This window comes from Methylobacterium brachiatum, assembly GCF_020523825.1.
GTDB lineage: Bacteria > Pseudomonadota > Alphaproteobacteria > Rhizobiales > Beijerinckiaceae > Methylobacterium > Methylobacterium brachiatum.
In genome coordinates this window covers 220899-277813 of sequence record NZ_JAJALK010000003.1, presented here as the reverse complement: position 1 = coordinate 277813, position 56915 = coordinate 220899, and the positions used below count along the sequence as shown (strand labels likewise).

At 70.7% G+C, this 56915-nt stretch carries 51 protein-coding genes (2 of these 51 cut by a window edge); 26 read left to right on the top strand and 25 right to left on the bottom strand.

Going from position 1 to position 56915, the window contains the following annotated elements:
- The 4 genes in view from LGR69_RS08400 to LGR69_RS08385 are tightly spaced (at most 26 nt apart) and all read right to left on the bottom strand, a layout consistent with a single transcriptional unit that may run on beyond the window.
- Positions 1-85: the 5' end (the start) of a DJ-1/PfpI family protein gene (locus LGR69_RS08400; RefSeq protein ID WP_230365756.1), read on the bottom strand. Its footprint begins 698 nt before the window's first position; only the first 85 of its 783 coding nucleotides appear in the window; it begins with the start codon at positions 83-85; its stop codon lies off the left edge, out of view.
- 16 nt (positions 86-101) lie between these two features.
- Positions 102-788 (bottom strand): TenA family protein, encoded by a 687-nt coding sequence (locus tag LGR69_RS08395; RefSeq protein WP_230365755.1) that lies wholly within the window; start codon positions 786-788, stop codon positions 102-104.
- Between the two features lie 26 nt (positions 789-814).
- A complete protein-coding gene (locus LGR69_RS08390; RefSeq protein WP_007561188.1) occupies positions 815-1489 on the bottom strand; it encodes a response regulator in 675 nt (224 codons plus the stop codon).
- The gene (locus LGR69_RS08385) at positions 1486-2961 is read right to left on the bottom strand and encodes an ATP-binding protein (protein WP_230365754.1); all 1476 of its coding nucleotides are present in this window, start codon (positions 2959-2961) and stop codon (positions 1486-1488) included. Before LGR69_RS08385 ends, LGR69_RS08390 begins: the two co-directional genes overlap by 4 nt.
- A 282-nt stretch (positions 2962-3243) precedes the next feature.
- On the opposite strand from LGR69_RS08385, the gene LGR69_RS08380 reads away from it, so the two are divergent.
- Entirely contained in the window at positions 3244-4131 is an 888-nt protein-coding gene (locus LGR69_RS08380) for a hypothetical protein (RefSeq protein ID WP_230365753.1), read from the top strand.
- A 51-nt stretch (positions 4132-4182) separates the two neighbouring features.
- Here the strand turns inward: LGR69_RS08380 and LGR69_RS08375 are convergent, their stop codons facing one another.
- A complete protein-coding gene (locus tag LGR69_RS08375) occupies positions 4183-5955 on the bottom strand; it encodes a DEAD/DEAH box helicase (RefSeq protein ID WP_007561182.1) in 1773 nt (590 codons plus the stop codon).
- A 299-nt stretch (positions 5956-6254) separates the two neighbouring features.
- Here LGR69_RS08375 and LGR69_RS08370 point away from each other — a divergent pair, with 299 nt between their 5' ends.
- Complete coding sequence (locus LGR69_RS08370) at positions 6255-7346, top strand: calcium:cation antiporter (RefSeq protein WP_007561179.1); 1092 nt, start codon at positions 6255-6257, stop codon at positions 7344-7346.
- Here the strand turns inward: LGR69_RS08370 and LGR69_RS08365 are convergent, their stop codons facing one another.
- On the bottom strand, positions 7347-8084 hold the full coding sequence (locus tag LGR69_RS08365) for an FAD-binding oxidoreductase (protein ID WP_230365752.1): 738 nt from the start codon (positions 8082-8084) through the stop codon (positions 7347-7349).
- Positions 8059-8664 (bottom strand): sulfite oxidase-like oxidoreductase, encoded by a 606-nt coding sequence (locus LGR69_RS08360; protein ID WP_007561175.1) that lies wholly within the window; start codon positions 8662-8664, stop codon positions 8059-8061. The genes LGR69_RS08365 and LGR69_RS08360 overlap by 26 nt, the downstream gene beginning before the upstream one ends.
- A gap of 163 nt (positions 8665-8827) precedes the next feature.
- On the opposite strand from LGR69_RS08360, the gene LGR69_RS08355 reads away from it, so the two are divergent.
- Complete coding sequence (locus LGR69_RS08355) at positions 8828-9133, top strand: hypothetical protein (RefSeq protein WP_007561173.1); 306 nt, start codon at positions 8828-8830, stop codon at positions 9131-9133.
- Here LGR69_RS08355 and LGR69_RS08350 read toward each other — a convergent pair.
- The 3 genes from LGR69_RS08350 to LGR69_RS08340 all read right to left on the bottom strand — a co-directional run bounded on the left by LGR69_RS08350 (position 9103) and on the right by LGR69_RS08340 (position 11695).
- Positions 9103-10068, bottom strand: coding sequence for a DMT family transporter (locus tag LGR69_RS08350; protein WP_007561171.1), 966 nt, complete (start codon positions 10066-10068; stop codon positions 9103-9105). The two genes, LGR69_RS08355 and LGR69_RS08350, sit on opposite strands and share 31 nt — an antisense overlap.
- Positions 10065-10340, bottom strand: coding sequence for a translation initiation factor IF-1 (gene infA / locus LGR69_RS08345; RefSeq protein WP_007561169.1), 276 nt, complete (start codon positions 10338-10340; stop codon positions 10065-10067). Before infA ends, LGR69_RS08350 begins: the two co-directional genes overlap by 4 nt.
- 212 nt (positions 10341-10552) lie before the next feature.
- Positions 10553-11695, bottom strand: a complete 1143-nt coding sequence (locus LGR69_RS08340) for a branched-chain amino acid ABC transporter substrate-binding protein (RefSeq protein ID WP_007561166.1) — start codon at positions 11693-11695, stop codon at positions 10553-10555.
- A 230-nt stretch (positions 11696-11925) separates the two neighbouring features.
- Between LGR69_RS08340 and LGR69_RS08335 the strand changes: the two genes are divergently transcribed.
- The 3 genes from LGR69_RS08335 (at position 11926) to LGR69_RS08325 (ending at position 16562) form a co-directional block, all read left to right on the top strand.
- On the top strand, positions 11926-13131 hold the full coding sequence (locus LGR69_RS08335; RefSeq protein ID WP_230365751.1) for an amino acid aminotransferase: 1206 nt from the start codon (positions 11926-11928) through the stop codon (positions 13129-13131).
- 4 nt (positions 13132-13135) lie between these two features.
- Positions 13136-14173 carry a hydroxyacid dehydrogenase gene (locus LGR69_RS08330; RefSeq protein WP_230365750.1) on the top strand — a complete coding sequence of 346 codons (1038 nt, stop codon included), beginning with the start codon at positions 13136-13138 and terminating at the stop codon, positions 14171-14173.
- 286 nt (positions 14174-14459) lie between these two features.
- On the top strand, positions 14460-16562 hold the full coding sequence (locus LGR69_RS08325) for a TonB-dependent siderophore receptor (protein WP_230365749.1): 2103 nt from the start codon (positions 14460-14462) through the stop codon (positions 16560-16562).
- 12 nt (positions 16563-16574) lie between these two features.
- On the opposite strand, the gene LGR69_RS08320 is transcribed toward LGR69_RS08325, so the two are convergent.
- The 3 genes from LGR69_RS08320 to LGR69_RS08310 all read right to left on the bottom strand — a co-directional run bounded on the left by LGR69_RS08320 (position 16575) and on the right by LGR69_RS08310 (position 19186).
- A complete protein-coding gene (locus tag LGR69_RS08320; RefSeq protein WP_230365748.1) occupies positions 16575-17372 on the bottom strand; it encodes a hydroxypyruvate isomerase family protein in 798 nt (265 codons plus the stop codon).
- Between the two features lie 3 nt (positions 17373-17375).
- Positions 17376-18047, bottom strand: coding sequence for an aspartate/glutamate racemase family protein (locus LGR69_RS08315; protein WP_230365747.1), 672 nt, complete (start codon positions 18045-18047; stop codon positions 17376-17378).
- Between the two features lie 95 nt (positions 18048-18142).
- On the bottom strand, positions 18143-19186 hold the full coding sequence (locus LGR69_RS08310; RefSeq protein ID WP_230365746.1) for a LacI family DNA-binding transcriptional regulator: 1044 nt from the start codon (positions 19184-19186) through the stop codon (positions 18143-18145).
- A gap of 178 nt (positions 19187-19364) precedes the next feature.
- On the opposite strand from LGR69_RS08310, the gene LGR69_RS08305 reads away from it, so the two are divergent.
- The 8 genes from LGR69_RS08305 (at position 19365) to LGR69_RS08270 (ending at position 29397) form a co-directional block, all read left to right on the top strand.
- Positions 19365-20672: an alpha-hydroxy acid oxidase gene (locus LGR69_RS08305; protein WP_230365745.1), complete on the top strand. Its 1308-nt coding sequence runs from the start codon at positions 19365-19367 to the stop codon at positions 20670-20672.
- Positions 20673-20685: 13 nt separating this feature from the next.
- Positions 20686-21747 (top strand): lactonase family protein, encoded by a 1062-nt coding sequence (locus LGR69_RS08300; RefSeq protein WP_230365744.1) that lies wholly within the window; start codon positions 20686-20688, stop codon positions 21745-21747.
- A 40-nt stretch (positions 21748-21787) separates the two neighbouring features.
- Positions 21788-23083 carry an MFS transporter gene (locus tag LGR69_RS08295; RefSeq protein WP_230365743.1) on the top strand — a complete coding sequence of 432 codons (1296 nt, stop codon included), beginning with the start codon at positions 21788-21790 and terminating at the stop codon, positions 23081-23083.
- A 16-nt stretch (positions 23084-23099) separates the two neighbouring features.
- A complete protein-coding gene (locus LGR69_RS08290) occupies positions 23100-23939 on the top strand; it encodes an NAD-dependent epimerase/dehydratase family protein (protein WP_122162490.1) in 840 nt (279 codons plus the stop codon).
- Between the two features lie 29 nt (positions 23940-23968).
- A complete protein-coding gene (locus tag LGR69_RS08285) occupies positions 23969-24670 on the top strand; it encodes a molybdate ABC transporter substrate-binding protein (RefSeq protein ID WP_230365742.1) in 702 nt (233 codons plus the stop codon).
- 136 nt (positions 24671-24806) lie between these two features.
- Positions 24807-26129 carry an MFS transporter gene (locus tag LGR69_RS08280; RefSeq protein WP_230365741.1) on the top strand — a complete coding sequence of 441 codons (1323 nt, stop codon included), beginning with the start codon at positions 24807-24809 and terminating at the stop codon, positions 26127-26129.
- Between the two features lie 131 nt (positions 26130-26260).
- On the top strand, positions 26261-27892 hold the full coding sequence (locus LGR69_RS08275; RefSeq protein WP_050733800.1) for an ABC1 kinase family protein: 1632 nt from the start codon (positions 26261-26263) through the stop codon (positions 27890-27892).
- A 257-nt stretch (positions 27893-28149) separates the two neighbouring features.
- On the top strand, positions 28150-29397 hold the full coding sequence (locus LGR69_RS08270; protein WP_230365740.1) for a sensor histidine kinase: 1248 nt from the start codon (positions 28150-28152) through the stop codon (positions 29395-29397).
- Between the two features lie 4 nt (positions 29398-29401).
- Here LGR69_RS08270 and LGR69_RS08265 read toward each other — a convergent pair whose 3' ends face one another.
- On the bottom strand, positions 29402-29749 hold the full coding sequence (locus LGR69_RS08265; RefSeq protein ID WP_007561135.1) for an Hpt domain-containing protein: 348 nt from the start codon (positions 29747-29749) through the stop codon (positions 29402-29404).
- Positions 29750-29915: 166 nt separating this feature from the next.
- On the opposite strand from LGR69_RS08265, the gene LGR69_RS08260 reads away from it, so the two are divergent.
- The 7 genes from LGR69_RS08260 to LGR69_RS08230 all read left to right on the top strand — a co-directional run bounded on the left by LGR69_RS08260 (position 29916) and on the right by LGR69_RS08230 (position 39091).
- The gene (locus LGR69_RS08260) at positions 29916-31379 is read left to right on the top strand and encodes a sensor histidine kinase (protein ID WP_230365739.1); all 1464 of its coding nucleotides are present in this window, start codon (positions 29916-29918) and stop codon (positions 31377-31379) included.
- Positions 31364-32761, top strand: a complete 1398-nt coding sequence (locus LGR69_RS08255; protein WP_230365738.1) for a sigma-54-dependent transcriptional regulator — start codon at positions 31364-31366, stop codon at positions 32759-32761. Before LGR69_RS08260 ends, LGR69_RS08255 begins: the two co-directional genes overlap by 16 nt.
- Before the next feature lie 145 nt (positions 32762-32906).
- Complete coding sequence (locus LGR69_RS08250; RefSeq protein WP_230365737.1) at positions 32907-34232, top strand: MFS transporter; 1326 nt, start codon at positions 32907-32909, stop codon at positions 34230-34232.
- A 20-nt stretch (positions 34233-34252) separates the two neighbouring features.
- Positions 34253-35554, top strand: coding sequence for a metallophosphoesterase family protein (locus tag LGR69_RS08245; RefSeq protein ID WP_230365736.1), 1302 nt, complete (start codon positions 34253-34255; stop codon positions 35552-35554).
- Positions 35555-35605: 51 nt separating this feature from the next.
- Positions 35606-36874, top strand: coding sequence for an arsenic transporter (locus LGR69_RS08240; RefSeq protein WP_230365735.1), 1269 nt, complete (start codon positions 35606-35608; stop codon positions 36872-36874).
- A gap of 73 nt (positions 36875-36947) precedes the next feature.
- A complete protein-coding gene (locus LGR69_RS08235; RefSeq protein WP_230365734.1) occupies positions 36948-37886 on the top strand; it encodes a DMT family transporter in 939 nt (312 codons plus the stop codon).
- Positions 37887-38071: 185 nt separating this feature from the next.
- A complete protein-coding gene (locus tag LGR69_RS08230; RefSeq protein ID WP_230365733.1) occupies positions 38072-39091 on the top strand; it encodes an acyltransferase family protein in 1020 nt (339 codons plus the stop codon).
- A 181-nt stretch (positions 39092-39272) separates the two neighbouring features.
- Here LGR69_RS08230 and LGR69_RS08225 read toward each other — a convergent pair whose 3' ends face one another.
- Positions 39273-39488, bottom strand: a complete 216-nt coding sequence (locus LGR69_RS08225; protein WP_007561119.1) for a hypothetical protein — start codon at positions 39486-39488, stop codon at positions 39273-39275.
- Positions 39489-39657: 169 nt separating this feature from the next.
- Between LGR69_RS08225 and LGR69_RS08220 the strand changes: the two genes are divergently transcribed.
- The 3 genes from LGR69_RS08220 to eda all read left to right on the top strand — a co-directional run bounded on the left by LGR69_RS08220 (position 39658) and on the right by eda (position 43564).
- Positions 39658-40779 carry a type II asparaginase gene (locus tag LGR69_RS08220; protein WP_230365732.1) on the top strand — a complete coding sequence of 374 codons (1122 nt, stop codon included), beginning with the start codon at positions 39658-39660 and terminating at the stop codon, positions 40777-40779.
- Between the two features lie 305 nt (positions 40780-41084).
- A complete protein-coding gene (gene edd / locus LGR69_RS08215) occupies positions 41085-42911 on the top strand; it encodes a phosphogluconate dehydratase (RefSeq protein WP_230365731.1) in 1827 nt (608 codons plus the stop codon).
- A gap of 23 nt (positions 42912-42934) precedes the next feature.
- A complete protein-coding gene (gene eda, locus LGR69_RS08210; protein WP_230365730.1) occupies positions 42935-43564 on the top strand; it encodes a bifunctional 4-hydroxy-2-oxoglutarate aldolase/2-dehydro-3-deoxy-phosphogluconate aldolase in 630 nt (209 codons plus the stop codon).
- A 79-nt stretch (positions 43565-43643) separates the two neighbouring features.
- On the opposite strand, the gene LGR69_RS08205 is transcribed toward eda, so the two are convergent.
- The 3 genes from LGR69_RS08205 to LGR69_RS08195 all read right to left on the bottom strand — a co-directional run bounded on the left by LGR69_RS08205 (position 43644) and on the right by LGR69_RS08195 (position 46643).
- The gene (locus LGR69_RS08205) at positions 43644-43940 is read right to left on the bottom strand and encodes a superantigen-like protein SSL4 (protein WP_007561111.1); all 297 of its coding nucleotides are present in this window, start codon (positions 43938-43940) and stop codon (positions 43644-43646) included.
- Between the two features lie 118 nt (positions 43941-44058).
- Positions 44059-46170 (bottom strand): ABC transporter ATP-binding protein/permease, encoded by a 2112-nt coding sequence (locus LGR69_RS08200; RefSeq protein WP_230365729.1) that lies wholly within the window; start codon positions 46168-46170, stop codon positions 44059-44061.
- A 152-nt stretch (positions 46171-46322) separates the two neighbouring features.
- Positions 46323-46643, bottom strand: a complete 321-nt coding sequence (locus LGR69_RS08195; RefSeq protein ID WP_007561107.1) for a hypothetical protein — start codon at positions 46641-46643, stop codon at positions 46323-46325.
- Between the two features lie 298 nt (positions 46644-46941).
- Between LGR69_RS08195 and LGR69_RS08190 the strand changes: the two genes are divergently transcribed.
- Together LGR69_RS08190 and LGR69_RS08185 are read left to right on the top strand one after the other, a co-directional pair.
- The gene (locus LGR69_RS08190; RefSeq protein ID WP_007561106.1) at positions 46942-47574 is read left to right on the top strand and encodes a 2OG-Fe(II) oxygenase; all 633 of its coding nucleotides are present in this window, start codon (positions 46942-46944) and stop codon (positions 47572-47574) included.
- A gap of 98 nt (positions 47575-47672) precedes the next feature.
- Complete coding sequence (locus LGR69_RS08185; protein ID WP_230365728.1) at positions 47673-48335, top strand: peptidase inhibitor family I36 protein; 663 nt, start codon at positions 47673-47675, stop codon at positions 48333-48335.
- 141 nt (positions 48336-48476) lie between these two features.
- Here the strand turns inward: LGR69_RS08185 and lpxB are convergent, their stop codons facing one another.
- The 7 genes from lpxB to LGR69_RS08150 all read right to left on the bottom strand — a co-directional run.
- The gene (lpxB, locus tag LGR69_RS08180) at positions 48477-49649 is read right to left on the bottom strand and encodes a lipid-A-disaccharide synthase (RefSeq protein ID WP_230365727.1); all 1173 of its coding nucleotides are present in this window, start codon (positions 49647-49649) and stop codon (positions 48477-48479) included.
- Positions 49646-50515, bottom strand: a complete 870-nt coding sequence (locus LGR69_RS08175) for an LpxI family protein (protein ID WP_230365726.1) — start codon at positions 50513-50515, stop codon at positions 49646-49648. The genes lpxB and LGR69_RS08175 overlap by 4 nt, the downstream gene beginning before the upstream one ends.
- 8 nt (positions 50516-50523) lie before the next feature.
- Positions 50524-51342: an acyl-ACP--UDP-N-acetylglucosamine O-acyltransferase gene (gene lpxA, locus LGR69_RS08170; protein WP_230365725.1), complete on the bottom strand. Its 819-nt coding sequence runs from the start codon at positions 51340-51342 to the stop codon at positions 50524-50526.
- Positions 51339-51815: a 3-hydroxyacyl-ACP dehydratase FabZ gene (gene fabZ, locus LGR69_RS08165; protein ID WP_091862797.1), complete on the bottom strand. Its 477-nt coding sequence runs from the start codon at positions 51813-51815 to the stop codon at positions 51339-51341. The genes lpxA and fabZ overlap by 4 nt, the downstream gene beginning before the upstream one ends.
- A gap of 134 nt (positions 51816-51949) precedes the next feature.
- Complete coding sequence (gene lpxD / locus LGR69_RS08160; protein WP_230365724.1) at positions 51950-53020, bottom strand: UDP-3-O-(3-hydroxymyristoyl)glucosamine N-acyltransferase; 1071 nt, start codon at positions 53018-53020, stop codon at positions 51950-51952.
- Between the two features lie 50 nt (positions 53021-53070).
- The gene (bamA, locus tag LGR69_RS08155) at positions 53071-55641 is read right to left on the bottom strand and encodes an outer membrane protein assembly factor BamA (protein WP_007561090.1); all 2571 of its coding nucleotides are present in this window, start codon (positions 55639-55641) and stop codon (positions 53071-53073) included.
- A 402-nt stretch (positions 55642-56043) separates the two neighbouring features.
- On the bottom strand, positions 56044-56915 hold the 3' portion of the coding sequence (locus tag LGR69_RS08150) for a M50 family metallopeptidase (RefSeq protein ID WP_091862803.1). The gene runs 283 nt beyond the window's last position; only the last 872 of its 1155 coding nucleotides appear in the window; its start codon lies beyond the right edge, outside the window — the gene reads right to left on this strand; its stop codon occupies positions 56044-56046.

Sequence of the window (56915 nt, the reverse complement as noted above, 5' to 3'; positions counted from 1 at the left end):
CGGCCTCGGAGCAGACCGGCCCGAACGCGGCGGCGGCCGCGGCGGCCGCGACCATGGCCCGGCGGCTGAGGTCCGGCGACGTCACGCCCGGGCCGGGCGCGTCACAGCGGCCAAGACGCGTCCCGGTAGGCGCTGTCCCAGAAGAGCCATTCGAGCCGCGTCGCCTGCGTGAACGCGTCGTGCATCCGCGCCTGCAGGGCCGGCGAGGCCGATGCCGCCGCACGGTCGGTGGCGGCGATCATGCCCGCCACGGCATCGGCGAAATCCTCGCCGGCATAGGTGTCGATCCAGGCGCGATATTGGTTGTCCGGCGTGGCGCGGGCGAAGATGTCGTCGCCCACCGCCTTGTAGATCCAGAAGCACGGCAGCAGGGCCGCGCACAGGACCTCGAACGGCTCGGCATAGGCGGTGGCGACCAGGTAGGAAATGTAGTGGTGGCAGGCCGGGGTCAGCGGCGTGCCCGCGAACGCCCCCGGGCCGATCCCGTAATCGCGGAAGAAGCCGCCATGCAGCGCGCGCTCGACCACGATGGCGTCCTGCGCGGCGCGGGAGAACTGGACGATCCCGTCCGGGTCCGGGGCCTTCGCGGCCGCGAGGCTCAACGCCCGGCCGAAGCCGATCAGGTAATGCGCGTCCTGGACGATGTAGTGGCGGAACGTGGCCTGCGGCAGCGTGCCGGCGGCGAGCTCCGCGTTGAACGGCATCGTCCGGATCGTCTCGTAGGCCGCCGCGTTGCGCGCCCACGCCGCCTGAGAGAAGGCATTCGGGCCACCGTCACCGTCGGTCAAAGGCACCTCCTCCTCGGTCGCGGACGCTATCCCTGCCGCTGCGCGTGCGTGACGGCGACGTGGATCAACTCCGCAAGAGTCCGCACGCCGAGCTTCTGGCGCATCTGCGAGCAGGCATTGGTCACGGTCTTGTAGCTCACCGACAGGTCGGCCGCGATGGCGCCGTAGGAACGGCCCTGGGCCAGCCGCGCCAGGATCTGCTGCTCGCGGGGAGTGAGCTGGGATTCCGGGGTGCGGCGGGCGTCGGCGCGCAGCATCGCGACCTCGGTGGCGAGCCGGCGGTCGAGATAGACCTCGCCGACCCGGACCTTGCCGAACGCCTCGAACAGCTCGGCCGAGGCGTGGTCCTTCAGCACGTAGCCGAGCGCCCCGGCCTCCAGCGCCCGCGCGACGATCACCGGGTCGTTGTGCATGCTGAAGACCAGGATCCGCGTCTCCGGGGCGACCGCCCGGATGCGGCGGATCAGGCCGAGCCCGGCCATGCCGCTGCCCTGGAAGGTCAGGTCGCAGATCACCACCGGTGGCCGCAACCGGTGGAAGATCCGGTAGCCGCCGACCACCGTGGTCGCCTCCGCGATGGTCTCGACCCCGGAATCCTCGAGGACCCGTCGACAGCCCTGGAGAACGATCGGGTGATCGTCGATCACGAGGACCGGCAAGCGTGTCGCGGCGGCGTCGATCTGGGAGGCGATGGCGTTCATGCGCTCGGCGCGTTGTTGTTCTCGTCGACCCGCTCGGGCGGAACGGGGATCATGATCCGGACGATTGCTCCGGGGCCGTCATTGTCAAGGCCGAAGGTACCATCCAAGGCCTCGACACGCTCGCGCATCCCCGAAAGACCGAGCCCGGTGCGGTGTTCGGCCGGGATTCCGCTGCCGTCGTCGCGGATCGTGACGCGCAGCTGGCCCTCGACCTCGGTGGCTTCGGCCTCGACCCGGGTGGCGCCACCGTGGCGGACCGCGTTGGTCGCGCTCTCCTGCACGCAGCGGAACACCGTGAGATCCACCAGGTCGCCGTAGCCGCGCGCCAAGCCGTCGAACGTCCCCACGAAGGTCGTGCCGGGATGCCGCTGGCCGAAGCCGCGCAGCAGGAGGTCGAGACAGGTGGCCAGCGGCGCCTGCCCGAGCCCGTGCGGGCGCAGGCGGTTCAGCAATTCCCGGTTGACGGTCTGGACCTGCCCGACGATGGCGCTGATCTCGGCCGCCCGGGCGGCGAGCTTTTCGCGGTCGGGCTCGGCCGGGCCGGAGGCGATCCGGGCGATCGAGGCCGCGTTGGCCTCCAGGGCGAACAGGCAGGGGCCGAACTCGTCGTGCAGCTCGAGCGCGGTGCGACGGCGCTCGTCGTCCTGGGCGGTGAGCAATTGGCGGTTGAGGCGCCCGTTGGCGGCGCGGACCTCGCTCAGGGCCTCGGCGACCTTGTTGAACCGCTCGGCGATCACCGCCAGCTCGCGGGCGCCCGGGGTCTCAAGACGCGCGGTGTAATCGTGATGTTCCAGCTGGGTCAGGCCGTCGCCGAGCCGCTGCAGCGGCGCCAGGATTCGGCCCAGCGCCAGGTAGAGCGCGATCAGCATCCCTGCGTTGATCGCCAGGGTGGTGATCGAGAGCGCCCTCGCGTAGCCCCAGATCTCGTCGATCTCGTCCATCGGCTGGGTGGTGATCTGCGCGGTGCCCAGCCTCTGGCCGTTGACGACGATCGGCAGCGTATGGCGCTCGATCGGCGGCATGATCAGCTCGGCGAACCAGCGGGGCGCCTCGCGCTCGGACCGGTGCGGCGGCATCGGGCTGCCGACCTGATCGCCATCCGCGTCGAGCACCGCGACGCGGACGTGGCGCAGGGTCTTGAAGCGCAGGTCCAGCGTCTGCAGCAGCGTGTCGGGCGAGGCCGCGTCGGACAGGCGAATCGTGTCGGCGACCAGGGACTCGACCGTGGCCAGCGAGGCGCGGGTCTCCACGCGCACCGCGTTGCGGGCGTTCAGCACGATCACCCCGCAGGAGATCAGCGCCGCCAAGGCATCGATGAGCAGCACCACGGCGACGAGGCGCGCGCGGGTCGACCAATCGGCCCAGGGCCGGAAGCCGGCCCGGCGGCTTGCAGGCGCGGTGTCGGGCGTCGAAATCACGGTTGATCTTGTATCCACCGGCAGACGCATAGCGAGCGCTCCGGCGAAGTCCATGCCGCCCCGTCCCGCCCGGCATCGGGAAGGCCGATCCGCCGCCCCTTCCCGGGCACGCCAGCAGGGCGGAACCGAATACGGATTCTTAAGCGGCTCCGCTTTATCTTGTGGATAGCCGAGCCTCGACTGGCCGGGCCTGCAATGGGCGGCGACATCTTTGCGCCGTATTGCGGTTTCTCTATCGACGACAGAGTCGACCCATCTCCAACGTGATGGAGAGCGGCGGCCGGTCATGGGGGGCCCGGTCGCGCGTGTCGTGCATCGTGTCAGAGACCCCGGATCATGAACGATCTCGCCCTGGACCCGTCCGACAGAAGACCGCATCGGTCGCCGGAGCCACGCCCCGGTCGCAAGCCCGGCCTGAAGCTCATCCTCGCCGGGCTGGTCGGCGCGAGCGCTATCGCAGGCTTCGGCGTCGCCGCCTCGACCCTGATGGCCGGGCTTGCCGCCCCTACGCCGATCAAGCACGCCCCGATGGGCCGGGCCGCGGACTGGCCCGAATTGAAGGACGGCCTGCCGGCCGTGGCCGGGATCGCGCCGGCGCCCCCCGTCGCGGCGAAGCCCGCGGAACCTGAGAAGCCGGCCCTGCGCATGGCGGCGCTGCCGGAAGCTCTTGCGCCGGCAGTCACGCCCGCCCCCGCGAGCCCGGTCGCCCCGCCCCCCGCCAAGATCACGCCCGTTGCCGCGCCCATCGCCGCAGCGCCGCCGGCCAAGAGCGTGGCCGTGCCCGAGGCGCCGACCAAGCGTATCCCCACCCCGACCCCGGTGACGCCGATCGCCGCCCGTCAGATGGTGGTGCCGCTGCCGCCGGCGCGGACCGCCGCGCTCCAGCCCCCGCGCGCCTCCGAGACCGTCAAGGCGCGCGACGTCGCCGTGCCCCCGGTCGCGCCCGCGGCCAAGCCGGTTGCCGCGACTCCGGCCGCAGCCCCGCCGGAGAAACCCGCCCGCAAGGCAGTCGCTGCGCACAAGCCGCCCGCCGCCGCAAAGGCCGCGGACGCCGCCAAGCCCGGCGTGAAACCCGGCGCCGCACCCGCGACGGTCGCGCAGGCCGAGACCGCCGACGAGGAGACCGAGGTGCTCGGCATCAAGCTGCCGTCGCTGGCGCCCGCCGGCCGGAAGCTGCGGGAAAGCGTCGACGCGCTCGGCGACGCGGTCAAGAAAGTTTTCTGAGACCTCCGCCTGCGGGGGCGTCAGCGCCTCCGCAGGTCGATCCGAATAGGATCAGCTGCGGCCGGTATTCCGGCCCGGCTTGGACTCGGACCGGGGACCGGACCGCTCGGCGTGGCGCTGATGCTTGCCGGCGCGCGGGCTGGCAAACCCCTTCGGGCCGCCCGGAGCGCTCTTGCGCTCGGCCGGGGCCGCGTCCCCCGCCAGCGCCTCGACCTGGATCTCCGGCGAGCCGTTGCGGGCGAAGGCCTCGGCGAAGCGCGCGGCGGCGTTGCCGCGGATCTCAAACTTGGTCTCCCGGTCGAAGATCCGGATCGCGCCGATCTCCTGGCGGCCGATGCCGCCCCGGCGGGTGAGCATCGGCAGCAGGCGGCGCGGATCGGCGTTGTCGCGCCGGCCGAGGTTGAGCCGGAACCACACCGCCGGCCCGAGGGCGGCGATCTGCTCGGGATTCATCGGGTCGTAGGGCGGGCGCTCGCTGACGCCGCGGGGGGCACGGCCCTCGCCCGGATCGCTGACCTCTTCCGGGGCCGGCAGGCGGGTGCGGTAGACCCGGGCCAGCAGGGCGGCGAGCTCTTCCGGGGTCTTGCTGGCGAGCAGGGTCCCGGCGAGCGCGACATCCTCTTCGGCCGGCGGCTCGGAGAAGAGCGGGTCGGAGAGCATGCGCTCGCCGTCGAGCTTCCGGATGTCGTCGGCCGAGGGCGGACCCGACCACTCCGGGCTGACCTTGGCGATGGCGAACATCTGCTCGGCGCGCCGCCGCCTAGAATTCGGGATCAGGAGCACCGAGGTGCCCTTGCGACCGGCGCGGCCGGTGCGTCCGCTGCGGTGCTGGAGCACCTCGGCATCGTGCGGCAGGTCGGCGTGGATCACGAGGCTGAGCGACGGGAGGTCGATGCCGCGGGCAGCGACGTCCGTGGCGACGCAGACCCGGGCCCGGCCGTCCCGGAGCGCCTGGAGGGCGGCGTTGCGCTCGCCCTGGCCGAGCTCGCCCGAGAGCGCCACCACCGAGAAGCCGCGCTCGGTCAGGCTCGCCTGAAGATGGCGCACGGCGTTGCGGGTGTTGCAGAAGACGATCGCGGTCGGGGCATCGGCCTCGCGCAGGAGGTTGAGCACCACGTGCTCGGTCTCCCGGGGCATGATCCGCACCGCCCGATAGGCGATGTCGGCGTGGCCCTTGCTCTCGCCCTTGATCGCCAGCCGCAGGGCGTTGCGCTGGTAGCGCTCGGCCAGGGCCTCGATCGCCTTGGGCAGGGTCGCGGAGAACAGGTAGGTCGCCCGCTCCGGCGGGGTGGCCGAGAGGATGAACTCGATGTCCTCGCGGAAGCCGAGATCGAGCATCTCGTCGGCCTCATCGAGGACGACGGCCCGCAGGTTGGTCGGATCGAGGTTGCGGCGCTCGAGATGGTCGCGCAGGCGGCCCGGGGTGCCGACCACGATATGGGTGCCGTCGGCCATCATCCGGGCCTCGCGGCGGGGATCCATGCCGCCGACGCAGGCGGTGACCCGGCCGCCGGCCGGAGCGTAGAGCCACAGCAGCTCGCGCTGGACCTGGAGGGCCAGCTCGCGGGTCGGGGCGATCACCAGGGCGAGCGGCGCGCCGGGGGGCGGCAGCATCTCGGCCTCGCCAGCCTCCGGGCCGATGAGCATGTTGGCCATGGCCAGGCCGTAAGCCACGGTCTTGCCGGAGCCGGTCTGGGCTGAGACCAGGAGGTCGCGGGCGCCGGCAGCCGCCTCCAGCACCGCGGCCTGGACCGGGGTGGGATCGGCGTAGCCGCGCTCGGACAGGGCCCGCGCGAGGGGGGCGGGCAGGGTCGGGAAGGGCAAGTGACGGAAACTCTCAACGGCCGCGCCGCGCCCGGCAGCGCGCCATCGCGCGGCGGAGGAATCAGGCACCGGACTTTATTCGGGTTCCTAGATGGTAGCGCCAACCGGGCCCGCTGACCACTCCCGCCACGGCATGGGCCGGTTGCGCGGGCTCGGTCCTGCGGGCGAGCGGTCGCCGTCCACGTCAAAATGCCGGTCGCGCTCCGCCAACCCTGGCCTTGCCGCTCGTCTGACCTAAGACACGGCCTGACCTTACGCAGTGCTGCATCAAGGCGATCCGAGCGGAGACGACCAAGACCATGACGGGAGCCCTGCGGCTGGTAGTGGCGTGGGCGACGGTTCTCGCCTTCGCGTGGTTCGGAAAGGGCTGGCTCGGCGACCTGGCGCAGCCCTGGTTCGCGGGTGGGCTGTTCGCCTGGCTTCTGGCCGTGATCGTCTGGTCGGCCTTCGGGGTCGTGCACGAGGCGGAGGACCTGGCGCACCGGCTGGGCGAACCGCTCGGCACCCTGGTCCTCACCCTGTCGATCGTGATCATCGAGGTGGCGCTGATCTCCGCCGTGATGCTCTCGGCCAAGGAAGCGCCGACGCTGGGCCGCGACACGATGTTCGCGGTGCTGATGATCGTCCTGAACGGCGTGGTCGGCCTCGGGCTGCTGATGGGCGGCCTGCGCCACCACCAGCAGAGCTACAACCTGCAGGGGGCCTCGGCCTTCCTGTCGGTGATCATTCCGCTGACCACCATCGCGCTGATCATCCCGAACTTCACCAGCTCCACCGCCGACGGGACGCTGACGACCCTTCAGGCGGTGGCCTTCTCGGTCTTCACCCTGGCGCTCTACGGCGTGTTCCTGCTGATCCAGACCAGCCGGCACAGCGATTTCTTCCAGGATGCCGAGGAGGCGGCGGAAGCGGAGGCCGCCGCGGGGGCGCGCTCGGCCAGCGCCATCGGCAAGCACGTGGTCCTGCTGCTCGCCAACGTCGTGCCGATCGTCCTGCTGGCCAAGAGCCTCGCGGTGATCCTCGACCACGGCATCGCGGCGCTGGGCGCGCCCTCGGCGCTCGGCGGCGTGCTGATCGCCGCGATCGTGTTCACCCCGGAGGCGATCTCGGCCCTGCGGGCCATCGCCCGCAACGAGCTGCAGCGGGCGATCAACCTGTGCCTGGGCGCGGCGACCTCGACGGTGGGTCTCACCGTGCCGGCGATCCTCACGATCGGCCTGCTCACCGGGCAGACCGTGGTGCTCGGCCTCAAGCCCACCGAGATGACGCTGCTCGCGGTGACGCTGATCCTCAGCACCCAGACTTTCTCGGGCCTGCGCACCACGGTGCTGGAGGGCGCGGTGCACCTCGTGGTGTTCTTCGTCTACCTCGTGCTGATCTTCAGCCCCTGATCAGCTGCCGAACCGCTCGGTGCGGATCACCCCCGCCGGGACGCCCGCTTCCAGGATCAGGTCCGAGGCGGCCCCGACGAAACGGTTCGAGCCGCAGAGGAAGACCTTTCCCGGCCGTCCGACCCGCGCCAGGGCACCGGCCACCAGGGCGGCGTCGATCCGCCGGCCGCCGGCATCCCGCGTGGTGGTGAGGTGCAGGGAGAATCCGGTGCCGTCGCCGGCGAGGCGCTCCAGCTCGGGGAGCGCGATCGCCTCCTCGCGGGTGCGGGCGGAGTAGATCAGGGCCGCCGGGATCTGCGGCGCGACCAGGGCGCGCCGGCGCAGCATCGCCAGCAGCGGCACCACGCCGGAGCCGCCGGCCCCCAGCAGCAGCGGGCCGCCATCGGGACCGTCCCAGGAGAACGAGCCGCCGATCGGCCCGCGCAGCTCGACCCGGTCGCCGACCTCGGCGGCCTGCGAGAACCAGCCCGAGACCTCGCCGTCGGGCAGCGCCTCGACCATCAGCTCCAGGGTGCCGCTGCCGTCGGGCGCCGAGGCGATCGAGTAGCTGCGCTGGGCCTGGTAGCCATCCTCAGCGGTCAGCCGGACGTCGACGTGCTGGCCGGCCCGGTAGGCCTGGGCGAGCTCGCAGCGCAGACGAAAGCTCTTCACCTGCGGGGTGACGGGCGCGATCGCGGTGATCTCGGCCTGATGCCAGCGGAAGACGATCGGCTCAGTCACCGGTGTAGCGCTGCTCACGCCAGGGATCCCCGTACATGTGGTAGCCGCGCAGCTCCCAGAAGCCGGCGGTGTCGGTCTGGGTGAAGCGGAGGCCCTTCACCCATTTGGCGCTCTTCCAGAAGTAGAGGTGCGGCACGAGGAGCCGCGCCGGGCCGCCATGATCCGGGTGGATCGGCTGGCCGGCATAGCGGGTCGCCACCATGGCCCGGCCGTTCACGAGGTCGGCCACCGGCACGTTGGTGGTGTAGTCGTCGAAGGATTCAGCCAGCAGGAAGGCGGTCGGGGCCGCGATGCCGGCATCGGCCAGCAGGTCGTCGAAGCTCACGCCCTCCCAGGCGGTGTCGAACTTCGACCACTTGGTGACGCAGTGGATGTCCCCCTGCCAGGTCGTGCGCGGCAGCGCCTCGAATTCCTCCCAGCTCCACGTCTTGATCGGCCGCGAGCCCTCGCGCAGCGTGAACCGCCAGGTGGCGAGATCCACGGTCGGGTTGGGGCCGATCTGCAGGATCGGGAAATCCTCGGTGAGATATTGGCCGGGCGGGATGCGCGCGCCCGCCTCGGGCGGCTGCCTGCGCCCGACGAAGCCCCGTGTCACCATGCCGGCCTCCGCTGTCGGTTGTTGTTTTGGTGCGTCTGATCCGGGTTTGGTGCGTCGGAACACCCCACGTCAAGTCGGGATGTGCGGCCGAACAAACGCCCCAAAGCTGAGATGTGGTAGGCAGCCTAAGCCTGACCGAATCGCACCCACCAGGGGGAATGTCATGAAGTACCTTCTCGCGACGAGCCTCGTCGTCGGGAGCCTCGCCACCCTCGCGCCGGCCGCCCAGGCCCGTGACGGGATCGGCGCAGGCGGCGCGGCTGCCCTCGGCGTGCTCGGCGGCCTCGCGGTAGGCGGCGCCATCGCGTCGTCGGCCAACAACGGCTACTACCCGGGTCGCCCGGTCTACCGCGCCCCGCCGCCAGTCTACGTGGAAGAGGATTACGGCCCGGTCTGCCACTTCGAGCGCCGCCGCACCGTCGATCCCTATGGCGACGTCTACATCCGGCGCGTGCGCGTCTGCGAATAAGCGGCTTCGGGGGTCGCCACGGCCGGCGCCGGCTTCAGGCGCTCGGCACAGGCGATCCCCCCAAGCACGAGAGCCAGGGCGACGGCCTGAACCGCCCCGAACGGCTCGCCGACCAGCAGGACGGCGAGGACCGCGCCGAAGATCGGCACGAGGTTGACGAACAGGCCCGCCCGGTTCGGGCCGATCAGCTCGACCCCACGCATGAAGAACAGCTGCGCCAGCAGCGACGGCCCCAGGCCGACGAAGGCGACCATCGCCCAGCCCTCCAGCCCCGGCCAGACCGCGTGCCCGGTGGCCCATTCGACGGCGAGCGGCGGCAGCGAGGTCACCAAGGCGGCGATCGCCATGGCGGCGAAGAAGGCCAGGGCCGAGACTTTCGGGCGCGTCGGCAAGAAGATCGTGTAGCCTGCGTAGAGCAGGCAGGCCCCGAACACGAGCACGTCGCCGCGGTTGAAGTCCAGCCGGGTCAGGACCGTCCAGTCGCCGTGGGTCGCCGCGATCCCGGCGCCGATCAGGGTCAGGACCACGCCGAGCATCTGCCCGAGGGTCACCGGCACCCGGTACGCCAGCCGGTTGAGCACGATCACCAAGACGGGGATCGCCCCCTGGAACAGGGCCAGGTTGACGGCGCCGGTATGGACGCCGGCCGCGTAGAACAGGCAGTTGAAGGCGGTGTAGCCGAGGCCGCCCATCAGCAGGATGCGCAGCCAGTGCGGGCGCAGGAGCGGCCATTCGGCGGCGAGCCGGCGGGCCGCGAACGGCGCCAGCACCGTGCAGGCCACCGCCCAGCGCAGGGTCGTGATGACCTGGGGGGAGACGTGGCCCGGCGCCCAGCGGCTGCTGACCGCGTTTCCGGCCCAGAGCAGGGCCGTGAGTGTGAGAAGCAGATAGGCCGGCGCGACCGAGGAGACCCGGGTCGCGCGCGCGGACGTCAACGGCGGCGGAACTGGCCGCCCCGGACCTGGGGTCGCGGGCCTGCGGAGCGCTCGTCCTTGTGCCGGAACACGAGGCGGCCCTTCTCCAGATCGTAGGGCGACATCTCGACCGTGACCCGGTCGCCCGCCAGCGTCTTGATGCGGTTCTTCTTCATCTTGCCGGCCGTGTAGGCCACGATCTCGTGGCCCTGGTCGAGCTGCACGCGGTAGCGCGCGTCCGGCAGGATCTCGATCACGAGACCGTCGAACTGCATCAATTCTTCTTTCGCCATGCACCTTCTCCAGTCGGACCGTCCGGCAGCAGGCGTTCCGGCAAAACTTCTACGGCTGTCATCAAGCTCGGGAAACGCCGCAGGGCGCGGATCCGATCCGACGGACGGTCCGCGCCTGCTGAGCGACGCCGCCCGCATGTAGTCGTCACACGATCCCGCTGCAAGTCATGCTCTCATCCGCGCCCTGAGTCGTGGACATGATTCGTCGGTCTTCAAGGCCCCGGGACCTCGTTGCCGGCGTAATCGAGGCGTCCGTCCGGGGTCCGGCGCCAGATCCGCAGGGCGACGGTGCCGCCGGTGCGGTCGCCGCGGGAATCGAACCCCACCGGGCCGAGAATCGTGCGCAGCGGCGGGGCGCTGCGCAGGGCGTCGGCGAGCTTGCGGCCCTCCGGGACCCGGCCGGCCTTCGGATCGGCCGCGCGGGCGCGCTCCAAAGTCTGGACCAGCAGCTCGACCGCCGCGTAGCCCGACGCCGCCACGCTCTCGGCCTCGGGCCCGCGCGCCGGTGCCTTGCCGCCCTTCGGCTCGGGCAGGCGCGGCGGGTCGGGCGGCAGGGTCATCACGGTCCCCTCCCCGGCCGGCCCGGCGGCGGCCGCGAAGGCGGGGTCGAGGATCCCGTCGCTGGCGACCAGCGTGGCACCGAGATTGGCCTCGCGCAGGGCACGGAGCAGGGTCGCCGCCTCCGGCGCAAGGCCGCCGAAATACACCGCCTCGACCCGGGCCGCCTTCAGACGGCCGACGAGATCGGCGAGGTCGCGGGTCCCGCGCGGAAAGCCGTCGAACAGCACCTCCGGGATGCCGGCCTCCTTCAGGCGCGCCGACACGGCTTCGGCGAGCCCGCGTCCGAAGGTCGAGCGGTCGTTGAGGATCGCGATGCGCCGTCCGGCAAACGCCTTGGCGAGATAGGCGCCCGCCGCCCGGCCCTGCTGCGCATCGCTCGGCGCCAGCCGGAACAGGTTCCACGCGCCGCGGCCGGTCAGCGGCGTGTAGGTCGCCCCCGGCGTGACCAGCAGGGCCCCGGCCTCCTCGTAGACCGGCGTCGCGGCCGCGACCGCGATGGATTCGAACGGCCCGATGACGAGCCGCACCCCGTCGGCGGCGAATTTCTTCGCGATCGCGACCGCCTGCCGGGCGTCGCCGGCATCGTCGGCCGGCACGAGGGCGAATCGCGGCCGCCCGCCCGCGGCGCGGTTGAGCTCGGCCACCGCCTGCTCGGCACCCTGCCGCAGCCCCAGCCCGAAGGCGGCATCCGGCCCGGAGAGCGGCGCCGACAGGCCGATCCGCACCGGCGCCTGCGCGGCAACCGGCGCCGTCATCAGGAGGCCGGCGAGGATCGGGGCGAGGGCGTGCTTCATCGATACACGTTAAGGTCGGGCGGCCGCCGCGGGAAGCGCGCATCGGGCCCGGTCCGGACGCCCCGCGGTTTCAGAACCCGTTCATCGTTGAAGGGATCGGGATGCTGCCGCGCGTAAGAGCGCTGGCGGGCGGGCGCGTTGTGGGAAATAAGGGCGTCGGCCGGCCCGCGACTTTGAATAGAACCGCCCGCACGCGCCGCATCGAAGCCCCTCTGGGACGATTGACGATCATGACCTCGCTGTTCGCCGGCATCCAGGACGCGCCGCTCGACCCGATCATGCGCCTGTTCGAGGCCTTCAACGCCGATACGAGCACCAAAAAGCTCAACCTCGTGGTCGGGGTCTACACGGATGCCGACGGCAAGGTGCCGCGTCTGCGCGCCGTTCAGACCGCCGAGAAGCGCTGGATCGAGAAGGGCCTGCCGAAGACCTACCGGCCGATCGAGGGCACCAAGCCGTTCCGCGACGCGGTCCAGGCCCTGCTGTTCGGCGAGGGCGCCCCGATCCTGAAGCAGAACCGCACCGCGACGCTCCAGAGCATCGGCGGCACCGGCGCCCTCAAGACCGGCGCGGACGTGCTCGCCCGGCTCAATCCCGGTGCCACCGTGGCGGTGAGCAACCCGAGCTGGGAGAACCACAAGGCGCTGTTCACCCAGGCCGGCTTCACGGTCGTCGATTACCCATATTTCTCGGCCGAGACCGGCGGCGTCGACTACCCGGCGATGCGCGCCTACCTCCAGGACCTGCCGAAGGGCTCGATCGTGGTGCTGCACGCCTGCTGCCACAACCCGACCGGCGCCGACCTGACGCCCGACGAGTGGAGCGACCTCGCGCCCCTGCTGGCCGAGCGCGGCCTGATCCCGTTCCTCGACATCGCCTACCAGGGCTTCGGCGACGGCCTCGACGCGGATGCCACGCCGGTGCGGCTGTTCGCCGAATCCGGCCAGGAATTCTTCGTCGCCTCGTCGTTCTCGAAGTCGTTCTCGCTCTACGGCGAGCGCGTCGGCGCCCTGACGATCGTGGCCGAGAACCCGGCCATGAAGACCAAGGTCGAGGCCCTGGCCAAGCGGCTGGTGCGGGCGAGCTACTCGAACCCGGTGACCCACGGCGCGGCCATCGTCGAGATGGTGCTGACCGATCCGGAGCTGCGCGCCGATTGGGAGCGGGAGCTCGCCGAGATGCGCGAGCGGATCCGGTCCATGCGCGTGCGCATGGCCGACAGCCTGCAGCAGCGCCATCCCGAGCGCGGCTTCGACGCGATCAAGGCGCAGAAGGGCATGTTCTCCTACACCGGGTTGACCCCCACGGAGGCCACGCGCCTGCGCGAGGAGCACGAGGTCTACGCCCTGGAGACCGGCCGGATCTGCGTGGCGGCAGTCAACACCCACAACATCGACCACGTGGTCGATGCGATCGACGCCGTCGTGAAAGGCTGACCCGGTGGCGGCCCGCAAGCGCGTCTGCCGGTTCAATCTCTGGATCAACCCGGTTTTCGATGCGCGGCTGAGGGCCGAACCCGATATCGACCTGCAGGTCGGCGACCTGCAGGGCCCGGCGGAGACGCTCGAGGCCCTGTTGGCGCAGGCCCACGTCTTCCACGTCTCGCCGGCAAGGGATGAGCTGCCCCGCCGCTGGCACGTCACCGACGCCCTCCTCGCCGGCTGCCCGAACCTGCTGGCGGTCTCGTCGGGCGGGGCGGGCTTCGACACGGTGGACGCGGCCGCCTGCACGCGCGCCGGCGTCGCGGTGGTCAATCAGGTCGGCGGCAATGCCCGCTCGGTGGCGGAGCTCGCCATCGGCCTGATGCTCGCTGTCTCCCGTAAGATCTGCGTCTCGGACCGGCTGCTGCGGACGGAACGGGGATTCTCGCGGGAATCGCTGATGGGCCACGAGATCGGCGGCGCGACCCTCGGGCTCGTCGGCATCGGCCATACCGGCCGGGAGGTCGCCAAGCTCGCCCGGGGCTTCGACATGCGGGTCCTGGCCTACGACCCGCTGCTCTCTCCGGACCAGATCCGAGCGCGCGGCGCCGAGCCGGTGGACCGCGCGCGGCTGCTGGCGGAATCCGACATCGTGTCCCTGCATTGCCCGCTCGACGCCACGACCCGGGGCAGCTTCGACGCCGAAGCCTTCGCGGCCATGAAGCCCGGGGCCCTGTTCGTCACCACGGCGCGCGGCGGCATCCACGACGAGGCCGCCCTCGCCGAGGCCCTGGCCTCCGGCCATCTCGCCGGGGCCGGGTTGGACGTCTGGGCGCCCGAACCGCCGCCTCTGGACTCGCCTCTGCTCCAGCTCGATACCGTGGTGGCGACCTACCACACCGCCGGCGTCACCCACGAGGCGCGCCGCAACGTGGCCTCCTGGGGCGCCGAGCAGATCATCGGCCTTTTGCGGGGCGAGACCCCGCCGCGGCTGGTCAATCCGGAGGTCTGGCCGGCGGTGCTGGCGCGCCGGGCGCGGCTGCTCGGCACCCCGTAGCAAAGCCGGACTCGCGCGCAGCGGCCCAACGCCTTGTTGCTCAACGGCAACAGGGCGGTGACGGCGTGCGGTAGCTTTGAGTCGTTGTAAGCTATTCGTCTGCCAGATCAAAGTCATTCCAGGTTTTCGACCGCCGGCATCTCGGCCGGCAAGCTTGACCGGACGGGTCCCCCTCGACCATCTCGGCGGCCTGGCAGTGTCTTGGCTTGCGAACGTGTCGACAGAACTTACCCATATTGGAACGAACTCTCCGTATTGGAGAACAAATCTCGCCGCCTCTGCTATCATGATCGGAATTTCCGCTCTATTGGGCGCGCATGAAGCCTGGGCGGAACCTGCTGTCGACGCGAATCACGAGGTCCAGCTCGAGGAACTCTCGGTCACCGGCCAAGGCGGCGGCGCCCGGGCTCCGGAGGGCTACGCCCCCGCGACCACGATCAGTGCCACCCGCACCGACACGCCCCTGCGCGATGTCCCGCAGACAATCGTGCCGGTGACCCGGCAGGTGCTGGAGGACGCCGCCGCAACACGGATCGACACCGCCCTCGATCTGGCCGGCGTCGGTCGCTCCAACAATTTCGGCGGCCTCGGCCTGAGCGAAGTCACGATCCGCGGCTTCTCCGTCTTCGAATATTATCGCAACGGCTTCCCGATCAATCGCGGCTACCCGAACACGCCCGATGTCGTGGCGATCGAGCGAATCGAGGTGCTGAAGGGGCCGTCGGCCTTCCTGTACGGCCGCGGCGATCCCGGCGGCACCTTCAACATCGTGACCAAGCAGCCCCTGGCCGAGCGCTCGCTGGCGATCGGCACGCAGTACGGCAGCTACGGCGCCAAGCGCAGCACCTTCGATGCCACCGGGGCGCTCGACGAGAACGGGCAGGTGCTCGCCCGCATCACCGGCGCGGTGGAGGACAATGGCAGCTTCCGCGACTATGTGAGCGGCGACCGCTACCACGTCGCCCCCGTCATCGCGTGGAAGCCCAGCGCGGATACCACGATCACCCTGGAGGGGGCGTTCGTCAGCACCGGCACGACCTTCGACCGCGGCATTGTCCCCCTGCAGGGCCGGCTGCGCAACGTGCCGCGCTCCCGCTTCCTCGGGGAGCCCGGCCTGCCGCCGAGCGTGGTCCAGGACGCCCTCGGACAGTTGCGGATCGAGCACCGGTTCGATCAGGACTGGGTCCTGACGGCCGGCGGCCAAGTGTTGGGCGGGAGCCTGAAGAGCTGGGGCGTCGGCGCCGCGGCCAACGGCTTCCTGCCGGACGGCCGCACCCTGCGCCGGAACCTGGAATGGCGCGACCTCAACTGGTCCGACACCGATCTGCAGGTCAACCTGGCCGGCAAGTTCGATACCGGCTTCCTGCACCACACGCTGCTGCTCGGCCTCGAATACGACCGCTACCGCTACCGGGAACGCTTCGACCGCTCGAACGCCGCGACCTACCCGTTCCTGCTCGACCTGCTGGCGCCGCGCTACGGCCAGGCCCTGCCGCGCAGCCTGCCGACCATCACCAATTTCCTGCAGCACACCGAGAGCTTCGCGGGCTACGTCCAGGACCAGATCGACATCACGCCGCAGCTGCACGCCCTGGTCGGGGTCCGGGTCGAGGATGTCGGCCAGGATTCGACATCCTACATCACCAACCGCACGACGAACCTGCAGGGCACCCAGGCGCTGCCGCGTTTCGGGCTCGTCTACGACCTGTCCGACGCGGTCTCAGTCTACGGAAACTACGCGCGCTCGTTCAAGCCCAGCACCGCCGTGGACCGGCGCGGCCAGCCCCTCGCCTTCGAGGGCGGCGAAGGCTACGAGGCCGGCGTGAAGGTCGGGCTGCTCGACGGGCGGCTCAACGCCACCGCGGCCGTATTCGACATCCGCCGCACCAATGTCCCGACCACGGATCCGGTCGATTCCGCCTTCAGCGTCGCCGCCGGCGTGGTGCAGAGCCGCGGGTTCGATCTCACCGTGGCGGGCGAATTGGCACCCGGCCTGCGCGCGATCGGCACCTACACCCATGTCGACGCGGCGGTGGCGCGGGACAATTCGATCCCGGTCGGAACCCGGCTCGCCAACATTCCGGCCAACAGCTTCGCCATGCAGGCGGTCTACGAGATCCAGGGCGGCGACCTGAGGGGGCTCGGCTTCGGGGGCGGGCTCACAATCGTCGGCAAGCGCGCCGCCGGAGCGGCCCTGTCAACCTTCACGATGCCCGCCTACACGGTGGTGAACCTGATCTCGTATTATCAGATCACGCCGGATGTCCGGGTCTACCTCAACGTCGACAACCTGCTCGACGAGACCTACTACGACCGCGCCTTCCAGAACCGCTACGCCACCCCGGGCCAGCCGCGCACCATCATGGGCGGCGTCGCGGCACGGTTCTGAGGGCCGCCGCCCCTACGCCGAGGCCGCCCGCATCCAGCCGAGGCCGGCCTCGGTACCGGCGGCCGGGTGGTATTCGCAGCCGATGAAGCCGGCATAGCCCACCGCCTCCAGAACCTCGAAAATGGGATCGAACGCGATGGTGCCGGTGCCGGGCTCGTGACGGCCCGGATTGTCGGCGATCTGGACATGGGCGATCAGCGGCGCGTGCGCCCGGATCAGCGCCGCCGGGTCGTGGCCGAGGCAGACGCAGTGATAGGCGTCGAACAGCAGCTTGACGTTGTCCCGGCCGATCGCCCGGATCGCCTCCACGGCCTTGAGCGGGTCGTCGATGACGTAATCGGCGATCGAGCCCGGGCCGATCGGCTCGACGATCACGGTCATGCCGCGGACCTTGGCGGCATCGGCCGCGAAGGCGAGGTTGTCGAGATAGGTCGCCCACAGCCGCGCGGGCTCGGCCCCGGCGGGCCGGATTCCAGCCATCGGGTGGACCATCCGGCAGCCGAGCTGCTCCACATAGTCCAGGGTCGGCTCGATGGTGGAGCGGTAATAGGCGACCTTGTCCGGCAGGGCGGCGAAGCCTTTCTCGCCCTTGGAGGCGTCGCCGGCCGGAAAGCCGGTCTGGACCAGGGGCACGCCGGCCCGCGCGAGCCAGCTCGCGACCTCCCGAGCCGGGGTCGCGAACAGGTTCGGATGCTCCACGGCCCGGAACCCGGCCTTGGCCGCGGCGGCGAACCGTTCGGACAAGGGCAGCTCCGTGAACAGGAAGCCGCAATGGCCGCTCAAGCGGTCGGAGAAGGCACCGAGCTTCATGGATCAGGCCCTCTCAGCCGTCTCGATCAGGGCGCGCATGCGGTCCACCGCCGCGTGGGGGGCCGTGAGGACCGGGACGTCGACGGCGGCGCGCACCGCCTCGGCCGCCCGGGAGGTCGAGAAATGCGCCAGCATGATCGCGTCGCAATCGGAGAGTTCCGGCGCCCGCTCGGCGATCAGCCGGTTGTGGGTCTCGGCGTCGCCGGCGCGCAGACGCGCCATGGCGTCGTCGACGAGGATCGTGCGCAGGGTCGCGGACCGGCCCGACTGGCCGACGAAGTCCTCGAACTCGTCGGTCATGGTGCCGATCGAGGGGCCGAAGGTCGCCAGCATGCCGATGCGCTGCCCTTGGGCGATGGCCGCGCGGAACATCGCCTCGTTCGGCTTCAGCACCGGCACCGGCACGGTCTCGCTCAGCCGGTCGATGGCCGGCCCGAAGGCCGAGCAGGTGATCAGGATGCCGTCGGCGCCCATGTCGTGGCCGTAGCGCCCGAACCGGACGAACCGGTCGATCATGCCCGCGGAGATCTCCCCTGGCTCCTTGGCCCGGTCGAGGGACAGGCCGTCATCCAGCAGGTTGACCGTCTCGGCCTCGGGCCAGCGCTCGGCGAAGGCCGCCTGGATCGGAGCCATCGCGACCGGCGTCGCGTGCAGGAGGACGATGCGGGGGGCCATGCTGTCTCCCGGGATGTGGCGCGGTCAGGCGTCCGGTCGCCGTTCAACGTCTTGTAAGCGATTTCAAAACGGTGGCAAGATATCGCCGATCCGCGTCAGACCCCGTCCGGCTTGCGCGGCGGCGCCGTGCTGGCACGCAGGATCAGCTCGGCGTCGATCTGAGTCAGACGCACCACCGGCCGACCCTGCATCCGGGCGATGAGGTGGTCCCCGGCGGCGTGGCCGATCTCGGCGGAATGGATCCGGATCGTGGTCAGCGCCGGGTCGAGGAAGGGCGCGAAGTCGGAATCGTTGTGGCCGATCACCGAGAGGTCGCCGGGCACGTCGAGCCCCCGGGCCCGGGCCTCGATCATGGCGCCGAAGGCGATCTGGTCGGTGCCGCAGATGATTGCGGTGGGCGGCGGCCCGCCGGCCAGCATCTGGCGGAAGCCGTCGCGGCCGCCGCCGATGCCGTAGGAGATCTCGATATCGTGCTCCGGGGCGAGGCGCAGGCCGCGGGCTTCCAACGCCTGGGCGATGCCGGTGACGCGGGCGCCGCCGCGGTCGTTGTCCTTGCGCAGGCCGGAGATCACGCCGATCCGCCTGTGGCCGAGATCCACGAGGTAGTTCGCCGCCCGGGCCGCGGAGGCGGCGTTGTCGAAGCCGACGCAGGGGCGCTCCCGCGACAGGCTGAAGGTCTGCACCATCGGGATGCCATGCCGGGCGATGCGGGCGTGGAGATCCGGGTGGTGGATGTCGCCCACCAGCATCAGCCCATCGACGCCGCGCTCCAGTAGGAAGGTCGCCTCGCGCAGCTCGTCCTCCAGATCGTAGCCGGCATTGGCGGCGACCAGGGTGTAGCCGGCCTGGCGCAGCCGCTCCTGGAAGCTCGACAGGACGCGCACGAACGCCTCGTTCTCGATGTTGGGCACGACGGCGCCCACCGCCATGAACCGGCGGGTCGAGAGCGCCCGGGCGGCGCCGTTGGCGACGAAGCCGAGATCCTGGGCGGCCCGCATCACGGCCGCGCGCTTGTCGGCCCGGACCCCGGCCGAGCCGTTCAGCACCCGGGACACCGTCGCGGTGGAGACCCCGGCCCGATGGGCCACGTCCCGCGCCACCGGGCTGCGCGACAGGGGTTCGAGGATCTCTTCCGGCACGCCCAGCACTGAAATCCGACTTCCCCCGTGACACCCTATCGCCGCCGCGCTGCTACGGCCAGCGATGGAGACCGGCAGTATATTGACACTCCGGTCTGGCGCTGGCTATCTGAAAGCGCTTTCAGAAACCGTGCGGCGCCGGGTCATGCGAACGGCGTCGAAATCCAGGGAGGAGCGGATGGCGACGTTCGACCAGCCGGCTTCCGGCCCGGGGTCGACGGCGCGCGACTCGGCCACGGTCGGGCGGGCGGATGCCGAGGCGCCCGGCATCGCCGGCCCGCAGGCCCTCGTCACCAGCCTCAAGCGCAGCGACGCGGTCACGCCCTACCGGTTCCGCGACCTGCTCGCGCTCGACGATTTCGAGCGCCATGCCCGGCGGCTCCTGCCGCACATGATCTTCCAATACGTCGCCGGCGGCGCGGAGACCGGGGCCGCGCTGGCCCATAGCCGCGGCGCCTACGCGGATTACGCCCTGGTGCCGCGGCTGATGCGCGACACGTCGGGCCGCGACACCGCCACGGAGCTGTTCGGCCAGACCTACGCGGCGCCGTTCGGGGTCGGGCCGCTCGGCGGGGCCGCGTTCATCGCCTATCGCGGCGACATCGTGCTCGCCGAGGCGGCGCGGCGGATGAACCTGCCGATGATCCTCAGCGCCTCCTCGCTGATCAAGCTGGAGGACGTCTACGCCCAGAACCCGCAGGCCTGGTTCCAGGGCTACCTGCCCGGCGACCAGACCCGGATCGACCGCCTGCTCGACCGGGTCGCGGCCACCGGCTACCGCACCTTCGTGGTGACCGCCGACACGCCGACTCTGGGCAACCGCGAGCACAACACCCGCAGCGGCTTCTCGATGCCGATCAAGGTCACGCCCAAGGTCGCGTGGCAGAGCGCGACCCACCCGCGCTGGCTGCTGGGCACCGTCGCCCGGACCTTCCTCAAGCACGGCCCCCCGCATTTCGAGAACACCGAGGCCGAGCGCGGACCGCCGATGATGTCGCAAGGCGCGGTGCGCAACACCACCGCCCGGGACCAGCTCTCCTGGAAGAACCTGGAGGCCATCCGCAAACGGTGGTCCGGCAACCTGGTGGTAAAGGGGCTGCTCGCCCCGGAGGATGTCGAGATCGCCCGCGGCTGCGGCGCCGATGGGGTCATCCTGTCGACCCATGGCGGCCGCCAGCTCGACCACGCCATCGCGCCCCTCGACGTGCTGCCGGAGATCGGCGCGAAGAAGGGCGGCCTGAAGATCATCGTCGATAGCGGCATCCGCCGCGGCACCGACGTGATGAAAGCCCTGGCGCTCGGCGCCGACTTCGTCCTGCTCGGCCGGCCGTTCATGTTCGGCGCCGCGCTCGGCGGGGCGGCGGGCGTCGAGCACGCCATGCGGATCCTCAAGGAGGAGCTCAACCGCGACATGGCGCTGATCGGGATCAACCGCCTGTCCGAACTCAACCCGGACTTCCTGCGCCGCGTCCCGCGGCGAAGCTGACCCGGAGACTGGCATGACCGACGACGCGCCCCGCTCCCCCCTCGGCCTCGCCTTCGTCGGCTGCTTCACCACCGCGCGGCGCCGGGCCCGAGGCCGGGGCATCGACATCTACCGGGTCGGGGCCGGGCTCGAGGGCTGGACGCATCTCGGCCGGGTCGAGGAGCTGGACAACCCGTCCTTCCTGGTCACCGATCCGGCCCGCTCGGTGCTCTACACGGTCCAGGGCGACGGCGCGGTCGCCACCGCCTTCGCGGTCGCACCGGACGGCACCCTGCACGGCCTCGGCAGCGCGGAAACCGGCGGCACCAACAGCGTCCATCAGGCGATCGACCCGAGCGGGCGGTTCCTGATCGTCGCCAACTACGCCAGCGGCTCCGTGGCCCTGATGCCCCTGCGCCCCGATGGCGGGCTGGAGCCGGCCGCGCAGGTCCTGCCGATGCCGGGTGAGCCGGGCCCGCACCGGACCGAGCAGGCCGCCGCCCACCCGCACCACGTCGTCCTGTCGCCGGACGGCGGCCACGTTTTGGTGCCCGACAAGGGTCTCGACCGGGTCTTCATCCTGCGCCTCCCCGGCGACCGCCTGGAGATCGTCTCCGAGGCCGTCCTGCGCCCGGGCGCCGGCCCGCGCCACATCGCGTTCCATCCCGGCGGCGCTCTCGCCTTCCTGGTCAACGAGCTGGATTCCACCGTCGCGACCTGCCGCTGGGATGCGGCATCCGGGACGCTCGCGCCCCTCCACTGCGTCCCGACGCTGCCGCCGGACTTCTTCGGCGCAAGCACCGCGGCAGCGATCGTGGTCACGCCCTGCGGGCGCTTCGTCTACGCCTCGAACCGCGGCCAGGACGGGATCGCGCGCTTCCGGGTCGAGGGCGACCGCCTCGAACCGGCCGGCTGGACGCCATCAGGCGGCCAGGACCCGCGCTTCATGACGCTCGCGCCGGACGGCGGCCATCTGCTGGTCGCCAACGAGCAGGGCGACAGCCTGGTCGAATTCGCCATCGACCCCGGCAGCGGCGACCTCACGCAGACGGGCTCACGCCAGAGCCCGAGCCCATGCACGATCGCGTTCCTGTAAAAATACAAAACAAAAACATGATGTTCCCGGAGGAAGCCCGATGTTCGCCAAACGATACAGGTTCCTGATCGCGACGCTGCTCTTCATCGCCGGGATCATCAACTACATGGACCGCGCCGCGCTCGGCGTGGCCGCGCCCTTCGTCAAGCAGGACCTGAACCTGTCGCCCTCTGAGCTGGGGGTGATCTTCAGCACCTTCTTCTTCGGCTACGCCCTCTTCGCCTTCGTGGGCGGCCAGCTCGCCGACCGCTACGGCCCGCGCAGCGTCTACACCTGGGCGGCGACCGCCTGGTCGGTCCTGTGCATGCTCACCGGTGCGGTGACCGGCTTCGCCCAGATGTTCGTGGTCCGCGCCCTGTTCGGCTTCGCCGAGGGGCCGATGAACTCGACCACGAACCGGACCATCACCACTTGGTTTCCCCGCGAGGAGACGGCCCGGACCATCGGCTTCACCTTCTCGGGCCAGACGGTCGGCAGCGCCATCGCGGCCCCCGTGGTCGGCCTGCTGGCGATCCAGTACGGCTGGCGGGTGGCCTTCATCGTGATCGGCGCCGTCGGCCTCGTCTGGGTGGTGGCCTGGCGGATCCTGATGACCGACCGGCCCCGGGACAATCCCCGGGTCTCCGCGGAGGAGATCGCGCTGGTCGAGCACAGCCGCGCCGTGTCGCACCTCGCCGCCTCCGACCACGAGCGATCCTTACGCGACTACCTGTTCCTGCCGAGCACCCTGTCGCTGGGGCTCGGCATGTTCGCGGTGAACTACACCCTCTACATCTTCCTCTCGTGGCTCCCGAGCTACCTCACCGACGCCCTGCACATGCCGGTGCAACAGATGGCGTTCGTGGCCTCGATCCCCTGGGCCTGCGGCTTCGTCGGCTATGTCGGCGGCGGCATCGTCGCCGACCTGCTGTACAAGCGCATGGACGACAAGCTGGCGGCAAGGAAGATCACCACGATCGTGCCGCTCGCCATCGCGGGCGTCGCGCTGATCACCGTCAACGCCGCGCCGAACGCTGCGGTGGCGGTATCCCTGATCGCACTCGCGGTGCTGATGCTGACGAGCTCGGTGCAATCCTGCTGGGCGACGATCCACGAGTTGGTGCCGGAGGCGCGGGTCGGCGGGGTGAGCGGCTTCATCCACCTGCTGAGCAACATCTCGGGCATCATCGGCCCGACCGCCACGGGATTCGCCGTGCAGTATCTCGGAGGCTATGCCAGCGCCTTCGTCATAGCCGCCCTGATCGCCGCGGCCGGCGTCATCGCGATGGCGATCTTCGTGAAACGTCCGCGCCGCCCGCAGGCGGCCCCTCCCCTCAACGCGGTGAAGACCGCCTGAACCCGGAGCGAACCCGATGAGCGCATCCCCCGACACGATCCCGCAGAAGCCCGTCCTGCTCACCGGCGCCTCGGGCGCCCTCGGGCGGGTGCTGACGAAGGCGCTCGGCGCCCAGGGCTGGACCCTGCGCCTGACCGACCGGGTGCCCTTCCCCGACCCGCTGCCCGAGGGCGCGCGCTTCCAGCTCGCCGACCTGGAGGACGGCCCGGCGATCCTGCGCCTGGCGGAGGGCTGCGGCACGATCCTGCATTTCGGCGGGATCTCGGTGGAGCACCCGTTCGAGACCGTGATCGGCCCCAACATCCGCGGGCTCTACCACGCCTACGAGGCGGCCCGGCGGGAGCGCGCCCGGATGGTGTTCGCCTCCTCGAACCACGCGATCGGGTTCCACGAGCGGAAAGAGGTGCTGGACGACGACTGCGCCCTGGCGCCGGACGGCTACTACGGCCTGTCCAAGGCCTATGGCGAGATGATGGGTGGCCTGTACCGCGACAAGCACGGGGTCGAGAGTGTCTTCCTGCGCATCGGCTCCTGCTTTCCGGAGCCCATCGACGCCCGGATGCTGGCGACCTGGCTGTCCTATGCCGACCTGACCCGGCTGATCACTTGCGCCACCCTGGCCCCGAGCCTCGGGCCGAAGGGATCGGTGGTGATCTGGGGCGCCTCGAACAACAGCCGGATGACCTGGTGGCGCCGGGACGGCCGCGACGTGATCGGCTGGGCGCCGCAGGACAGCGCCGATTCCTACGCCCCGGCGCTGGAGGGCAAGACCAGCGGCAACCCGGTGATCGAGCGCTACCAGGGCGGCGGCTTCACTGCCCTCGACTATTCCCGCACCGAGCCGACCGCCCGGTGATCACAGCCTCCGAGACGATGGGAGCCGGCATGGCGGACGAGCAGCAAGCGACGCGGCTGAAATGCGCTTTGGTGGTGCGGGGCGCCTTCGACGCCCATGTCGTCCCCGCCTTCGCGGCGGCGGGCGGCCGGGCGGCGATCGACTGGGCGCCCACCGCGGTGATCATGAAGGCGCTGGAGGCGGGCGAGACCGCCGACGCGGTGTTCGTGCTCTCCGACGCGATGGACCGGCTGATCGCCGCCGGAAAGGTCGAGCCGGAGACCCGGGTGGACGCGGTGCGCTCCCGCTACGGCATCGCCGTGAAGGCCGGGGCGGCGCATCCCGATATCGGCAGCGTCGAGGCGCTCAAGCGGACGCTCGTCGCGGCGCGCTCGGTGGCCTATTCGCGCACCGGTGCCAGCGGCATCTACTTCGCCGGCCTGCTGCCGCGGCTCGGCCTCGAAGACGCGGTCAACGCCCGGGCGACGATCATCCCGCAGGGCTTCACCGCCGAGAAGCTGGTCTCGGGCGAGGCCGACATCGCGGTCCAGCAGATCAGCGAGCTAATGGTTGTGCCGGGCATTGAGGTGGTGGGGCCGTTCCCGGAGCCCGTCCAGGAGGTCACGACCTTCGCGGCCGCGATCCTGCGCGGCGCCGCCGACCGGGACGGCGCCCTGCGCTTCCTCGCCGGGCTGACCACCCCGGAGGCCGCCGCCGCCTACCGCGCGAGCGGCCTCGAGCCGGCTTTCTGAGCAGGCGCGCGACCGCCGTCCTCGCGAGCGCTGCGAAGCACCCCGGGGACGCGCATCGTTCGGGGCTCGCGCGCCGTACCGGGCCACATCGCTCACGATGGCGGCCGTCGAAAACAACTCAAACAGCGAGGACACCATGGTCGCCAGCGAACAGGACCGGATCGTCCGGCAGGTGTTCTTCCGGCTGATGCCGCTGCTCTTCGTGGGCTACGTCATGGCCTATATCGACCGGATCAATGTCGGCTTCGCGGCCCTGCGGATGAACGCCGATCTCGGCATCGGGCCGGCGGTGTTCGGGCTCGGCGCCGGGATCTTCTTCATCGGCTATTTCCTCTTCGAGGTGCCGAGCAACCTGATCCTCGAGAAGGTCGGCGCGCGGCGCTGGATCGCCCGGATCATGATCACCTGGGGCCTGCTCTCGGCCGCGATGATGTTCGTGCAGGGCTCGACCAGCTTCCTGATCCTGCGCTTCCTGCTGGGTGCGGCCGAGGCCGGGTTCTACCCGGGCGTGATCCTCTACCTGACCTACTGGTTCCCGAAAGCGTATCGCGCCCGGATCTTCGGCGCCTTCGCGGTGGGCATCCCGGTCTCGCTGGCGATCGGCGCGCCGCTCTCGACCACGATCATGCAGCTCGACGGGGCCCTGGGCCTCAAGGGCTGGCAATGGCTGTTCCTGCTGGAGGGCATCCCGACCACCCTGTTCGGCTTCGTCTTCCTGGCCCTGATCCCGGACCGGCCCAAGGACGCAATGTGGCTCGCCCCGGCCGACCGCACCGCCCTGCAGACCCTGATCGATTCCGAGCAGAGCAGCGTCGCCGGCACCCACGGGACCAGCCTGCGGACGGCACTCTCGGATCCGCGGCTGATCGCGCTGTCGTTCATCTACTTCGCCAACACCGGCGCCAATCTCGGCCTGGCGTTCTTCCTGCCGCAGATCCTGAAGAGCACCGGCCTGTCGGACATGCAGACCGGCCTGATGACCGCCGTGCCCTACCTCTTCGGCGTCGTCGGTGGGCTCACCGTCGGCTGGATCTCCGACCGCTACGACGACCGCCGGATCACCCTCGCGACCGCCCTCGGCCTCACGGCGACCGGGCTGGCGCTGGCCGGCCTCGCCACCGGCTCGCTCTGGGCGGTGGCCTTTATGGCCCTTGCCGCCGCCGGGCTCTACGGCGCCAAGGCGCCGTTCTGGGCGTTGCCCTCGGTGTTCCTGAGCGGCAGCGCGGCGGCGGGCGGGATCGCGCTGATCAACTGCATCGGCAATCTCGGCGGCTTCGTCGCCCCCTCGATGGTCGGCTGGATCCGCGAGGCCACCGGCAGCTTCGAGGCCGGCCTGTACTTCCTGGCCGCGCTCGCCCTCTCGGCCGTGGTCGTGACGCTGCTGGTGGTCAATGCCCGCTTCGGCGACGCGCGGCGGCCGGCGGTCGCCCTGCCCCTGCCGGCGGCGCCGCGACCGTAACGCCCGTACGCTGACGGCCCCGGCGGCTCTAATGTCGCCGTGGGACGCATCCGGGGCTTCGCGACCGCAAAAAAGTCCTTATGCTCGTGCTGTCCGGACGCCCAATCGTGTCCGAACGGATCGCCCCTTTCATGCTGAAGACAGCCTTCGTTGCCGCCCGCGACCGTCAGAGGCTGTCGGAGATCGCGACGATCCTGATCGGCTTCGGCGTCACCCGCGTCGTGGACCGCCTCGGGCTGCGCTACCTGCCGCTGCTGCCGCGCCGCCGGCCCCGGGTCGACGTCACCCGCCTGTCCGAGCCCGAGCGCCTGCGCCGGGCGATCGAGGCCCTGGGCCCGACCTTCATCAAGTTCGGCCAGGTTCTGGCGAGCCGGCCGGACCTGCTGTCGCCGGCCTGGACCGAGGAGCTACAGAAACTCCACAGCCAGGTCGTGCCGGTGCCGTGGGAGCAGATCGGCCCGCAGCTCGAGCTGGATATCGGCGGGCCGCCCAACGAGGTCTTCGCCGAGTTCGACACCAACCCGATCGCCTCCGCGTCGATCGCCCAGGTCTACCGGGCGCGCCTGCACTCGGGCGAGGACGTGATCGTCAAGGTCCTGCGGCCGAACCTGCGCAAGATCATCGAGGCGGATCTGCGCCTGATGGCGCACGGCGCCCGGATCGTCGAGAACGAGTGGCCGGACATGGCCCGCTACCAGCCGCGCGAGCAGATGCGGCACCTCGCCGAGGGCCTGAACGGCGAGCTCGACCTGCTCAACGAGGCGCGCAACTGCGAGCTCCTGGCGCAGATCTTCGAGGACCGCGACGACATCGTCTTCCCGAAGATCCACTGGGAGTATTGCTCCGAGCGGGTCCTGGTCCAGGATTTTATCCACGGCATCCCGCCCAACGACGAGGCGGCGCTCCGCGCGGCCGGGCTCGACAAGAAGCTGCTCGCCCAGAAGGGCACCGACGCCTTCCTGCAGATGGCGCTGATTGAGGGCGTGTTCCACGCCGATCCGCACCCGGGCAACATGCTGGCGCTGCCGGGCAACAAGATCGGCTTCATCGATTTCGGCATCATCGGGCGGCTGTCGCAGCGGCGGCGCTCGCAGCTGCTGGTGCTGATCGGCGCCATGCTCAAGCAGGACGCGGACGGCCTGATGGCCGTGCTGCTCGACTGGACCGGCACCAGCAACCCGGACCTGACCCGGCTCCAGGTCTCGGCCCAGTCCTTCGTGGAGAGCCACTCCTCGATCCCGCTCAACCTCGGGCTGGTGCTCACCGACTTCATGAACATGGCCCGCGAGAACGACCTCGCCATGCCGACCGACCTGGCGATCCTGTTCAAGGGCCTGGTCACCGCCGACGGCGTGATGCGCCACCTCGATCCGGATTTCGACCTGTTCGCGGCGGCCGGACCCACGGTCAAGGCGAGCATGCAGACGCAGTTCTCGCTGGGCGCCCTCAAGCAGAAGGCCGAGGCCTTGGGCGTCGGCCTCTACGGCGCCGCCTCCGAGCTGCCGACGCTGATCCACCTGATGCTGGTGCGCCTCAAGCAGGGCCGCGTCACCGTCGAGATCGAGGTGAAGGGTCTCGACAAGGTGACCCGCGGCATCGAGCGGGCCGCCGCCCGGGTCGCGGTGGCCCTGGTGGTGGCGGCGTTCGCCACCCAGCTGGCGCCGCGGCTGATCGACCTCGGCACGCCGGTCTTCGTCTCGATCGGCCTGGTGATCTTCATCCTCGGGATCGGCTGGCTGGTCCTGCTGATGCGGAACAAATGACGGACTTCGTCGTCGCCCGAACTTGATCTTCTGGTTGCCCGGCGGCGGCGAATACACGGCTCATTTGATTATCCCAGATATCGTGCTAGCCTCGCCTACCCTTCGTTTCGTGCGGTCGCGAGCGGAGCGCGTCACCAGAAGCGGTTCGATCCGCCGGCGCGCCCGAGCTTCGACATCGCGTCGCCGCGCCGCACCGTCGGAGGGTCTTTTGCGGCGCCTGCGCCGCGGGGGGATCGAAGCCGAGACGGGGGCGAGCGATGGATGCGGGCCTCGTGTTGCCGCGGGCGGACGGGACGGACCGACGCCTCGCCGCGCTGGAAGCCGAGAACCTGCGTCTGCGCGACCTGCTGATGCAGGCGACCAAACAGGCGGATGCTGAACGGCAGCGCAGCCGGCGGCTCGGCCGCATCATCGAGGCCGCGAGCCGCGTCGAATCCGGGCGCCTCGGGCGTGAGCCGTTTCCTGCCCCGGCGCCGCCACCGCTCCATCACCCGGAATCCGGCCGCGTCGAGACCTGGTCGGCGCCCTCCTGGGCGGGCGCGCTGACCGCCCCCGGGATGCTGCAGGTCGCGGCCGACGTCCTCGAGATCCTGGATTGCAACGGCATCCTGATCACTGCGGGCGAGAACGGCCCGGCCGGTCTCTGCGGCCGGAACCTCGCGGACCTGATCGGCCGCCCCTGGATCGACCTCTGGATCCGCGACGAGGACCGGGAGGCGGTCGCGGCGTCGCTCGCCAAGGCGCGGCTCGGCGGCGCGAGCCGCTTCCAGGCCAAGCTCGAATCCGGCCGGACCGTGACCTGGTGGGATATCGCGGTGAGCCCGGTCGGCGGCCGGCCCGGTCGCCCGGACCGCATCCTGGCGGCCTCGCGCGACATCACCGAGCTGAAGCTCACCGAGGCGCGCCAGACCCTGCTGATGCAGGAACTGTCCCACCGGATGAAGAACACCCTGGCCATGGTCCAGGCGGTTGCGGCGCAGACCCTGCGCAACGCCGGCTCGCTCGAAGCCGCCGGCGAGGCGCTGGCCGCCCGGCTGCTGGCGCTGGCCCAGGCTCACGACGTTCTGCTCCAGGGCTCCTTCGCGGCGGCCTCCCTGGTCGGGCTGGTCGAGGGGGCGGTCTCGCTTCATGGCGACGGCGTCGCCGGGCGGTTCCGGGTGGAGGGTGCCGACGTCACGCTCGGCCCGCGCCACGGCATGGTCCTGGCGCTGATGCTGCACGAGCTCGGCACCAACGCCGCCAAGTACGGCGCGCTCTCGGTGCCCACCGGGCAGGTGGTCATCGCCTGGGCCGTCACCGCCGCCGGCGAGGGCGCGACCCTGCGATTCCGCTGGGAGGAGGTCGGCGGCCCGCCGGTCAGCCCGCCGACCCGGACCGGGTTCGGGACGCGCCTGATCGCCCGGAGCCTCGCCCACAGCTTCGGCGGCACCGCGCAGCTGAGCTATCCGCCGACCGGAGCGGTGCTGACCTTCGAGGCACCGCTCGCCGCCGTCACGGCCGGGTGAGATCCTACTCGGCGGCCCGCTTGTCGTCGCGCAGATCGCGCAGGGCCGTCACGGTGGCGTCGCGCAGCTTGCGAAGGTCCACGAGCGCGGCCGTGAAATCGCCGCCGCCGCCCTTCGCGGATTGCTCGAAATCCCGGCACGCCCGGCTCAATTCGGCGCAGCCCAGCATGCCCGACATCGACACGAGTGTGTGCGCCTCGCGGGCGTAATCCGCCTCGCCCCGCTCCGCGCCGTCGAAGGCCGTGGCGAGGCTCGCGGTGAAACGGTCGAGCAGGCGGGCGAGCTTCTCGGTGCCGATGACACCTTCAAGTTCGTCGAGCGCGGCCCGATCGACGAGGGATTGTGACACCATCCGTCTCCGGCAGCCGATTGGCAGAACGCTTCGACAGAAGCGCGCAAACGCCGCGAGGTCCAGCGGCCGATTTCAATCGCGCACCTCTGTGCCACCGTTTCCACAGCGTGCCCACCCGGATATCCGCTTGGCCGGGGGCGGCCGGCGCCCCGGAGGACCCAGCGCCGTGACGGCCTATAGCCTGCGCGCCCGGCTGCTCGCCCTGTGGTTCCTGCTGCTGGCCTCGGCGGCGGCCACCGCCTACCTCATGTTCGGTTTCTACAGCCAATCCACCGCCGTCCAGGTTGCCCAGGCCGAGGTCGCGGTCAATCGCGCCTGCCGGGAGATCATCGATCGCTACGCCGCCCTGGCGCGCCGCAGCGAGGGCGGCATCGCCCGGGCCCGGCTCGGCCCCACCGTCGCGGCCGCGCTCGATCTCTATCCGGGCATCGAGGGCGGGGTCTGGAGCGCCGTGGAGGGGCCGGTCGCCTACGCCTATCCGACCTACGAGGGCACCGGGCCGAAGACCGACCTGCCCGAGGCCGAGCGCGACAGCATCGCGGGGGTGAACGCCCAGGCGCTGCGGGTCGACCACGCGGTGTCGCTGCGCCGACCGAGCCGCACGCAGGTGCTGCTGATCCAGGGCTGCCCCCTGCACGGGCCGGAAGCCGGGCTGACCGCCTGGACCATGGGCCGCGCTCACGTCAACGACGGCCCGGCCTATACCCGCTTCCTGGCGGGCCTCGGATTCCTGGCCGTGACGGTGCTGGGCTCGGCGGCCTTTCTCGGGTGGTTCCTGTACGGGTTCTCGGGCCGGATCGCCCGGCTGGAGGCCGCCCTGGCGGCGCCGCGGCCGGACGGCGAGGACCTGCCGCATCTCGACCCGACCGGCGAGCGCGAGCTCGACCGCCTGGTCGACACCCTCAACGCCGCGGGCGGGCGCCTGCGGGAGGCCCGCGCCCGGGTGGTCGCCGCCGAGCGCCTGGCCGCCGTCGGCCGCCTCGCCGCCAGCATCGCCCACGAGATCCGCAACCCGATCGCGGCCATGCGGCTGAAGGCCGAGAACGCCCTGGTCAGCGGCGATCCGGCCCGCGCCACGGTGGCGCTGGAGAGCGTGCTCGGCCAGATCGCCCGGGTCGACAACCTGCTGCGCGACCTCCTCAATCTCACCCAGGCCCGGACGCTGAACCGCGCCCCCACCGACATCGCCGCGCTGCTGGCCGATTGCGCCCGGCTGCACGAGGATCTGGCGAGCGCCCGCGCCGTCCGGATCGCGATCGCGGCGGAATCCTTGCCCCGGGGGGACCGGCCGCAGATCGACGGGCCCCAGATCGCCCGCGCCCTCGACAATCTGCTGCTCAACGCCCTTCAGCACACGCCCCCGGGCGGACAGGTCCGCCTCGCCGCCGAGCGGGTGACCGTCGACGGCGCGATGCGCCTGCATCTGCGGGTGTCCGACACCGGCTCCGGCATCGACCCGGCGATCCGCACCGGCCTGTTCGAGCCGTTCGTGACCGGCCGGCCGGACGGGACCGGGCTGGGTCTCGCAATCGTGCGCGAGATCGCTCTGGCGCATCGCGGCGCGGTCAGGCTCATCGACGGTGAGCCCGAGACCACCTTCGTGCTGGACCTGCCATGGCGACCATCCTGATCGTCGACGACGATTCCGCCCTGCGCGAGGGCTTGGCCGAGACCGTCGCCGATCTCGGCCATCACCCGCTGCCGGCCGCCTCCGGGGCGGAGGCCCTGGCGCGCCTGCGCGAGACCCCGGTCGCCGCGGTGCTCCTCGACCTGCGGATGCCCGGCGAGTTCGATGGCATGGCCACCCTGGCGCGGATCTGCGCGCTGCCGGGCCGGCCGCCCGTGACCGTGCTCACCGCCTTCGCGAGCCCGGCCAACACGATCGAGGCGATGCGGCTCGGTGCGCATGACCATCTCACCAAGCCGGTCGGCCGTGCCGACCTCGCCGCGATCCTCGACTCCATGCTGTCGAGCGCGCGCCCGGATCCGGGGGATACGGCCCCGGAGGGCGGGCTGATCGGGTCGAGCGCCGGCATGCGCCGGGTCCTGAAGACCATCGGCCTCGTCGCCGATACCGACTCCACCGTGCTGATCCAGGGCGAGACCGGCACCGGCAAGGAGGAGGTGGCCCGGGCGCTCCACGCCTATTCCGCCCGCCGGGGCCGGCCGTTCGTGCCGATCAACTGCGCGGCGATCCCGCCCGACCTCCTGGAGAGCGAGCTGTTCGGCCATGTCCGCGGCGCCTTCACGGGCGCGGTCGGCGACCGGGCCGGCGCCTTCCATCAGGCCGAGGGCGGCACCCTGTTCCTCGACGAGATCGGCGACATGCCCCCGCCGATGCAGGCCAAGATCCTGCGGGTGATCCAGGACCGGATGGTCACGCCGCTGGGCGGCCGGTCGGCCCGGGTCGATGTCCGCCTGGTCGCCGCGACCCACCGCGACCTGCCCGCCCTGGTGGAGGCGGGCCTATTCCGCGCCGACCTGTATTACCGCCTCAACGTCGTGCCGCTGCTGCTGCCGCCCCTGCGCGAGCGCCTGGCCGACATCGTGCCCCTGGCCGAGCATTTCCTCGCGCCCTCGGGCAAGCGTCTCAGCGCCGGCGCGGCCGCGCGGCTGCTCGCCTATGGCTGGCCCGGGAATGTCCGCGAATTGCGCAACGTCGTCGCGCGCGCGGCCATGCTGGTCCGCTGCGGGGTGATCGCCCCCGATGCCATCGACCTGCCGGTCGAGCGGCCGGCCTCGCGGATTGAGGAGGCCGGCCTGCCGGCGGATTGGCTCGACGGCGACTTGCCGGGCGCCGTCGCGCGCCTGGAGCGGACCATGATCGCCCTCGCGCTGCGCGAGGCGGACGGCAACCGCGCCCGGGCCGCCCGCCGCCTCGGTATCCAGAGGCAGCTCCTCTACGCGAAGATCGAGCGCTACGGGCTGGCGACCGCGGCGGCGGATCTGTCCGCAGAAACGACGGTGGATGTCGCAAATCCCGACGCACCGGACGAGCTTGGGAGGGGGTAAACCCCTCAACGGCCTGAGAATCACGCCGAAACGCGCAATCTTGAACGATTCCAGGGAACTGATGGATTAAGCGGGCGTCAAGCTCGTCGCGTGCCGGCCCGGATCGGGTCGTCCGCGGCGGCATGCGTGCGGGGGCCAGGGCAGGATGGACAGGACCGATACCGGAGCGGCGGCGCGCGGCGCGACCGTCCGGACTCCCTCCGCCAAGGCCCTGCGCGGCCTCGACGCCCTCAACTTCTTCCTGGCCGACGTGCGCGACGGGCTCGGGCCCTATCTGGCGATCTACCTGATCGCGGTGCGCGGGCCGGACCAGGGCTGGAACGAGGCCACCACCGGCCTGGTCATGACCATCGCGGGTATCCTCGGGCTCGTGGCTCAGACGCCGGCCGGCGCCCTCATCGACGCCACCAACCACAAGCGCGCCGTGGTGATCGGCGGCGCCGTCGCGGTGACGGTGAGCTGCCTGATCCTGCCGTTCATCTCGAATTTCTACCTCGTCACCGCCACCCAATCGATCGCCGGCGTGGCCGGCACGATCTTCCCGCCGGCGCTGGCCGCGATCACGCTCGGCGTGGTCGGCCCGAAAATGTTCGCCAAGCGGATCGGCCGCAACGAGGGCTTCAACCACGCCGGCAACGCGGCGTCCGCGGCCATCGCCGGGGGGCTCGCCTATTTCTTCGGGCCGATAGTCGTGTTCTGGCTGATGGGCGTGCTGGCCGCGCTCTCGATCGGCGCCATGCTGATGGTCCCGGCCGACGCGATCGACGACGACCTCGCCCGCGGCATGACCGAGGCGGAGGCCAAGGCGGACGAGAAGCCGTCGGGCCTGGCGACCTTGCTGCAGAACAAGCCGCTGATGCTGTTCGCCGTGCTCTGCGCGATCTTCCACCTGTCCAATGCGGCGATGCTGACCTCGGTCGGCCAGCTGCTCACCCACCTCTCCGGCAAGGACCATGCGACCTCGCTGATCGCCGTGTGCATCGTCGCGGCGCAATGCGTGATGGTGCCGGTGGCGATCTTCGTCGGCGCCAAGGCCGACATCATCGGGCGCAAGCCGATCTTCCTCGCCGCCTTCGGCGTGCTGGCTTTGCGCGGCGTGCTCTACACCCTTTCGGACAACCCGTTCTGGCTGGTCGGCGTGCAGCTTCTCGACGGGGTCGGGGCCGGGATCTACGGCGCCCTGTTCCCGATCGTCGTGGCCGACCTGACCCGGGGCGCCGGACGGTTCAACGCCGCCCAGGGCGCGGTGGCCACCGCCCAGGGTGTCGGCGCCTCGGTGAGCGCGACGCTGGCCGGGCTGATCATCGTGTCGGCCGGGTATTCCGCGGCGTTCCTGGCGCTGGCGGCGATCGCCGGCCTCGGCTTCGTCCTCTACCTGACGCTGATGCCCGAGACCCGGGGCGGGGAAGCCGCCACCGGCACGCCGGATAGTGGTGCCGGCCTGCCCCCGGCCGTGCCGGCGCGCGCCTGACCGGCCGGCAGGAGCGCCCCATGTCCGCCCCCGATCCCCGCCCCGCGCCGCGGCGCGAGCCGCTCGTCTTCCTGCATGTCGGCGACCTGCATCTGCAGGACGAAGCGGCCCGGAATGCCCACGACCTCAACGCGATCTTCGACCAGATCGCCGCGATCGCCCCGCGCGACCTGTTCGACTTCGTGTACCTGCCCGGCGACTTGGCCGAGAACGGCTACGCTTCGGAATACCGGATCCTGAAGGCCGCGCTGGACCGGCATCCCGACCTGCCGGTGCGCCTGATCCCCGGCGACCACGACCGCCAGCACGGCCGGATGGACGATTTCCAGGCCTTCGCGGCGAGCCTGGGCGACCGCCTGCCGGAGCCGGTGGTCTGGAACCTGGAGCAGCCGCCCTCCGGCTGCCCGGAAACCTGGCCGGTCGAACCGGTCCCGCATTACTGCGCGAGCATGGATATCCAGGGCGTGCGCTGCCTGTTCGTCGACATGGTCAGCCCGGGTTTCGGCCGGAAAGGCATCGGGCTGGATTTCCGGCTCGGCCGCCCGCAGACGCAGTGGCTGAGCGACCAGCTCGCCGAGGCCGGCGCGCAGAAGATTCCGTGCGCGGTGTTCATGCACGCCTATCCCGACGACCTGCGCGAGCCGGACGAGCGCCTCGACATCGGCGGCCTGTTCTGGGCGACGCGGGTGCGCCTCGTGGAGATGGGCCACACCCATTACAACGAGCTCGCCCCCGACGGCCGGACCCTCTACGCCGCCGCCCGCTCGGTGGGGCAGAACGAGGACGGCTCGGTCGGCTACGCGGTCGCGGCGATCGACGGGCCGGTGACGAGCTGGCGCTTCCGCGCCCTGGACCGGACCGCGCCCTTCGTGCTGATCACCAGCCCGGCCGACCGGCGGGTCGCCACCCTTCCGACGTCGCCCGCGAGCAGCGGCATGGAGCTCGACGCCGAAGGGCGGGTCACGGTCCGGGCACTTGTGCTGTCCGATGCCCCGCCGGATTACGTCCATTGCCGGGTCGATACCGGACCCTGGCTGCTGATGGAGCGTCGTCCGGATTCGCGCTGCTACGAGACGGCTCTGGCCTGGGACGGGGCCGGACGCAGCATCCAGGTCGAGGCGGTCGATGGACGCTGGCCCGGCCACGGCCCCGATTTCGTCGACACCGACGTGATCGAGCCGGTGATCGCCGCCTCGGACAGCGTGGCACCACCACCGATGCCGCATAAACCGGGGAGCGACGCGGGCCGGATCCAATCCTGGGTCGGCAAGGGCGTGCGCGGCGACCAGCTCGGGCCCAACCGCTACGGCCGCAAGTGGTGATCGTGACCCAGTGGTGATCCTCACCACGACTCCGGGGGGAGATGTTTCGACGTGTTTGCTGGACTGACCCTGACACCGAACCTGGCGACCTGGGGCATCGCCGCGCTCGCCACCCTGGGCGTGATCGTGCGCCCGTTCTCGTGGCCGGAGGCGATCTGGGCGGTGCTCGGCGCCGCCCTGCTGGTCGTGCTCGGCCTGCTGCCCTGGCAGGTCGCCCTCGACGGCGTCTCCAAGGGCACCGACGTCTACCTGTTCCTCGTCGGCATGATGCTGCTTGCCGAGATTGCACGGAAGGAAGGGCTGTTCGATTGGCTGGCCGGCCTCTCCGTGCGCGCCGCCAAGGGCTCGCCGACCCGGCTGTTCCTGCTGATCTACATCGTCGGCACGGTGGTGACGGTGTTCCTGTCCAACGATGCCTGCGCGGTGGTGCTGACGCCCGCGGTCTACGCCGCCGCCAAGGCCGCCGACGCCGAGCCCCTGCCCTACCTGTTCATCTGCGCCTTCATCGCCAACGCGGCGAGCTTCGTGCTGCCGATCTCGAACCCGGCCAACCTCGTGGTGTTCGCCACCGACATGCCGCCCCTCGGCCAGTGGCTCGCAACCTTCGCGCTGCCCTCGGTCCTGGCGATCGTCGCGACCTACGCGGTGCTGCGGCTGACCCAGAACAGCCGGCTCAAGGGCCAGACCATCAAGACCGAGGTCGAGACCGTGCGCCTCGGGCTGGGCGGCAAGGTCGCGGGGCTCGGCATCATCGCCACCGCGGGCGCGCTGATCGGGGCCTCGGCCGCCGGAATCGAGCTCGGCCTGCCCACCTTCGTGGCCGGCCTCGCCACGACCCTGCTGGTGGTGGCGCTCAACCGCGGCGGCCTGGTCGAGGTGGTGAAGGACGTGTCCTGGGCGGTGCTGCCGCTGGTGGCCGGCCTGTTCGTGCTGGTCGAGGCCCTGGAGAAGACCGGGATCCTCACCCTGCTGGCCGATACCCTGAAAGGCTACGCCCAGGCCGACCCCGCCGCCACCGCCTGGGCGGGCGGGGCCATCGTCGCCTTCGGGTCGAACCTCGTGAACAACCTGCCGGCCGGGCTGCTGGCCGGGGCCGCGGTCCAGGCGGCCGAGGTCTCGCACAAGGTCGCCGGCGCGATTCTGATCGGCGTCGATCTCGGGCCGAACCTCTCGGTGACCGGGTCACTGGCCACGATCCTGTGGCTCACCGCGATCCGCCGCGAGGGCGAGGACGTGTCGGCCTGGCAGTTCCTCAAGCTCGGCCTGCTGGTGATGCCGCCCGCCCTCGTGCTCGCGCTCGGAGCCCTGCTCCTCGTCTGAGAATCCGGTCTCCGGCTCCCAGGACGACGCCTTTCCCAACCGCCTCGCCCTCCCACGACCGGAGACCGGACCCTTGAACGCCGCCCTGCTCTATCCCTTCATCCTGGTCGCCGGTGCGCTCCAGGCGCTCGGCAATTCCATGAACGCGCGCCTGCGCGACGCGCTGGTCAATCCGTGGCTGGCGGCGACCTACTCGTTCATGCCGATCGTGATCGTGTTCACGATCCTGTTCTTCACCATGCCGACACCGCTGCCGACGCTGCAGACCCTGGGCTCGATGCCCTGGTACGCGCCGCTCGGCGGGGTGGCCGGCGCGGTGGCGGTGTTCGGCGGCCTCGCCTTCGTGGACAAGGTCGGGGCCGGCCCGTTCAACGGCCTGACCATCACGGCCAACATCCTGACCTCGCTGGCTTTGGACAGCCTCGGCCTGTTCGGCCTGCAGGCCGGCGGCTTCAAGCCGATGCCCTGGCTCGGCGGCCTGCTGATGGTGGTCGGCATCGTGTTCATCGCCCGCGCCACCGGCCCGAAATCGGACGACGCGACGGCGGAATCGCGCGAGGGCGGCCTGATGGCCAAGCTGCTCTACCCGTTCATCCTGGTCGCGGGCTCGCTCCAGGCGGTCGGCGTGGTGCTCAACGCGCAGCTGCGCGGCGCCCTGGTGAACCCCTGGCTCGCCGCCACCGTGTCGTTCGTGCCCGTGGCCCTGGTGTTCCTGTTCGTGTTCCTGCTCCGCCCGACGCCGCTGCCGACCCGGGCGGATGTGGCGCGGGTGCCGTGGTGGGGCGCGCTGGGCGGCATCGCCGGCGCGGTTGCGGTGTTCGCCGGCCTGCTCTTCGTCGACAAGGTCGGGGCCGGCGCCTTCAACGGCCTGCTGATCACTGCGAACCTGTTCACCTCCATCGCCATCGACCATTTCGGCTGGCTCGGGATGAAGCGCGTCCGCGCCGGCATCGGCCGGCTGATCGGCGGCCTGCTGATGGCCGCCGGCATCGTGCTGATCTCGGTGTTTTGATCGGGCCCCAGCCGCGTCGGCACCTCCGGCCCGCGGGTCGGGCGCCTGGGAGGCGCCGGACCCGCTACGTCTTTCGAGGCGCCGGGCGGGTCGGCCGGCGCGGCCTACCGCTTAAGACCATCTCGGCCCCGTGTGGGTAGCGGGCCTGCCTGGACCGTCGCTGAAGTTGAACCGGCAGGCGTCCCATGCTCCCGCGTCACCTTCCCGTGCTCGATGGCTGGCGGGGCTGCGCGATCCTGCTCGTGCTCGTCGGCCATTTCGCCACCAGCCGCGGGATCAATCTCGGCCGTTTCGGCGTGGAGCTGTTCTTCGTCCTGAGCGGGCGCCTGATGGCGGAGATCCTGTTCGTGCGCTCCGTGCCGCTGACGCGCTTCGTCGCCCGCCGCGCATCTCGGATCTGCCCGGCCCTGATCGGCTTCGTGCTGGCGATGACCGTCCTCGCCCTTGCCACCGGTCGGGAGCGGCACCTCTACGGCTACCTCGCCGCGCTGACGCTGACCTACAATTACTACCGCCTGTGGTTCGCCGAGGTACCCAATGTCGACCATGTCTGGTCGCTCTGCGTCGAGGAGCACAGCTACATCCTGCTCGGGCTGATCGCCCTGCTCTGGCGCCGGTTCGGCTTCGCCCTGCTCCCGGTTCTGGCCGCTCTGGCCGCCCTGGCCTGCCTGAACGGCCTCATCTCCACCGCGCTCGGCGGCAGCTACACGGATGTCTACTGGCGCAGCGACGTGCGGGCGGCCTCGATCCTGCTCGGGGCAGTGGCCTACCTGAAGTTCGGGCGCAGCGATCCCATGCGCGCGAGGCCGTCCTGGCGGCCAGCGGTGCTGCTCCTCCTCGGCCTGATGCTGAACGTCGACGCCGTACCGGACCCGATCAAGTACAGCCTCGGCACCGCATCGCTCGCCGCCGCGGTGGCCACGATCCCCAGTGCCCCGGACGTCCTGCGCCGGGGCCTGACATCGACGCCGCTCGTCCTGTTCGGCGCCTGGTCGTACTCGATCTACCTGTGGCAGCAGCCGTTCTACGTCCTGCACGAGGCGATGGGCGGGCGCCTCGCCAAAGCCCTCGTCCTGCCGGCCATCGCCCTGGGCATCGCCAGCCTGTTCCTGATCGAGCGGCCGACGCGCCGCTACCTCAACCGCGCGTTCGATCGCGCCGCGGGCCGGAACCGCAGTGAGGCGAAGTCGTACGCGACATCCTGAAGACCGTCCGACTTCGCGCTCGCGAGAAAGCCGACGCAAGGCCTGCAAGAAATGAGACCGCGTCGGCATCCTGAGATGCGCCCAGCACGCCTCAGGCAAAGGTCACGAATGGGACAAAGCCGTCAGGTCGCCGCCTAACCCTCCACCGGATGCCCGAAACCGAAACGGATGTCCCGCCCCGTTAAACCGCGGCCGCCATCTGCGGTGCGGCGCCGATCATGCCCGGCGTGGGCTCGGGCGGGGCCTTGCGGGAGACGTAGTACAGATCGACCGCGCGCCAGAACGCGGTCTGCTCTTCGACGGACCGACGGGCCAGGGCCGATTCGAGGATCGCCATCGCGGCCCGTGCGGGCTCGCTCCGCTCGAGTTCGTCGAGCAGGCCGGCGAGATGCAGCATGGGGGTCTACCTCCGAACGAACAACGTCGCATAACAACGCCCAAGCTTACGAAATGGATCCATCCGCCAGCGGATCGGCTGCACGAAACTTGCCTCGCACCGGGCGGGGTCTACGATCCCGACCGGCGAGCCCGACTCGCGATCCACCGTCAGACCACAAGGATCCCCGATGATCTCATGCCGAAGCGGCGCGGGCCGAGCCCTGCGCGGAGCGACCCTGGCGCTGGTGCTCGCCGGCACGCTCGGGGCGACCCCGCTCCGCGCCCGCGAGATGACGGATGCCAGCACTGCGGCGGCGGTGAAGAAGCCCAACGTGGTGATCCTGGCCACCGGCGGCACGATCGCGGGCGCGGGCGCCGACGCGGCCAACAGCGCGACCTACACGGCCGCCAAGGTGCCGGTGGACAAGCTGATCGCGGCGGTGCCGCAGGTCAGCACCATCGCCAATGTGCGCGGCGAGCAGGTCTTCCAGATCGCTTCCGAGAGCTTCACCGACACGCAGCTGGTCCAGCTCGCCAAGCGCGTCTCCGCCCTGCTCAAGCAGGACGACGTGGACGGCGTGGTCATCACACACGGCACCGACACCCTGGAGGAGACGTCGTTCTTCCTCGACCTCGTGGTCAAGAGCGACAAGCCGATCGTGGTGGTCGGGTCGATGCGGCCGGGTACGGCGATCTCGGCCGACGGTGCCCTCAACCTGCTCGACGCCGTGACGGTGGCGGCCAGCAAGGAGGCGATCGGCAAGGGCGTCACCGTGACGATGAACGACACGATCCAGTCGGGCCGCGACGTGAACAAGCGGACCAACGTCGTCCCGAGCGCCTTCTACAGCCAGTGGGGACCGCTCGGCATGGTGATCGAGGGCAAGACCTACTTCTTCCGGGCGCTCTCCAAGCGGCACAACACCAGCTCCGAGTTCGACATCGACCAGATCGACAGCCTGCCGCTGGTCGGCATCGTCTACGGCTCCGGCAACATGATCCCCGGCATCTACGATGCCGAGGTCCAGGCCGGCGCCAAGGCGATCGTCAACGCCGGTACGGGCAACGGCTCGGTGGCCGGCTATCTCGTGGACAAGCTCAAGGACATCCGCTCCAAGGGCACGATCGTGATCCGCTCCTCGCGGGTGCCGGACGGCCTGGTCCTGCGCAACGCCGAGCAGCCCGACGACAAATACGACTGGGTCGTCGCCCACGACCTCAATCCGGCCAAGGCCAAGATCCTGGCCGCCGTGGCGCTGACCAAGACCCAGGACACCAAGGAGCTGCAGCGCATCTTCTGGGAGTATTGATCACCCGTCGCTCTCAGACCGCGCACCCGCGACCTCATCCTGAGGCGGCGGCGCGCAACGGCGCCCTCGAAGGTACCCGCCAGCCGGCCCCGCGCTGCCTGGAGCCCTCCTTCGCGGCGCGCTGGCGCAGCTCGGGATGGGGACGGGATCGGCAAGGCCATCGGCGGCGGCCGCGCTCGGCCGCCCTGCGCGGGGGCCGGGTTACATCGTCCCGGGCACCGCCTAGATAGGCCGGTGCGACGCGGTCGCGGCCAGGATCGGTACCGGCCTGACGATCCGTCGGCACCCTGGACGGAGGAACCAGCATGACCGAGCTTCATCCCGAGGTCGCGGCGGTCACCGAGCGCGTCGTGGCGCGCTCCCGCGAGTCCCGGCGGACCTATCTCGACCTGATCGCCCGGGAGCGCGAGTCCGGCGTGCATCGGCCGACGCTGGCCTGCGGCAACCTCGCCCACGGCTTCGCCGCCTCCGGCGAGGACAAGCCGGCTTTGCGCGACGGCCGCACGGTGATGAATATCGGCATCGTCACCGCCTACAACGACATGCTCTCGGCGCATCAGCCCTACGGGCGCTATCCCGACCAGATCAAGGTCTTCGCCCGGGAGCGCGGCGCCACCGCCCAGGTGGCGGGCGGCACCCCGGCGATGTGCGACGGGGTCACGCAAGGGCAGCGCGGCATGGAGCTGTCGCTGTTCTCCCGGGACACGATCGCGCTCTCGACCGCGGTGGGCCTCAGCCACGGCATGTTCGATGGCGCCGCGCTGCTCGGCATCTGCGACAAGATCGTGCCCGGCCTCCTGATCGGCGCGCTGCGCTTCGGCCACCTGCCGGCGATCCTGATCCCGGCCGGGCCGATGCCCTCGGGGCTCGCCAACAAGGAGAAGCAGCGGATCCGCCAGCTCTACGCCGAGGGCAAGGTCGGCCGGGCGGAGCTGCTCGAATCCGAATCCGCGTCCTATCACGGGGCCGGGACCTGCACGTTCTACGGCACCGCCAACTCGAACCAGATGATGATGGACATGATGGGCCTGCACATGCCGGGCGCCTCGTTCATCAATCCCGGCACGAAGCTGCGGCAGGCCGTGACCCGGGCGGCGATCCACCGGCTCACGGAGATCGGCAGCGCCGGCAACGATTACCGGCCGCTCGGCCTGTGCGTGGACGAGAAGGCGATCGTGAACGCCGCGGTCGGCCTGCTCGCCACCGGCGGCTCGACCAACCACGCGATCCACCTGCCGGCCATAGCCCGCGCCGCCGGCATCGTGATCGACTGGGAGGATATCGACCGGCTGTCCAACGCCGTGCCGCTCATCGCCCGGGTCTACCCGAACGGCGCGGGCGACGTGAACCACTTCCACGCCGCCGGCGGCATGAGCTTCGTCATGGCCGCCCTGCTCGATGCCGGGCTGCTGCACGACGACATCCTGACGGTGGCCGGCCAGTCCCTGCGCGACCATACCCGCGACCCGAAGCTCGACGGCGACGCGCTCACCTTCGAGGACGCGGTGCCGGAGAGCCTGGACGAGACCATGATCCGCCGGCCTGAGAACCCGTTCCAGCCCGATGGCGGCATGCGGCTGGTGACCGGCAATCTCGGCCGGGCGACGTTCAAGACCAGCGCGGTCGAGGAGCAGCGGCGGACCATCGAGGCCCCGGCCCGGGTCTTCTCCGACCAGGACGACGTGCTCAAGGCGTTCAAGGCCGGCGAGCTGGAGCGCGACGTGGTCGTGGTCGTCCGGTTCCAGGGCCCGCGCGCCAACGGCATGCCCGAGCTGCACAAGCTGACCCCGCCGCTCGGCGTCCTCCAGGATCGCGGCCACAAGGTCGCCCTGGTCACGGACGGCCGGATGTCGGGCGCGTCCGGCAAGGTGCCGGCGGCCATCCACCTGAGCCCCGAGGCCCTGGGCGGCGGGGCGATCGGGCGGATCCGCGACGGCGACATCATCCGCCTCAGCGCAGCCGAGGGGCTGCTGCAGGTGATGGTCGACGACGCGGAGCTGGCCGCCCGCGCGGACGCGGTCCAGCCGGTCCCGGAGGCGGGAACCGGGCGGGAGCTGTTCGCTTTCATGCGCCACGGGGCCGACACCGCCGAGCGGGGCGCCTCAGCCATGCTCGCGGCTGCCGGTCTCTGAACGTCGAACGGGAGAAGCCGATCATGAACGATCTGACCAGCATCGACGCGCTGATGCGCTCCGTGCCCGTCATCCCGGTCCTCGTGATCGAGGACGTGGACCAGGCCCGGCCGATCGCCGAGGCCCTGGTCCGGGGCGGCCTGACCGCCCTGGAGGTCACCCTGCGCACGCCCGCCGCCTTGGACGTGATCCGCGAGATGACCCAGGTCGAGGGCGCGGTGGTCGGGGCCGGCACGGTCCTGAACCCGGTCGATCTCGAGAACGCCCTGGCGGCGGGCGCCGAGTTCATCGTCTCGCCGGGGCTCACGGAGCCGCTCACCGACGCCGCGAAGACCAACGGCGTGCCCTACCTGCCCGGCGTCGCCACGGCGGCCGACATCATGCGCGGGCTCGATTACGGGCTCGACCGGTTCAAGTTCTTCCCGGCGGAGGCAGCGGGCGGGATCAAGGCCCTGAAGGCGCTGACCGCCGTGTTCGGCCAGGTGAAGTTCTGCCCGACCGGAGGGATCACCGAGGCCACCGCGCCGGATTGGCTCGCCATCCCGTCCGTGCTGTGCGTCGGCGGCAGTTGGGTAGTGAAGCCCGGCCTGCTCGACCCGGATGCCATCAAGCGCGCCGCCCGGACCGCCGCCAACCTGCGTAAGGCCGCCTAACGGCGCCGACGAACGAGAACGCCCGCCACGGTTTGAGCCGGGCGGGCGTTCCATCAAAGACCGATGTGGCTGAGACCGATCAGCAGTCGTCGCCGCCCTTGGCCGCCTGGGCGGCGGTCGGCTTGCCGCTCGACTGAGCCTGCACGTCGGAGGGCGACGTCGCGGTGCCGGCGTTCTTCATCGCGCCGACAGTGCCGGGGGACTCGGCCTTGGCGCCCGGGGAGGTCGGGTCCTTCACGCTCGGATCGACCGTCGAGGCCTTGCTGGCTTCCTTGTCGCGCGTCACGGTCGTCCCGGTCGCGCACGGGGCCGCGAAGGCGGCGGTCGACATCAGGATGAGAGCGCCGGCACCTGCAAGGGTCGTGATCTTGGTCATGCGTTCCTCCGATTTATATAGCGCATGACAAACGGACCCAGCAGTCACTGGTTCCTTAATATTTCCATCTCGCAACTTCTGCGGGGCATTTTCCCCGGGATGTCGTGACCGAATGCACTTATTCCGCCGGTTGCGGCTCCAGGCGCTCCCGCGGGGTGAAGAGATTGCCCTGCGGCTCCAGCACGATCCGCTTCTCGTGGAAGGCGTCGAGCGTCGAGCGGTGGCCGATGGAGACGATGGTGGTGTCGGGCAGGCGCTCCCGCAGCATCCGGTAGATCTTCGCCTCGGACGGCTCGTCGAGGGAGGCGGTCGACTCGTCGAGGAACAGCCAGGCGGGCTTGGCCAGGATCGCCCGGGCGATGGCGAGGCGCTGCTGCTCGCCGCCCGACAGGCGCCGCTCCCAGGTATCGGTCTCGTCGAGGCGGTCGACGAGATGGGGCAGCTGGGCCGCCGTCAGGGCGTCGCGGATCGCCGCGTCCGTGAACTGGTCGGTGGTGTTCGGGTAGACCACGGCGCCGCGCAAAGTGCCCTGCGGGATATAGGGCCGCTGCGGCAGCAGCAGCGTCGATTGCCCGGCCGGCACGTCGACCCGGCCCTTGCCGAACGGCCAGATCCCGGCGATCGCCCGGAACAGCGTCGACTTGCCGGAACCCGAGGGGCCGGTGACCAGGGTAGCGCCGCCCTTGGCGAGGGTCAGCTCCGGGGCCGAGACGATCTCGCGGCCGTCCGGGAGGGCGAGCACCAGCCCGCGGGCGGTGACGCCGTTGGCGGTCTCGTTGCCCTGGACCAGCCCGTAGCCCGCCGCCTCCAGCGCCTCGGCCTTGCTCATCGCCCGGCGGAAGGAGCCGAGACGGATGGTGTTGGCCTTGTAGGATGCGAGGGTCGTGTAGGAATCCACGAAGAAGGACAGCGAGCTCTGCACCTGCGAGAAGGCCTGCGAGGTCTGCTGCAGCGCGCCCAGGGTGATCTTCTTGGCGAAGAAGGACGGCGCGGCGAGAACCATCGGGAAGATCACGCTCGCCTGCCGGTAGCTGAAGGTGAAGGCGATCAGCTTGATGCGGCGGAAGATGATGCCGACGTAATTGTCGATGATCATGTGGAACAGCGAGCCGAGGCGCGTGGCCTCCGCGCGCTCGCCGCGCAGCAGCGCGATCTGCTCCGAGTAGATCCGGTTGCGGGCCAGCGAGAAGCGGAAATCGGCCTCGACCTGCTCCTGCCGGAAGTTGAGCCCGATCAGGGGCCGGCCGATCAGGTGGGTGAGCCAGGTGCCGACCACCGCGTAGGCGATCACCAGCCAGACCAGGAAGCCCGGGATCACCGTATCGGTGAACGGCACGACGAAGTCGCGCGACAGGGTCCAGAGGATCACGATGAACGAGACGAGCTGCGCCGCCTGGCTGAGCAGCCGGATCGACAGGCTCGCGGTCTGCTGGATGAACAGGTTGACGTCGGCCTGGATGCGCTGATCCGGGTTGTCCGCCTCCTCGTCGGTGAACGGGATGCGGTAATGGGTGCCGTTCCCGAGCCAGCGCTCGTACAGGCTGTGCGTCAGCCAGGTGCGCCAGCGGATGTGCAGCGAGGAATCGACGAACAGGTCGAACATGCCGATGGCGATGTTGAGCGTCGCCAGCGGGATGAAGATCCAGAGCAGCTGGTACCAGAACGCCGCAGCGTCGTATTCCTGGAGCGAGTTGTAGATGTCGCGGTAGAAGAAGTTGAACCGCAGGGTCAGCGCCACGTCGGCGAAGTTCACGAAGATCGAGAGGGCGACGAGGTTGCGGCCGATCCGGCCCTCGGTGCTGCCGAACCAGCGGAACAGGCCGATCTCCTTGGTCGGCTTGTCGCGATTGGCGAAATACGGGTCGGCGATGTCGGTGATCGCCCGGATCGGCTCGAGATACGAGACGCCGAGCACGATGGCGCCGAACACCACGGCGCCGGTGGCGGCGAAGTCCGGCGGCAGCAGCGCGGCCACGACCGGGGGCAGGAGGCCCATGGCGGCCACCGTCTTCATGCCGGCGAGCAGCAGGTAGCCGAGCCCGTAGACCGAGACGAAGACCTTCAGATAGGCGGAGATGCCGTTGGCCGCGACCAGGATGCCGGCCATCACGAAGCCGGCGAGCGAGACGTAGAGCGGCGGGCTGGGGATCCCCGGAAGCGCCAGCAGGATCAGCGCGGCCACGGCCGTGAGCACGGCCTGGATCCCGAGCCCGGTCCTGAGTGAAGCCACGCGTGTCTCCCGCCTAACGTGAGCGCCCCTTCAGGAACGCAACCCGGCGGCCTTGGCCCTGGGTCGTGGCGAGAACGTGGCATGTCGTCGGCGCTGTCACGTGAAACTTTGGTCACGATCCGCGCAGGCGGGTCGCGAGGCGGCCTGCGGCGCTACCAGTTCCACTCCTCGAAGCCCGGCTCGCGGCAGCGATAGCCGATCGGGCATTGCGGATTGTCGCGGGTGGGGACGAAGCGCAGCTCGGCGATCTCGGCGCCACTGCACTGGCCGGGGCCGCTGACGAAGCGCTCCGGCGCCGTGCCGCCGGCGATGACCACGTCGCCCTCGCTCTTCACCAGCGCCATCGCCTCCGCGCAGGTCATCCGCGCCGTGCCGGCGGGACGCGGCGAGCGGGACGGCTGGGCAAGCGCCTCCGCCCCGATCGTCGCGGCGATCAGGTGAATGCACAGCAAGGCGAGGACCTGCGGCCTCATCGCGGATGGGTTCCAGAATACACGACGCACCCGAGAAGAAAGTCCTCGGGCATCGCGCCATCCTGCACGGCCGGGCGGCCCGAGACTGTCACCGGAATGCGCCACCACACGGCTTTCGCCGTTGGACCGCCGCAATCACCGGATTATGGGATTCCGGGACCACCGAGAACGCTTAAGATTTCGTGACCGCGGACGCCCCTCGGGCCGCCCCGGCACGGACCTCCCGGTCGGCCCTCCGGCACGCGCCTCCGGCGCCCGGCGTGCCGGCCGTCGTGCGCTGGAGCTCAGGGACCCGCAGATGTCCGCCCTCTCGATCCTCGACGTTTCCGCGGTGCGCGCCGCCCCGGTCGCCCGCGAGCCCTACCCGTACACGCTCGGCACCAACGTCCTGAACCCCGACGCGATCGACGCGATCCGGCGCGACTTCCCGGACATCGCCAAGCCCGGCTACCTCACCGTGGACGAGGTCGCCCTCAAGGGCCGGTTCAAGGCGCTGATCGACGAGCTGGAGAGCGACGCGTTCTCGGAGATCCTCGGCGAGAAGTTCGGCATCGACCTCGTCTCCTGCCCGCGGCTCACCACGATCATGCGGAAGAGCCAGCTGAAATACGGCTCGATCCACACCGACGGCCCGTCGAAGGTGCTGACGCTGCTGGTCTACATGAACGATGCCTGGGACGCCCCGGCCGCCGGCCGCCTGCGGGTGCTCTACGACGGCCGCAACTACGCGCCCTTCGCGGTCGAGGTGCCGCCGACCATGGGCACGATGTTCGCCTTCCTGCGGGCCGACAATTCCTGGCACGGCCACGAGCCGTTCGAGGGCGAGCGGCGCGTGGTGCAGGTCGCCTGGCTCAAGGACGCCACCGAGCTCGAGCGCAAGCGCAAGCGCAACCGGACGGCGCAATTCCTCAAGGGGATCTTCGGACGCTGAACACGACGGCAGTTTCACCCAGGCTCTTGTTAGGGCATGCTTTTCACCCGCAGGCCGGCACCCGAATCGGGGCCGGATGCCTGGACCAGGGGGATCGAATGGGCGCGGTCGTGCTGGCCGATCCGGGTGAGGATGCCCGTACCGGTTCCAAGCGTCGCTTCGTCGTGCCCGGCCTCCTCGTCCTCGGCTGGGCCGGCCTATTCACCTACAGCGCCGCCTACCTGACCGAGGACCTGCCGTTCCGCTCGCAGACCGCCGAGACCCGGCCCGCCCCAGCGCCGAAACCGCTGGGCCGCCGGGTGGTGATGCTCGACACGCCGGATGAATCCGTCCCGGACGCGCAGCGGCCGGACGCCGCGTCGCTCGCCGCCGCGCCGGCGAGCCCGCGTCAGGCGGCGCCGGGCCTGCAGGCGGCGATCTCGGCTCCGGTCACGCCTTCGGCAGCCAAGCCGGCCAGCACGTCCAGCCCGGACTTCGTCGGCATCTGGGGTCCGACCGCCGATGCCTGCGCGGCCCGCTCCCGTCGCCGGGGCTACATCCCGGCCACGATCACGCAGGACCGCGCCCGGGCCGGACGGACGATCTGCACTTTCCACGACAGCCGCCGGGTCGGGAACGGCTGGGTGATGGGCGCCGAGTGCAGCGATCGCGGCCGGCACTGGTCCTCGCAGGTCCGCCTCGTGGTCGACGGCGACCGCCTCACCTGGTCGAGCGGCCGCGGCACGGCCGCCTATATCCGCTGCGGCCGGCGCGGGGGGTGATAACTTAACTCCGTCCTTGCGAGCGCAGCGCAGCGACCCAGGGAAACGCCACGGTTTGAGATCCCAGGCTGCACCGCGCTGCTTCGCTGCGCTCGCAAGGACGAAACGACGTCTTCGTCCGTCGGACGTGTCACGGATCCGTCAGGCGGCCCCGCTCACTCGCCCGGCGGCCGCATCCAGAACAATCCGCGCCGCGGCCCGGCTCGGGGTGTCGTCGCCGGCGAGACGCATCAGGCCGTCGATCCGGGCGAGCGCGTCGCTCTGCGCGTCCCGCTCCGCACCGCCGACCAGCAGGGGCAGCAGCGCCCGGGTGAGATGCTCGGCGGTGCAGTCCGCCTGGACGAATTCCGGCATGGCGTTCTCGGCCAGGATCAGGTTCGGCAGCACGATGCTGGGGACCTGGATCAGGCGCCGGGCGATGAACTCCTCCGCGCGCGAGACCTTGTAGGCCACCACCATCGGGACGCCGGCCAGCGCCAGCTCCAGCGTGACGGTGCCGGAGGCCGCCAGGGCCGCCCGGGCGCCCCGGAAGGCGGCGTATTTCGGGTCCTCGCCGGTGAGCACCCGCACCGGGACGGGCCAAGCCTGGGCCAGCCGCTCGATCAGCGCCCGGTGGCGGGTCACGGCGGGCAGCACCGCCTCGACCTCGAGGATGCGGGAGACCTGCTCCAGCACCTGCCCGAAGACCGGCATCAGCCGGTCGATCTCGGCGCGGCGCGAGCCCGGCAGGATGACGAGGCTGTAGGGCACCGCCTCCCGTCGCCGGCTCTCCGGCGCGGAGGGACGCAAATCCGAGAAGCGCTCGATCAGCGGGTGGCCGACATAGGTGCAGGGCGGGCCGCCGAGCCGCAGATGCGCGTCCGGCTCAAACGGCAACAGCGCCATCACGTGGTCGATGAAGCCGCGCATGCCCTTAGCCCGCCACGGCCGCCAGGCCCAGACGCTCGGCGACACGTAATCGACGATCGGGATGCCGGGCGCCGCCTTCCGGACCCGCTGGGCCACGGCATGGGTGAAGCCCGGGCTGTCGATGATCACCAGCACGTCGGGCCGGGCGCGCACCACCACGGTCGCGGTCTCGCGGATCCGGCGCAGCAGGGTCCGGGCGCGGGCGAGCACCGGCAGGTAGCCCATGACGGCGACGTCATCGAGGGGGAACAGCGAGGTGAACCCCTCCTCGGCCATGGCCTCGCCGCCGACCCCGCCGAATACGGTCCCGGGCGCGGCCGCCCGCAGCGCCCGCATCAGCTTGGCCCCGAGCTGGTCACCGGAATCCTCGCCGGCCACCAGCCAGACGGTCTTCGGCCCGCTCATGGTCCGGCCCCGGGCCGGTAGCCGACCAGAAACAGCCCGAGGCGGTCGGCCTCCGCGGCGGTGGCCACGCGGTCGATCACCAGGGTGCCGCCGGCCTCGAGCGCCAGGCCGACGCAGCCGGCCGCCGCGGCGTTGCGCACGGTCCGGGGGCCGATCGCCGGCAGGTCGATGCGCAGGTCCTGGCCGAGCTTCGGCGCCTTGACCAGCACGGTCGCGGGCAGCGCCCGGCCCCGCCCGAAGGGCTTGCGCCCGAGCGCCCGGGCGCGGGCGAGCATGCGGTCGGTCCCCTCCGGTCCCTCGACGGCGATCACGCGCTCGCCCGAGACCGCCACCGCCTGCCCGAGATCGTAGGGCGAGAGCGCGTCGAGCACCCCGCGCCCGGTGCGGATCGACGCGTCGGCATCCGCGTCGGGTCCGAGGCGGCCGAGCCGGCCCTCGGGGCAGAGCAGATCCGGCGCGGCCTCGTGGACGCCGAGCACCCGGTGGCCCTCCTCCTCGACCAGGGCCAGGGCGGCGCGCAGCAGGCGGTCGTCGCCGCCCCCGGCGATCGCCCGCAGGGTCTCGCGGTTCCGGAGCGCCGCGCCGGCATTGAGCAGCGCGGCCGGGCTCGGCCGCGAGACCCCGCCCGCCGGCACCATCACGGCCGGTCCCCAGCGGCGCAGCAGCTTGAGGATCGCGGCGAGGTCGAGGAGGTCGACGGTGGCGTCGGCCCGGGCGCGCAGGGACCGGTCGGTGAAGCCGCGCAGGGCGATCAGCCGGAACGGCCGGTGCGTCCGGTTCAGGGACTCGGCCACCAGCTCGGGCAGCCGGCCGGCGCCGGCGATCAGGACGAGCGTGCCCTCGGGCAGCGGAGCGGCCTCGGCCATGGGGAGGCTCAGGCCGCCCCGATCGGGACCGGAAGCTCGCGCGGGGTGCAGATCGAGCGCTTGCCGCCAGCGCGAATGAAGGCGAGGATCTCGGAGACCGCGGCGTGGGATTCGAAGGTCGCGGCCACGTCCTCGACCCGCTCCATGAGCGTGCCCTCGGGGGCGAACAGCAGCCGGTAGGCCCGCCGGAGCGCGTGGATGTCCTCCCGGGCGAAGCCCCGGCGCTGCAGGCCGATGATGTTGAGGCCCGACAGGTAGGCGCGGTTGCCGAGCACCATGCCGTACGGGATGCAGTCGTTCTCCAGGCCCGAGAGGCCGCCCACGAAGGCGTGCGCACCGACCCGGGCGAACTGGATCACGGCGGCGCCGCCGCCCAGGATCGCGTAATCGCCGACGCTGCAATGGCCGGCCAGCATCACGTTGTTGGAGAAGATGACGTGGTCGCCGACCCGGCAATCGTGGCCGACATGGGAATTGGCCAGGAAGGTGCAGTGATCGCCGACCGCGGTCTCGAGGCCACCCCCGCTGGTGCCGGGGTTCATGGTCACGCCCTCGCGGATCAGGCAGTCGGATCCGATTGTCAGCGTCGAGGGCTCGCCCCGGTATTTCAGATCCTGCGGCTGGTGGCCGATGGAGGCGAACGGGAAGATCCGGGTACGGGGACCGATCGTGGTGCGGCCGGCCAGCACCACGTGGCTGAGCAGCTCGCAGCCCTCGCCCAGCACGACCTCGGGGCCGACATGGCAGAACGGGCCGATCCGGGTCCCGTCGCCGATCACGGCGCCGGATTCGATCACGGCGCTCGGGTGGATGAGGGGCTCGCTCACTCCGTCACCAGCATGGCGCTGATCTCGGCCTCCGCCACCAGCACACCGTCGACCCGGGCCTCGCCGCGGTACCACCACATCGTCCGGCGCCGGTTCATCTTCTTCATGTGAAAGCGCACCTGATCCCCCGGGGTGACCGGCTTGCGGAACTTGCACTTGTCGATGGTCATGAAGAACACCTGCTTGGTCTGCAGCTCTTCAGTCCGGATGTGACGGCAGCAGATCGCGCCGGCGGTCTGGGCCATGCCCTCGATCAGCAGCACCCCGGGGAAGACCGGCAGGCCGGGGAAATGCCCCATGAATTGCGGCTCGTTGGCGGTGACGTTCTTGATGCCGACGCAGGATTCGTCCCGGTCGATCTCGACGATGCGGTCGATCATCAGGAACGGGTAGCGGTGCGGCAGCAGCTCCAGCAGCGTCTGGATGTCGGCTGTGCCCAGCTCCTCGTTGGTGTCGCGCGCCGCCTCGCTCATCGAATCCCGTACCTCGCGTCACCGCCACCGGGCGGACCGATATCCGCCCTCCATGACGGGCGGACGCCCTCTTCGGAAGAAATCGGCGGAAGCGCAAGGGTTTCCCGGCAGCGCGGCTGATATCGCGACCGGGATCACTCAGCCTCGGGGGCCGGATCCTTCTCGGGATCCATGCCCGAGCGCTCGGCCAGGCGCGCCAGCGTCGTCAGCTCGCGGAACCAGGCCCGCACCGGCTTGGCCGGCGTACCGCCCCAGCGGCTGCCCGGCGGGACATCGCGGTTGACGTTGGACGAGCCGGCGATCTGGGCGCCGCGGCCGATGCGCAGATGGCCGACGACGCCGACCTGGCCGCCGAGCACCACGTAATCCTCCAGCGTGGTCGAGCCCGAGATGCCGACCCCGGAGACGATCACGCAATGGCGCCCGATCACGACGTTGTGGGCGATCTGGACCAGGTTATCGATCTTGGTGCCCTCGCCGATCACCGTATCGCGCGAGGCGCCCCGGTCGATCGTCGTGTTGGCGCCGATCTCGACATCGTCCTGGACGATTACCCGGCCGATCTGCGGCACCTTGAGATGGCTCGCGCCCATGGCGAAGCCGAACCCGTCCTGGCCGAGCCGGGCGCCGGGATGCAGGATCACCCGGTTGCCGAGCAGGGCGTGGCTCAAGGTCGTGCCCGTCCCGATGGAGCAGTCGCGCCCGATCCGCACCCCCGGGCCGATCACCGCGTTCGCGCCGATGACGCTGCCGGACCCGATCTCGACGCCGGGGCCGATCACGGCGCCCGGATCGACCGTGACGCCCTCTTCCAGGCGCGCATCCGGATGGACATGGGCGCCCGGAGCGATGCTGCGCCCGCCGAATTGCGAGCCGGGACGCATGGCATCCGGATGCAGGCGACCGAGCAGGGCGGCGTAGGCCCGGTACGGGTCGCGGCTGACCAGCGCGACGGTGCCGGCCGGACAGCGCGCCGCGAAGCGCGGGCTGACCAGGCAGGCCCCGGCCCGGGTCTCGGTCAGCGCCGCGCCGTAGCGGGCATTGTCCATGTAGGCGAGGTGGTGCGGCCCGGCGCTCTCGAGCGGGGCGGCTCCGGTGAGCCGGTATTCCGGGTCCGCGCCCTCGGGCAGGACCGCGCCGGCGGCGACCGCGATGTCGGCGAGGGTGAGCGAGCCGGTCGCGGCGAAGAAAGCGGGATCTGACATGCGTGACAACGCTCCGGCCGGAGAAATCCGACCGGCGCGCGTGGATTTTATCAGAACCGCGAGCCGCCCGAGAAGCGGAACGCTTGAGTCTGATCCTTGCCGATATGGCCGACCTTGCCGAGCAGCGGCACGTAGACCGACTGACCCTCGTCCTTCGTCAGGGCGTAGGCGTAGTCGAAGCGGATCGGGCCGAGCGGCGAGTTCCACAGGATGGAGGCGCCGATCGAGGAGCGGATCGCGGCGGTGTCGCGGACGTTCACGCATTCCGGCTCGACGCCGATGTTGAACGCGGAGAAGTTGCACTTCCCGGTCTGGGGCGAGATGCCGTTGATGAAGCCGTCGCCGTTCACGTTGAAGTTGCGCCGACCGTTATAGCCGAACAGCGTACCGGCATCGGCGAAGACCGCGCCCTTCAGGCCCAGATCCCGCGGAATGAGCGGCAGCGGGAACTGCACCTCGAGGGTACCGCCGATATAGGTGGAGCCGCCGATGGCGTTGGAGCGGGCGTCGGCGATGCCGACGTCGCGCGGGCCGATGCCGTTGGGCGCGAAACCGCGGACCAGCGACGGGCCGAGGAAGAACTCGTCGGTGACGCGCAGCGGCTTGCCGTCGATCGCGTTGATGTGGCCGCCCTGGAACCGGACGAAGCCGATCACGTCTTCGAACAGCTCCTTGTAGTAGCGCGCATCCGCGGTGACGCGGAAGAACTTCGAGTCGCCGCCGAGACCCGCGACGTCGGGCTTCAACTCGGCGTAGAGGCCGTTGCGCGGCGCGCCGACCACGTCGAGGGTCGAGTAGGCGAGCGTCAGGCCGGCCAGCGAGGTCAGTGTGTTGCCCTGCGAGCCCTTGATGGCGATCGAGGCTTCGCCGTCATACGCGCAGTTCGGGTAGATCGACTGGCCGCCGATGTTGCGGCCGCTGTTCGGGTCGATCGTACCGCCGGCATAGGTCGCGGTGTAGCCCGGGATCGGCGTCGAGCAGTCGTTGTACGGCCGCTTGAGGGTGTTCGGGACCTTCAGCTCGGTGTTGTACAGCGAGTAGCGCAGGGTGATGCCGAACTCCTCGGTGATCGGCAGGCCCAGGCGCAGCTGGCCGCCATACACCGTGGTCTCGTAGCGCGAGTACCGGGTCAGGTCGGAGTACTTGTAGAAGGCGTCGAAGCCGGCGGCGAGCCGGTAGCCGAGGAAGTACGGCTCGGTGAACGAGAAGTCGACGCCGCGCGAGTACTGGCCGCCGGTGCCGGCGAGGCGGACATACTGGCCGCGACCGAGGAAGTTGGACTCGGAGACCGAGACCTCGCCGATGATGCCGTCCTGGGTGGAGTAGCCGCCCGCCACCGAGAACGAACCCGTGGGCTGATCCTCGACATCGATGTTGATGACCACGCGGTCGGCCGCGGAGCCGGGCTCGTTGGAGAACCGGACCTTCTTGAAGAAGCCGAGGCCGTTCAGGCGCCGCTCGGCCCGGTCGGTAAGCACGCGGTTGTAGGCGTCGCCTTCCGCGATATCGAGCTCGCGGCGGATGACGTAGTCGCGGGTCCGGGTGTTGCCGCGGATGTTGATGCGCTCGACGTAGACGTGCGGGCCGTCCTCGACCACGAAGCCCAGGGAGACCTGGTGGGAGGCGGGATCGCGCTGGCCGGTCGGGCGGACCTGGGCGAACGGGTAGCCGGCGCGGTTGACCTCGCGGGTGACGTTGTTGAGCGTCCGCTCCACGTCGTCGGCGTTGTAGACGTCGCCCACCGCGGCGGTGATCTGGCCGTCGAGCTTGGCGGTGTCGATGCCGGGCAGGCGGGAATCCACCGCCACCGCGCCGACCTTGTACTGCTCGCCCTCGTTCACCGTGATGGTGATGACGTAGCCGGAGCTGTCGCCCTCGACGTAGCGGGCGTCGGCGCTGACCACCTGGAAATCGGCATAGCCGTTCTTCAGGTAGTAGCGGCGCACCTGGTCGAGGTCGGCGGTGATGCGGTCGGGATCGTAGACGTCGGAGGTCTTGATGAACGACAGGAAGTTCATTTCGGAGGAGCTCATGAGCCCCTTCAGCGTCCGCTCCGAATAGGCGTTGTTGCCGACGAAGTTGATCGAGATGATGCCGGTCTTGTCGCCCTCGTCCACCTGGTAGATCACGTCGACGCGGCCGTTGGGCAGGTCGACGGTCCGGTAGGTAACCTTGGCGGTGCCGCGGCCGAAACGCTTGTAGACGTCGCGGATGCGGGCGAGGTCGGCGTTGACGATGGCCTCACTGTAGGGGCCGCGGGCCTTCGCCTCGACGATGCCCTCGAGCGTGGCCTTCTCGACCTTCTTGTTGCCCTCGAACACGACCCGGTTGATCAGGTTGTTCTCGCGGACGGTGACCACCGTGCGGCCGCCGGACTGGGCGACCTTCACGTCCGAGAACATGCCGCTGGCGAGCAGGTTGCGCCGGGCCTCCTCGGCGGAGCCGGACGCGGTCCCGGTCACGTAGGACCGGATGGTGTCGGCATCGACGCGCTGGTTGCCCTGGACGACGATCTGCTGCGCCTGCGCGGCACCGCTCAGGACGAGGCCCGCACCGGCAGCGACTAGGACGATGGTCTTCCGCACCGACTTACGTCGGGGCTTCCCCGTCAACGACATCATGCAATCGCCCGTTTCTGTTCTGGTCGCGGGGGTTAGCCCGTCACAGGCGGCCGTTGACCGGTCGTCCTGTCACCCTGGTCCAAGCGTGGCTTCAGGTCCAAGCGTAGCTCTTAGCGGGATTCCCCTGCCAAGCAAACGCGCGGGAGGCCATCGTCAGGGGATTTTGGGGGGTCGTGGCCTTCGCGCCACTTAACGGCGCGGACCCCGCCGGGGCAAAGCGCCGATCATGGTAAATGGCCCGTAAATCTTTGCGGCCACTTCTGTTTTCGCGTCGGCGAATCCGAGCTTTAACGCTGTTTTAAGCACCCGCCGGGGCGCGTTCGCGGCGCTCTCCGGGCGGGATCGCGGCGGGATTGGGGCGCCGAATCCGGTGGAGATCGGACCCGGCGCCCCCTCCCGGGATCAGGTGTTCCGCCAGGAGGCGCCGAGGTTGAGGATGTCGTTCCAGGCCGCGAACAGCATGAGCATCAGCACGAGGGCGAGGCCGATGCGGAAGCCGATCTCCTGGGCGCGCTCGCTGAGCGGGCGGCCGCGGATCACCTCGAAGGCGTAGAACAGCAGGTGCCCGCCATCGAGGAGCGGCACCGGGAACAGGTTCAGCAGGCCGATCGAGACCGAAAGCAGCGCGATCAGGCCGACGAGACCGCCGACGCCGCCAGTCTTGGCGACCTCGCCGGAGACCCGGGCGATGCCGATCGGGCCCGAGAGCTGGTCGGCGGATTCGCGGCCGGTGGCGAGCTTGCTCAGGTAGGAGAAGGTCCGCTCGACCACGAAGTAGGTCTCGCGCACGCCGAGATCGAGGGAGTCCAGCGCCCCGTACCGGACGAGCCGGGCCTCCGAGCCCGAGGGCGAGCGGATGCCGAGCCGGCCGATCCGGTGGCGGCCGAACGGCGTCTTCTCCTCGTAGGTCGCCGGGGTCGCCTGGATGGTGATCGGCTGGTCGCCACGCTCCACCGTGAAGGTCAGGGGCGTGCCGGCGCTGCCGGTCACCGTGCGGTACATGGCGTTGAAGTCGCCGATCTTCTGGCCGTCGATGGCGGTGATCACGTCGCCCGGTTGGAAGCCGGCCTGGGCGGCGACGCTGCCTGGCTCCACCGAGGAGACCCGGGCGGGCAGCTCGTAGCGGCCGGCGAGCCAGATCGCCCCGGCAAACAGCAGGATCGCGAGCAGGAAGTTCGCCACCGGGCCGGCGGCGACGATCGCGGCGCGCTTGGCCACCGGCTGGGTCGGGAAGCTGGTCGCCCGCTCCTGCGGGCTCATCCGGGCGATCGCCT

Excerpts from the sequence above, each read along its gene's own strand:
- LGR69_RS08390 (WP_007561188.1), bottom strand. The coding sequence starts at position 1,489 with ATGAACGCCATCGCCTCCCAGATCGACGCCGCCGCGACACGCTTGCCG.
- LGR69_RS08385 (WP_230365754.1), bottom strand. The coding sequence starts at position 2,961 with ATGGACTTCGCCGGAGCGCTCGCTATGCGTCTGCCGGTGGATACAAGA.
- LGR69_RS08380 (WP_230365753.1), top strand. The coding sequence starts at position 3,244 with ATGAACGATCTCGCCCTGGACCCGTCCGACAGAAGACCGCATCGGTCG.
- LGR69_RS08370 (WP_007561179.1), top strand. The coding sequence starts at position 6,255 with ATGACGGGAGCCCTGCGGCTGGTAGTGGCGTGGGCGACGGTTCTCGCC.
- LGR69_RS08360 (WP_007561175.1), bottom strand. The coding sequence starts at position 8,664 with ATGGTGACACGGGGCTTCGTCGGGCGCAGGCAGCCGCCCGAGGCGGGC.
- LGR69_RS08355 (WP_007561173.1), top strand. The coding sequence starts at position 8,828 with ATGAAGTACCTTCTCGCGACGAGCCTCGTCGTCGGGAGCCTCGCCACC.
- infA (WP_007561169.1), bottom strand. The coding sequence starts at position 10,340 with ATGGCGAAAGAAGAATTGATGCAGTTCGACGGTCTCGTGATCGAGATC.
- LGR69_RS08340 (WP_007561166.1), bottom strand. The coding sequence starts at position 11,695 with ATGAAGCACGCCCTCGCCCCGATCCTCGCCGGCCTCCTGATGACGGCG.
- LGR69_RS08335 (WP_230365751.1), top strand. The coding sequence starts at position 11,926 with ATGACCTCGCTGTTCGCCGGCATCCAGGACGCGCCGCTCGACCCGATC.
- LGR69_RS08325 (WP_230365749.1), top strand. The coding sequence starts at position 14,460 with ATGATCGGAATTTCCGCTCTATTGGGCGCGCATGAAGCCTGGGCGGAA.
- LGR69_RS08320 (WP_230365748.1), bottom strand. The coding sequence starts at position 17,372 with ATGAAGCTCGGTGCCTTCTCCGACCGCTTGAGCGGCCATTGCGGCTTC.
- LGR69_RS08315 (WP_230365747.1), bottom strand. The coding sequence starts at position 18,047 with ATGGCCCCCCGCATCGTCCTCCTGCACGCGACGCCGGTCGCGATGGCT.
- LGR69_RS08305 (WP_230365745.1), top strand. The coding sequence starts at position 19,365 with ATGGCGACGTTCGACCAGCCGGCTTCCGGCCCGGGGTCGACGGCGCGC.
- LGR69_RS08300 (WP_230365744.1), top strand. The coding sequence starts at position 20,686 with ATGACCGACGACGCGCCCCGCTCCCCCCTCGGCCTCGCCTTCGTCGGC.
- LGR69_RS08295 (WP_230365743.1), top strand. The coding sequence starts at position 21,788 with ATGTTCGCCAAACGATACAGGTTCCTGATCGCGACGCTGCTCTTCATC.
- LGR69_RS08290 (WP_122162490.1), top strand. The coding sequence starts at position 23,100 with ATGAGCGCATCCCCCGACACGATCCCGCAGAAGCCCGTCCTGCTCACC.
- LGR69_RS08285 (WP_230365742.1), top strand. The coding sequence starts at position 23,969 with ATGGCGGACGAGCAGCAAGCGACGCGGCTGAAATGCGCTTTGGTGGTG.
- LGR69_RS08280 (WP_230365741.1), top strand. The coding sequence starts at position 24,807 with ATGGTCGCCAGCGAACAGGACCGGATCGTCCGGCAGGTGTTCTTCCGG.
- LGR69_RS08275 (WP_050733800.1), top strand. The coding sequence starts at position 26,261 with ATGCTGAAGACAGCCTTCGTTGCCGCCCGCGACCGTCAGAGGCTGTCG.
- LGR69_RS08270 (WP_230365740.1), top strand. The coding sequence starts at position 28,150 with ATGGATGCGGGCCTCGTGTTGCCGCGGGCGGACGGGACGGACCGACGC.
- LGR69_RS08265 (WP_007561135.1), bottom strand. The coding sequence starts at position 29,749 with ATGGTGTCACAATCCCTCGTCGATCGGGCCGCGCTCGACGAACTTGAA.
- LGR69_RS08255 (WP_230365738.1), top strand. The coding sequence starts at position 31,364 with ATGGCGACCATCCTGATCGTCGACGACGATTCCGCCCTGCGCGAGGGC.
- LGR69_RS08250 (WP_230365737.1), top strand. The coding sequence starts at position 32,907 with ATGGACAGGACCGATACCGGAGCGGCGGCGCGCGGCGCGACCGTCCGG.
- LGR69_RS08245 (WP_230365736.1), top strand. The coding sequence starts at position 34,253 with ATGTCCGCCCCCGATCCCCGCCCCGCGCCGCGGCGCGAGCCGCTCGTC.
- LGR69_RS08230 (WP_230365733.1), top strand. The coding sequence starts at position 38,072 with ATGCTCCCGCGTCACCTTCCCGTGCTCGATGGCTGGCGGGGCTGCGCG.
- LGR69_RS08225 (WP_007561119.1), bottom strand. The coding sequence starts at position 39,488 with ATGCTGCATCTCGCCGGCCTGCTCGACGAACTCGAGCGGAGCGAGCCC.
- LGR69_RS08220 (WP_230365732.1), top strand. The coding sequence starts at position 39,658 with ATGATCTCATGCCGAAGCGGCGCGGGCCGAGCCCTGCGCGGAGCGACC.
- edd (WP_230365731.1), top strand. The coding sequence starts at position 41,085 with ATGACCGAGCTTCATCCCGAGGTCGCGGCGGTCACCGAGCGCGTCGTG.
- eda (WP_230365730.1), top strand. The coding sequence starts at position 42,935 with ATGAACGATCTGACCAGCATCGACGCGCTGATGCGCTCCGTGCCCGTC.
- LGR69_RS08205 (WP_007561111.1), bottom strand. The coding sequence starts at position 43,940 with ATGACCAAGATCACGACCCTTGCAGGTGCCGGCGCTCTCATCCTGATG.
- LGR69_RS08195 (WP_007561107.1), bottom strand. The coding sequence starts at position 46,643 with ATGAGGCCGCAGGTCCTCGCCTTGCTGTGCATTCACCTGATCGCCGCG.
- LGR69_RS08190 (WP_007561106.1), top strand. The coding sequence starts at position 46,942 with ATGTCCGCCCTCTCGATCCTCGACGTTTCCGCGGTGCGCGCCGCCCCG.
- LGR69_RS08185 (WP_230365728.1), top strand. The coding sequence starts at position 47,673 with ATGGGCGCGGTCGTGCTGGCCGATCCGGGTGAGGATGCCCGTACCGGT.
- lpxB (WP_230365727.1), bottom strand. The coding sequence starts at position 49,649 with ATGAGCGGGCCGAAGACCGTCTGGCTGGTGGCCGGCGAGGATTCCGGT.
- LGR69_RS08175 (WP_230365726.1), bottom strand. The coding sequence starts at position 50,515 with ATGGCCGAGGCCGCTCCGCTGCCCGAGGGCACGCTCGTCCTGATCGCC.
- fabZ (WP_091862797.1), bottom strand. The coding sequence starts at position 51,815 with ATGAGCGAGGCGGCGCGCGACACCAACGAGGAGCTGGGCACAGCCGAC.
- lpxD (WP_230365724.1), bottom strand. The coding sequence starts at position 53,020 with ATGTCAGATCCCGCTTTCTTCGCCGCGACCGGCTCGCTCACCCTCGCC.
- bamA (WP_007561090.1), bottom strand. The coding sequence starts at position 55,641 with ATGATGTCGTTGACGGGGAAGCCCCGACGTAAGTCGGTGCGGAAGACC.